Raw genomic sequence first — 57,671 nt, 5'->3', positions numbered from 1 at the left:
AGCGAGGTCTTGGCGTAGCCGCGGCGGGCGAACAGGCCGGCGGCGCGGTCGAGGATGCCCTCGTCGATCTGCTGCCGGAACGGTCGTGCCACGCCTCCGCACGGTACGCGCGACCGACCGATTCGGTCGGTCGACCGTCCGATCCGGTCGGGTGGGGTGTGTCACGTCCCGCTGGCCGGGAGTCGGCTCGGTCCTCGCGGCCGCGGACGGGAGGATGACGTCATGACGACACGCAGGAGGGTCGGCCCCGCGGACGCGCGTTCGTGGCTGCTGGTCAACGGGGCGCGCCCCGAGCTGTTCGACGAGCGGTACGCCTCGCGCGCCGACCAGGTGGTCCTCGACATCGAGGACGCCGTGGACCCGGCCCACAAGGACGAGGCGCGCGCCGGCGTCGTCGAGTGGCTCGGCGACGCCGACCGCTCGGCGTGGGTGCGCATCAACGACCACTCGACGCCCTGGTGGGAGCACGACGTCGCCGCGCTGGCCGGCCTGCCCGGCCTGGCCGGCGTGATGCTGGCCAAGACCGAGGCCGGCGAGCACGTCACCGAGACCTTCGACCGGCTCGGCGGCTCCACCCCGGTGCTCGCGCTCGTCGAGTCGGCGCTGGGCATCGAGGAGGCGGTGAGCATCGCCCGCGCCCGCGGCGCCTTCCGGCTCGCCTTCGGCAGCGGCGACTACCGCCGCGACACCGGCACCAGCGCCGACGACCTGGCGATGGCCTACCCCCGCTCCCGCCTCGTCGTGGCCAGCCGGATCGGCGGGCTGCCCGGCCCGATCGACGGCCCCACGGTGAGCACCAGCCACCCGGTGCTGCGCGAGCAGTCCGCCGTCACCGTGTCCCTCGGCCTCACCGGCAAGCTGTGCCTGGACCCCGACCAGGCGCCGGTCATCAACGAGGTCATCAGCCCCGCGCCGTCGGACGTCGCCTGGGCCCTGGACTTCCTCGCCGACTTCGAGGCGCGCGGCCAGGTCATCCGCGACGGCAGCGACCTGCCCCGCCTCGGCCGGGCCCGCAAGATCGAGCGGCTGGCCGCCACCTTCGGGGTCCAGCCCAGCTGACCCGCACCTGCGGTCCTCCCGTAATCCGGGAGGACCGCAGGGCGAGCGCGTCGCCGTCGCGGGGCGATGTGCGCTCCCGGCGCGATCCGAGCCCGGGACGCGCCGCAGGTGCACGTCACCCGCGGGAGCGGCCGCTAGACGGCGGTGGCGGTGACGAACGTGCAGACGCCGTCGCCGGAGGTGGCGCGCTGGCGGATGCCGAGCAGCCACAGCAGCGCCATCTCCACCCGGTAGGCGATCCGCATCGGGCCGGTGTAGAGGGTGTCGCCGGCCGTGGTCACCTCGAGCGAGCCGAAGCCCGCCCGCTCCAGGTGGCGGGTGAGCATCCAGTCCGGCAGCAGCGTGATGTGCCCGGGGGAGTCGTAGTGCCGCGGCCCGAAGATGTACGGGGCTCCGCGGAGCAGGGTGAGCAGCCGCGAGTGCGGGTGCGTGACGTTCGGCGTGCTCACCAGCAGCCGTCCGCCGGGGCGCAGCAGCGCGCGGATCGAGCGCAGCACCTGCCGCGGGTTCTCCACGTGCTCGAGGGTCTCCACGCAGACGACGAGGTCGAACGGGCCGCGGGTGTCGTCGGTCCACTCGGGGTCGTCGAGGTCGAGCCGGGCGATCCAGTCGTGCGGCGGGTCGAGGTCGGTGGGGACGACGTCGATCCCGGCGTCGCGCAGCCGCAGCGCCAGCGCCCCGCAGCCCGAGCCGACCTCGAGCACCCGGCCGCCGCCGGGCAGGGCGGCACGCACCTGCGCGGCGGCGTACTCGTGCACCCCGGGCGCGGCGTGGATGCCGTGCCCGCGGTAGGTGCGGACCGCTTCGGTCCGCCGGCCGTCGCGGTGCTGGAGGTCGGTCACCGGAACAGCCTGTCAGCCCCCCGGATGACCCGCAGACCTCACCCCGCCCACCGCGCAGCGTCACCGGGAGGTCATCAGCAGGTCACCTCGCTGCCGACGATCGGTGGATGCCGGACCCCGATCGGCGGCCGGCCCGCTCCGCCCCGAGGAGAGACGTGTCCGGTCCGCACCACCACCACCACCACCACCACCACGGTCACCCGCACGAGCACCCGCACGGCCACGGCCGCGCGCACGACCACGAGGCCGCCTGGACGCCGTACAGCGACACCTCGGTCCCCGACGCGGACCTCTCGCCGGTCGACCTCTCCCGGCGCCGGTTCCTGCAGGCGGCCGGCGTCCTCGGCCTCGCCGTCGGCGCCACGGTGGCCGGCACGCCGCGCGTCGCGCAGGCCGCCCCCCGCCCGGGCGGCGGGGGCGGCGGCTCCTACACGTGGCTCAACGGCGACCACCACATCCACACGCAGTACAGCTCCGACGGCCTCTACACCGTGCGCCAGCAGGTGGAGCAGGCCCGCCGCAACGGGGTGAACTGGCTGGTCATCACCGACCACGGCTCGGCCACGCACGCGCGCCTCGGCGTCGACCTGGTCAACCCCGACATCGTCGCGGCCCGCCAGGCCTACCGGGACATGCTGGTGTTCCAGGGCCTGGAGTGGAACATCCCCGCCGCCGAGCACGGCACCGTCTTCGTCGTGCCGAACGCCAACGAGGTCGCCGTCCTGCGCGAGTTCGAGCAGCAGTTCGACGGCTCGCTGGGCAACGTGACCGAGGACCGCGCGGTGGCCGGTATCCAGTGGCTCGGCCGGCAGATGACCGACCGCCGCACCTCCAACGCGCTGTTCCTCGCCAACCACCCGGCGCGCAACGGCATCGACTCGCCGCACGAGATCCGCGCCTGGCGCGACGCCGATCCGCGGGTCGCGATCGGCATGGAGGGCGCGCCCGGCCACCAGGCCGCCGGGATCCCGGCGCCGGAGGGCCCGGGGGAGGCACGCGGCTACTACGGCAACAGCCGCCGGGCCGACAGCTTCCCCGGCTACCCCGACGAGTCCTACCGGACCTTCGGCGGCTTCGACTGGATGACGGCGAAGCTCGGCGGCGTCTGGGACTCGCTGCTCGCCGAGGGCAGGCCGTGGTGGATCACCGCCAACTCCGACTCCCACTCGGTCTACCGTGACCAGCTCGTCCGCCCCGCCGGGCAGGACAACTCGGCGTACTTCACCGCCAACGGCCGCTACGGCGACCCGGTGGACGGCGGCACCCCGCTCGTCGACCGCGGCGACTTCTTCCCCGGCTACTACTCGCGCACCTGGGTCGGGGCGGGCAGCCGCGACCACGGCGCGGTCATGGACGGCCTGCGGGCCGGGCGTGCCTTCGTCGTCCACGGTGACCTCATCGACGGTCTCGAGGTCAGCGTCCGCGGCGACGGCGGCGGCGACGCGCCGGCCACCCTCGGCGAGCAGGTGCGGATCGGCCGCGGCGAGAACGTGCACGTGCAGATCCGGATCACCCAGCGCCGCCAGCCCAACGCCCACGGCGACGTACCGCGGCTGCGCCGGGTCGACCTGATCACCGGCCCCATCACGGGCCCGGTGGCCGACCGGGACACGCAGACCGCCCCGGGGACCCGCGTCGCCCAGTCCTTCGAGGTGCGCGGCAACGGCCAGGTCGTGCTCAACCACGTGTTCCGGCGGGTCGACCGGCCGTTCTTCCTGCGGCTGCGGGGGACCGACGGCAACTTCTCCGCGCCCGGCACCATCGAGCCGCGGCAGGACCCGGTGGGCAACAGCGACCCGTGGACCGACCTCTGGTTCTACTCGAACCCGGTGTTCGTCTCCGTTGGCTGACACCCCCTCCGGGGACCGCTGGGTCGCCGTCTGCGGCGACACCGGCGCGTCGCCGGCCGCGCTGGCCGAGGTCGAGCACCGGCTGCTCGACCTCGGCCGGCGGGTCGGCGCCACCGAGGTCGCGACCCACGTCGTCCGCGCGGACGGCACGGGCCACCACGCCGGGTCGCTGCGGGTCCCGGCGGTGGCCGGGCTCGCCGGCGCGGTGGCCGCCTGGGCCGGTCCCGGGGGCGCGGTCGTGCTGTCGGGGGACGGGGACGACGCCGTGCTCGGCGACCCCGCGCACGCGGCGCACGCGGCGGGCGTCGCGCGGGCGCACCGCGCGCGGACGTCGGGGCGGCTGGTCCGCTTCCCCGGCCAGGACGGCCTGCCCGACCGGTTCCCGCTGGCCGAGCTGACCGCGCGCTGCGCCGTCGAGGCCGTGCACCTGCTCGGCGTGGCCGACGACCCCGCGCTGGTGCTGCGGACCCGCGGTCACGTCCGCCCGGAGTTCCGCGACGGCGTCCTCGTCCTCGTGGTCAACGCCTGGGACGACCGCGAGGTCTGCCCGTTCGAGCCGCCGGTGCAGCGGGAGTGCTGCGCCGACCACTGACCGCCGGGCACCGTCCGCCGGCCACCGACCGCCGGGGAGATCAGGCGGGCGCGCCGTGGTGGACGACGCGGCCCTTGCCCGCGCGCTTCGCGGCGTACATCGCCGCGTCCGCGCGGGCCATGAGCTCGTCGGCGCCGGCGGCGGTGTCCTCCGGCCCGAGCGCGACCACGCCGGTGCTGGCACCCACCGGCCGGAGCGTGCCGGCGACGGGGAAGGGCAGGGCCATCGCGGCGGCGACCCGGGAGGCGGCCTCGCCGGCGTCGCCGCCGTCCTCCAGCACGACGGCGAACTCGTCGCCGCCGAGGCGGGCCACGGTGTCGCCGGCGCGCAGCGAGCCCGTGAGCCTCTCGGCCACCCGCTGCAGCAGCTCGTCGCCGGCCGCGTGCCCGAGGGTGTCGTTGACGGCCTTGAAGTCGTCGAGGTCGAGGAAGACGACGGCGACCGGTCGCATGTCGCGGGCGTGCAGCGTGAGGGCGTGCTCGAGCCGGTCGAGGAACAGCGCGCGGTTGGCCAGGCCGGTCAGCGGGTCGGAGAAGGCCAGCCGGCGCAGCTGCGCCTCGCGGGCGGCCAGGTCGTCGGCGAGGCGCACGTTCTCGCGCACGGTGCCGTACTGACGGGCGAGCAGGGCGGCGACGACCAGGGCGGCCACGAGCTCCTCGCCCCGCGTCAGGGCGGCGCCGGAGAGGCTCCGGACGAGGGCGGTGCCGAGGGCGACGGTGACCGGGACGTAGGGCAGCAGCGACGCCGCGGCGCTGGTCCGGCGGGCCGCCTGCCCGGCGGGCCCGGCACCGGCGGCGGTGGCCGGGCGGCACAGGCCCGCCACCGCGAGCAGCACGAAGGCCAGGGTCCAGCCGGCGTCGGCGGTGCCGCCGTCGTAGGCGCTGGTGGCGGCGAGGTAGGTGAAGGCGCTGTCGGCGACCGCCATCGCGGTGACGCCGGCGGCGACGAGGTTGAGCGGGCGGCGGTCGCCGGCGGTGCGGGTGACGAGCAGCACGGCGAGCACCACGAGGGCGACGTCGGCGACCGGGTAGGCGGCCAGCAGCAGGCGTGCGGCGACGTCGTGGCCGGTGTCCTCGCGCAGCACCGCGCCGAGCGCGGTCTGCCAGCTGACCAGGCCGACGGCGCCGGTGGTCATCACCGCGTCGAGGCAGCGCTGCCACCGGCCGGTGCGCCCGCCGCCCGCGGGGTGGACCACGAGCGCGAGCACCGAGCACACGGCGAAGCCGAGGAACCCGACGTCGGCCAGCGAGGGGAACGGCGACCCGCCGCGGGCGGAGAGCACCGTCCAGTACGCCTGGCCCGCCGACCACGACCCGCAGGCCGCGGCGAGCAGCCACCACGCCGCGCGCATCCGCAGCCCGGCCGACGCGGCGGCGTGCCGGCCGGTGGCCGCCGCGGCGGCGGCCGCGGCCAGCGCCTGCGTGACGTCGGAGACCAGGGTCGCGGCGGAGGAGGGGAGCACGGCGGTGGCGAGCACGCCCGCCGCGCAGACGGCGACGAGCAGCGCCCCCAGGTGCCGGGACGCCGGGCCGGTGCGGGCCACCTCGTGCTCCTCTCGTCGACGGCGGTCTCCTCCTGTCATCGGCGCGCGGCGGCGCCGGGGAGATGACCCGTCGGGGTGAGGGGCCGGACGGCTCAGCCTGCGGCGAGCGCCGCCGTCTGCTCCGCGCACAGCTCGGCCAGCGCCTGGGGCGCCGACCGGCACAGCCGCGGGAAGGCGAGGAAGCCGTGCGGCATGCCCACGTACTCGGTGTGCCGCACCGGCACCCCGGCCGCGCGCAGCACCGCGGTGTAGCGGGCGCCGTCGTCGCGGATGGGGTCGTGCTCGGCCACCTGGACCAGCGCCGGCGGGAGGCCGGTGTGGTCGGGGGCGAACAGCGGGGAAGCGTAGGGGTCGGTGGGGTCCTGCCCGCCGAGGTAGTGGTCGCGGAAGGCCAGGCAGTCGGCCTTCGTCAGGATCGGCGCGGAGGCGTTCTCGTCGATCGAGGGGCTGCTCATCGTCAGGTCGACCGAGGGGTAGACCAGCCCCTGGTGGGCGATCCGCGGACCCGAGCGGTCCCGCGCCATGAGGCACACGACGGCAGCGAGGTTGCCGCCCGCGCTGTCGCCCATGACCGCCACCCGTTCCGGGTCGGCGCCGAACTCGCCCGCGCGCGCGACGACGTCGACCAGCGCGGCGTAGCAGTCCTCCGCCGCGGCGGGCCAGCGGTGGCCGGGCGCCAGCCGGTAGTCGACCGACACGACGACGGCGCCCACGGAGGCCGCCACGGAGCTGCACAGCCAGTCGGCGGAGTCGAGGTTGCCGAGCGTCCAGCCGCCGCCGTGGAAGTTCACGACCAGCGGCAGCGGGCCGTCCGCCCCCGCCGGCCGGTAGGTGCGCACCGGCACGTCGCCGACCTCGCCGCGGGCCGTGCCGTCGCTGAGCCGCACCCCGCGGGCCACCCCGCCGAGCAGCGCGTCGGTGACCGGGTTGTGCGGGATCCGCTGCGCCTGGGCCCGGCGGATCCGCTCCTCGTCCATCGACGAGACCGACATCCGGCCCAGCAGCCGGCCCAACACCCGCACCCGCAGGTCCATCCGCGCCACGTGCTCCTCCTCAGTGTCCTCCGGCCCGGTCCTCGGCGAACCAGGCGAACCCGTACCCGGGCACGACGACCCGGCCGTCGGCCACCGGCAGCGCGCCGTCGCTGCCCTGCACCTGGGCGAAGGTGCCGAGGCCGGTGACGGTGTCGGCGTCGACGGACGCCGGGGTGGCGGCCACGTTGGCCACCCCGACGAAGGTGCCGTGCCGCGGGTGCCGGCGGCGCCACACCAGGACGGCGTCGCTGCCGGCGTCGAGCGGCTCGGCCCCGACGTCGCCGGTGAGCGCCGGCAGCGACCGGCGGGCCTCGCCGAGCGCCCGCAGGGCGGCGCACACGCGACCCTCCACGGTGGCGGGGTCGGTGGCGGGGTCGGTGGCGCGCCCGGCGGCGGCCCAGTCCAGCGGCGGCCGGTGCATCCAGCGGTTGTCCGGGGCGAGCGCGGGGTCGGCGAGGTAGCCGGGGTCGTTGCGCTGCGCCAGCTCGTCGCCGGAGAAGAGCAGCGGGATGCCGCCGAAGCCGTAGGTGACCGCGTACAGCAGCACCAGCCGGCGGATCCCGGCGTCGAGGGCCGCGTCGTCGCCGCGCTCGAGGGCGTCCTCGATGCCGCACAGCGAGGCGGTGGTGCCGGAGATCCGCGCGTCGCCGGTGGCCTCGTTCTCCTGGAACAGCGCGCCGCGGGCGAAGGACCCGGGGAAGCGGCCGGCGTAGAAGTCGTTGAGGAACCGGCGGTGGGCGAACCCGTCCAGGCCGACCGCCGCGGCGTCGGTGTCGGTGACCGCCCAGCCGATGTCGTCGTGTCCCCGCACGTAGGTGCACCAGGTCGTCGAGCGGGGGATCGGGCGCATCCGGCCCAGCGACTGCCGCGCCAGCCGCACGTCGCCGGTGGCCAGGCTGCTCCACAGCAGCACCATGAGCTGGTTGTGGTAGGCCAGCTCGCACTCGGGCCGCTCGCGCTCGTGGGCGCCGAGGTAGCGCACCAGGTCGTCGGGCGCGACGATCGCCTCGGCCTTGAACACCACGCCCGGCGCGGCCAGCCGGGTGAGCGCGTGCAGCACCTGCAGCAGCAGGTGCGCCTCGGGCTGGTTCTGGCAGTCGGTGCCCCGCCGCTTCCACATGAACGGGACGGCGTCCATCCGGAAGACGTCGACGCCGCGGTTGGCCAGCCAGGTGATCTCGCCGAGCACCGCGAGCGTCACCTCGGGGTTCGTGTAGTCGAGGTCCCACTGGTAGGGCCAGAACGTCGTCCACACCCAGCCGCCCGCGCCGCCGAGCGCCTCGGGCACCCAGCTGAACGAGCCCGGCGCCCGGTCGGGGAAGACCTCGGGGATGGTCGCGTCCCAGGCGTCGGGCTCCGCGCGGTCGGGGTAGGCGGTGTAGAAGCCGGCGTACCCGGGGTCGCCGGCCAGCCAGCCCCGCGCCCACGGGTGCTCCCGGGCGGTGTGGTTGAGCACCAGGTCGATGCACAGGCTCATGCCGCGCCCGTGCAGCGCGGCGGCGACCGCCTCGAGGTCGGCCATCGTGCCCAGCCGCGGGTCGACGGCCCGGTAGTCGGCCACCGCGTAGCCGCCGTCGTTCTCGCCCTCCCGCGGGCGCAGCAGCGGCATGAGGTGCAGGTAGGTGGTGCCCAGGCGCTGCAGGTGGTCGAGCCGGGCGGGCAGCTCGCGCAGGGTGCCGCAGAACCGGTCGACGTAGCAGACGTAGCCCTGCACTCCGGGGGACTGGAACCAGCCGGGGTCGATCTCGCGGCGGCGGTCGATCCGCCGCAGCGGCGCGGGCCGGTCGGCGGCGGCGGCCAGGGCGGTGCGCAGCCCGCGGGCCAGGACCTCGCCGGCGCGGTCGCCGTAGAGCCCGGCCAGCGCGGCGGTGGCGTCGGGCAGGGCGAGCGCCACCCGGGTGAGGAAGGCGTCGCCCTCGTCCGCGCCCAGCGCGGCGGTCACCTCCCCGGCGAACCCGTCCGGCAGTCCGTCCCGGAACCCACTGCGCGTCGCGCCCCCGCTCATGTGTCCTCCGTAGCGCGTCCGGCGCGCACGTGCACCCGGGCGAGGGCCTCGTCGGCGAGGCGGGCGAACTCCTCGGCCGGCGTGTCCGGGTCCCAGGTGCGGAAGGCCGCCGCGAGCGCGCCGCCGGCCGTGGCCGCCAGCAGGCGCGGCGCCAGCTCGTCGCCGGGGAGCCGGCGGGCGGCCCAGGCCTCGAGCGCCGCCTGCACGTGCCGGTGCACCTCGACCGGGTAGTCGCCGGGCTCGCCGGAGCCGGCCACCCGGCGGTAGACGTGCAGCGCGTCGTGCGGGCCCGAGCGCACCACCTGGGCGCAGACCGCGCGCAGGTCGGCCCACACGTCGTCGGTCTCCGGCGCCTCCGCGGTCAGCCGGGCCAGCTGCCCGGCGAACTCGGGGTCGGGGTCGAACAGGGCGGCGGCCTTGGTGGGGAAGTAGTTGAAGAACGTCCGCCGCGAGGTGCCGGCCGCGGCCGCGACGTCGTCGACGCTCACCGCCGCGAACCCGTGCTCGGCCACCAGCCGCAGCGTCGCCTCGCGCAGCGCCCGCCACGTGGCCAGCCGGGAGGTCTGCCGGGCCTGCGTCACGGCGTCGACCCTAGGGCCTTGCACTGAGTGCAAGCGCTGCCTAGCGTGACGCGCGGCACATCGGTGAGCGGAGGGGACGACGTGGCGGGACGGGTCGAGGGCAAGGTGGCGCTGGTGACCGGCGCGGCGCGCGGGCAGGGACGGGCACACGCCGTGCGGCTGGCCGCGGAGGGCGCCGACGTCGTGGTGGTGGACGTGTGCGGGCCGCTGCCCGACGTCAGCTACCCGTCGGCCACCGAGGAGGACCTGGCCGAGACGGTGCGCCGGGTGGAGGCGCTGGACCGGCGGGCGGTGTCGGCGGTCGTGGACGTCCGCGACCTCGACGGGCTGCGCGCGGCCACCGACCGGGGCGTGGCCGAGCTCGGCCGGCTCGACGTCGTGGTCGCCAACGCCGGCATCTGCAGTCCGCGGGCCTGGGACCAGGTGGGCCCGGAAGTCTTCGCGAACACCCTCGACGTCAACGTGACCGGCGTCTGGAACACCGTGATGGCCACCGCGCCGCACCTGGTCGCGGCCGGCGGCGGCTCGATCGTGCTGGTCAGCTCCGCGGCGGGCCTCAAGGTGCAGCCGTTCATGGTCCACTACACGACCAGCAAGTGGGCCGTGCGCGGCATGGCCAAGGCCTTCGCCACCGAGCTCGCGCAGCACGCGATCCGGGTCAACAGCCTGCACCCGACCGGCGTCGCGACGCCCATGGGCGAGGGCGACATGCAGGCCACGCTGGGCGCCGCGATGGCCGGCGACCCCAGACTGGCGCCCATGTTCAGCAACCTGCTGCCGGTGCAGATCACGCAGCCCGAGGACGTCGCCGACGTCGTCCTCTTCCTCGCCTCCGACGAGTCCCGGTACGTCACGGCGCACGAGATGGCCGTCGACGCGGGCGTCTCGGAGTTCTGAGGTGAGCGGTTCCCCGGGCAGCAGGGCGCTGGTCCTCGGCGGCGGCGGGATCGCCGGCATCGCGTGGGAGCTCGGGCTGCTGTCCGGGCTGGCCGCGGCCGGCGTCGACGTCCGCGACGCCGATCTCGTGGTGGGCACCTCGGCCGGCTCGATCGTGGGCACGCTCCTGCGCACGGGAGCCGACCTCGAGGAGGCCTACACCGCCCAGCTCGGCCCCGTGCCGGCGACCGAGCGGGCCGTCGACTTCGACGGCGCCGGCTTCTTCGCCGCGATGGCCGAGGCGCTCGCCGGCGTCTCCTCCCAGCAGGAGGCGCGGGCGCGCATCGGCGCGCTGGCGCTGCGGGCGCAGACCATGCCCGAGGAGGAGCGGCTCGCGGTCATCGGCGGGCGGATCGGGTCGCCGGGGTGGCCCGCCGCGCGCCTGGTGGTCACCACGATCGACACCGCCGACGGGGAGTTCCTCGCCGTCGACGCCGGCACCGGGTTCGACCTGCTCCACGCCGTCGCCGCGTCCTGCGCGGTGCCCGGCGTCTACCCGCCGATCACCGTCGGCGACCGGCGGTTCATGGACGGCGGCCTCCGCTCGCCCACGAACGCCGACCTCGCGGCCGGGCACGACCGGGTGCTCGTCGTCGCGCCGATGGGCGGCTTCCCGGGCAGCCCGCTGGGCCCCTCGCTCGACGAGGAGATGGCCACGCTGCGCCGCGACGGGCAGGCGCACCTCGTGCTCGCCGACGAGGCGGCGCTGGCGGCGTTCGGGTCCAACCCGCTCGACCCGGCCACCCGTGCGCCCGCCGCCCGGGCCGGCCGCGACCAGGCCGGCCGGGTCGCGGCGGAGGTCGCCGCCCTCTGGGGCTGAGGCCTCACCCCTCCGGGGAGGGGTGTCGCTGGATCGACTCCAGCGCGCGCCCCGGCTGCCGATGTCCAGGTCACCCGCGACGGACCGCGGGGGACCTGGACACCGGACGGCGACGGCGCCGTCCCCCGGAGAGGAGGTGGCGGCGTGCCGGGAGGACCACTGTCGACGGCGGAGCGCGGCGCCCCGTCCTACAGCGCGACCGCGGCCGACGCGACGGCGCTGCTCGTCGTCGACGCGGTCGGCAGCGGGGCGCTCCCCATCAGCTGGGCCAACGAGGGCGCGGCCCGGCTGCTCGGCGCACGCTCCGCGGACCTGCGCGGGCACGACCTGCGGTCGTTCCTCCCGAGCGTCGGCCCGGACGTGCTGGCCACGCTGCTGCACTCCGGGCGCACCGCCCAGCTCACCGCGCCGGTGCAGCGGGCGACGGGGGAGCAGGTCGAGGCGGTCGTCGTCGCCATGCCCGAGCCCTCCGGCACCCGCTGGACCATCCGCGTCATCTCCACCGCCGACGAGCTCGAGCGGGCGCTGCGCGCGACCGCCGACGCCCACGAGCGGCGCTTCGCCGCGGTCACCGAGCGCTCCCCGGTGCCGCTCCTGCTCAGCGAGCAGGGCATGCGGCTCACCCACGTCAACGAGGCCATGAGCGCACTCGTCGGCGCGCGGCCCGAGGAGCTGCTCGGCGTCGGCTGGCTGGACTTCCTGCACCCCGACGACCTCGACGACGTCGTCGAGCAGGTCGCCGACGTCCTCGAGGGCGCCGACGGCGTCACCTCCGTGCGCGTGGTGCGCGCGGACGGCGACGTGCGGACGGCGGTGCTGCGCCTGTCGCACGTGACCACCCCCGGCGTGGGCGCCGGTTTCGTCGCCACGCTCGAGGACGTCACCGAGCGGCTGGCCTTCGAGGCCCGGCTGGCCCACCAGGCCAACCACGACCCGCTCACCGGCCTGCCCAACCGCACGCTGCTCTCCGGCTGGATCGCCGAGCACTTCACCCCGGGTGCCGGCGGTCTGGCCTGTCTGTTCCTCGACCTCGACGACTTCAAGGTGGTCAACGACTCCCTCGGCCACGCGGCCGGCGACGTGCTGCTGGTCGAGGTCGCGGACCGGCTGCGCGCCGCCGTCCGCCCCGGCGACCTGGTCGCCCGCTTCGGCGGCGACGAGTTCGTGGTGGTGGCGACGTCCGTGGACGAGGCCGAGGCGGTGCTGCTCGCCGAGCGGCTGGTGGCGGCCGTGGCGCTGCCCGTGCGGCTCAGCGGCGTGGAGGTGCGGCCCACCACCAGCGTCGGGGTCACCGTGCAGACCGGCGCGCACGTCACCGCCGACGACCTCGTCCGCGACTGCGACATCGCCATGTACCAGGCGAAGGCCGGCGGCAAGGGCCGGGTGGCCGTGCTCGACGAGCGCGCCCGGGTGGCCGCCCGCGAGCGGCTCGCCCTGGTCGCCGACCTGCGCGACGCCATCTCCGCCGGCGGCATCGCGGTGTGGTTCCAGCCGATCCTCTCGGCCGCGGACGGTCGGCCGAGCGGCGTCGAGTCGCTGGCCCGGTGGGTGCACCCGCGGCGCGGGGCGGTCAGCCCCGAGGAGTTCGTGCCGCTCGCGGAGTCCAGCGGGCTCATCGCCGCGCTCGGCCTGCACGTGCTCGACGAGACCTGCCGGCAGCTGGCCGCGTGGGACGCCGAGCTGGGGGAGGCCGCCCCGCGCCGGGCCAACGTCAACGTGTCCGCGCTGCAGCTCGACGCCTCGCTGTCCGGCCGCGTCGCCGCGGCCCTCGCCCGGCACGGGCTCGCCCCGGAGCGGCTGTCGATCGAGCTCACCGAGTCCGCGCTCATGACCGACCCGGCGGCGGCCCGGGAGGTCCTGCAGCGGCTGCGGGACCTGGGCGTCCACCTCGCGATCGACGACTTCGGCACCGGCTACTCGTCGCTGGCCTACCTGCGGCACCTGCCGGTCGACTGCCTCAAGGTCGACCGCTCCTTCGTCGCCGAGCTCACCACGGGTGGCGACGCGATCGCCGCGGCGGTCATCGGCCTCGCCCGGACGCTCGGGCTGAGCACGGTCGCGGAGGGGGTCGAGACGCTCGACCAGGCCGGCGAGCTGGCCCGGCTCGGCGTCACACACCTGCAGGGCTTCCTGCACGCCCGCCCGATGACCGGCGCCGACTGCGGCGCCTGGTTCGCCGCCCGACGGGAGTCCCGGTGACCGTCCTCGACCCCACCGCCCCGCTCGACGTCGACCGGCTCCTGGCCCGCATCGACACGCTCGCCACCAGCCGCCCGGTGGCCGCCCGGCTGGTCGCCATGACGAGTGCCGACGACACCGGCGCCCGCGACCTCGCCCGCCTGCTCGCCGGCGACGTCGCGCTGGCCGGCCGGGTGATGAAGCTGGCCAACTCGGCCTACTTCGGGATGCGCGGGCGGGTGACGTCGCTGCAGTTCGCCGTCACCGTCGTCGGCTTCATGACCGTGCGGACGATGGCGACCGTCGCCCTCACGGACCTCGGCGACGAGTCCGCGCTGCCCGAGGACTTCTGGCTCACCAGCATCCAGCTCGCGCAGGCCGCGGCCTCGCTGGCCCCGCGCTTCGGCGAGCGCCCGCCCGACGCCCTCTGCCTGGGCATGCTGTCCCGGATCGGGGCCGCGCTCCTGCACCACGAGGACCCGGAGGGCCGCCCCGCCCTGGCGGCGGAGGCGGAGGACGCGCCCGCCCGCCGGCTCGCCGAGACCCGCCGCTACGGCCTGCACGCCGAGCGGCTGAGCGCCCTGGCGCTGCGGCACTGGGGCTTCCCACCGCGGATGGTGACCGCCCTGGAGTGCGCCGACGACCTCACCGCCCCCGAGGGCGCGCTGCTGCGCGTCGCCGCGGAGGTGGCCGCCCGGCTGTCGGGCCGGCCGCACCGGCCCGTGCCGGTCGGGAGGCTGTGCGGCGGGCTGCTCGGCGAGGAGCCGCTCGCGCTGGTCGTCGACCGGGTGCGGGCCGAGGCGGAGGAGCTGCGGCTGGCCCTGCTGGGCTGAGGCCGCCTCGGTCGGCGGGCGGTCAGCGCCCGTCGCCGAGCACGCGGACGGCGAGCACGGCGACGTCGTCGTCGGTGCGGTCGGGCAGGACCCGGGTGAGCAGCCGGTCGCACAGCGCGTCGGCCGGCAGCCGGGACAGCCCGGTCAGCGCCCGGGCGACCGCGGCCAGGCCCTCGTCGATGCCCCGCCGGCCGACCTCCACCAGCCCGTCGGTGCACAGGACCAGCGTCTCGCCGGGCCCCAGCTCCACCTCGTGGTCGCGGCGGGTGCGGGGCTCGTCGGCGCCGAGCAGCCGCTCGGGCGCGGTGGTGAGCATCCGCACGGTGTCGTCCGCGCCGAGGACCAGCGGCGGCAGGTGACCGGCCGACGACCAGCGCAGCAGCCGGCCCGGGTGGTCGCCGTCCGGCGGGAGCAGGTGGGCGACCAGCGCGGTGGCCAGCGTGCCCACGTGCAGCCCGGCGAGCACGCGGTCGACCCGGTCGAGGGTGCCGGCGGGACCGTCGGGGGAGTCGTAGGCCAGCGTCCGCACGGCGCTGCGCAGCTGGGCCATGGCGGCGGCGGCCTCCACCCCGTGGCCGACGACGTCGCCGATGACGAGCACCGTGGCGCCGTCGGGGCGCCCGAACGCGTCGTACCAGTCGCCGCCGACCAGGTCCTGCGACACCGCCGGGCGGTAGCGGACCGCGACCTCGAGGCCGTCGGGCTGCGGCGGCGGGGTGAGCAGGCTGTGCTGCAGCGTCTCGGCCACCCGCAGCTGCCGGCCGAACAGGCGGGCGTTGTCCAGCGCCAGCCCGCCGCGCCGGGCGACCTCGACGGCGAGCGCGACGTCGTCCGGCCCGGCCGGCGGGCGGTCGCCGCAGCGCACGAGGGACAGGACGCCGAAGCCGGTGCCGCGCGCCTGCAGCGGGACGAACAGGCTCGAGCGCGGGTCCAGGCGGTCCCACGCGGCGCGCACCGGACCCTCCGGCAGCGACTCCGGGCCGAGGTCGGGCTCGAGTTCGGCGAGGTGCACCGGCTCGCCGGACTGCAGCGCCGTCGCGAGCGCGGCCTGGTCGCGGGGGGCGGTGACCCGGCCGGCCAGGTAGGTGTCGACGGCGTCGAGCAGGGCGGGGTCGCGGTGCGCGCGGGCCGAGCTGCTGGGGGCGCCGTCGCCGGCGAGCAGCGTGACGGTGGCCCAGTCGGCCAGCCGCGGGACCACCAGGCGGGCGAGCTGGTCGGCGGTCGTGCCGGTGTCCAGGCTCTGCGTGAGGGACTCGGTGACCTCGGCCAGGTAGCGGAACCGGTCGCGCTCGACGCCGGCTCCGCCGTCGTCGGTCGGTGTCCTCACCCAGGCTCCGTCCCGGCCCGCGGTCCCCCCACGTGCCGGGTACGGAGAGTACGGCAGCCCGCACCGGCCGGAACGAGATCGTGCCCGGCGCCGTCCGCCGGGCCACACTGGACGCGGACGGGAGGTGCGCCATGACCACCGAGGTGCTCGACGCGGGCGGCTACGCCGACGCGGTGGCCGGGGCCGGCATCGTGCTGGTCGACTTCCGCACGGACCGGTCGGGCAGCAGCCGGGCGTTCAGCGCGGTGTTCGACGCGGCCGCCGGCCGGCACCCGGACCTGCGCTTCGCCGCCGTCGACACCTCGGCGGAGGAGGCGCTGACGGCGGACCTCGGGGTGCGGTCCGCGCCGACCCTGATGGTCTACCGCGACGGGGTGCTGGTCTTCGCCGAGCCCGGCTGGCTCCCGGCCGACTCCCTCGACCTGCTGGTCGACACCATCCGCGCGCTCGACATGCCCGCCGTCCGCGCGCTGTACCCCGAGCCGCTGCACCAGGGGCACTGACTCAGCCGGCGAGCACGACCACCAGCGTCCGGGGGCCGTGCACGCCCTCGACGCGCTGCAGCTCGATGTCGCTGGTCGCCGACGGCCCGCTGACCATCGTGAGCGGGGCGACCGGGTCGAGCCGGCCCAGTGCGTCGGGCACGTCGGGCACCACCTGGGCGGCCTCGACCACGCAGACCAGGACGTCGGGCAGCAGCGACAGTGCCCGCCGCCCGGACAGCGGCGAGCCGTCGAGGACCAGGGTGCCGGTCTCGGCGACCGCCGTCGCGACGCCGGTGAGGGTCGCGGCGAAGGCGGCCAGTCCTCCCGGCGGCCGGCCGTCGTCCTCGGTCGCGCCGTCCGGCCGCCAGGCGGCGGGCACGCCCGGGGCGACGACGACGCCGGCCGGGTCCCAGCCGGCGCCGAGGGCGGCGTCGAGGCCGCGGGCGACGGTCGCGCCGATCTCCGCGGGCGCGCAGCGCAGCACCGTGGCGCGGTAGTCCTCGACCCGCTCGGCGAGCAGGTCGAGCAGCGCGGCGGCCGGCAGCTCGCGCGGCGCCGGCACCGGCGGGACGGCGACCGACGGCCGCTGCTCGCCGAGCGCCGTCCGGATCCGGCCGAGCACCTCCTCGCGGGCGCTCACGGCCGGTGCTCCTCGTTCCACTGCTGCACGAAGGTCCTCCCCGGCGGGGTGGGCAGGTCGCGGGTGCGGGTCCAGGCGCTCGCCGGCGGCGGCAGCGCGGCCGGCAGCGTCGGCCTCCCGCGGGCGAGGAACCGGCCGAGTCCCGCGGCGCGCTGGGCGAGGTGCCACAGCCGCGGGCTGCTCATCACCTTCGCCAGTCCCCGGAAGGCGACCGCCTCCGCCGTGGGCCTCGCCCTCTCCCCGGCGACCGCCTCCACGTGCTCGGCGCGCAGGTGCACGAGGATCGACGGGATGTCGATCGCCACCGGGCAGACGTCGTAGCAGGCGCCGCACAGCGACGAGGCGTACGGCAGCGAGGCGTTGTCCTCGACGCCGGTCAGCTGGGGGGACAGCACCGCGCCGATCGGGCCGGGGTACACCGAGCCGTAGGCGTGCCCGCCGGTGCGCTCGTACACCGGGCACACGTTGAGGCAGGCCGAGCAGCGGATGCAGTGCAGCGCCTCGCGGCCCACCTCGTCGGCGAGCACCGCCGTCCGGCCGTTGTCGAGGAGCACGAGGTGGAACTCCTGCGGCCCGTCGCCGGGCGTCACGCCGGCCCAGGTCGAGGTGTAGGGGTTCATCCGCTCCCCGGTGGAGGAGCGGGGGAGCAGCTGCAGGAAGACGCCGAGGTCCGCCCACCGCGGGACGACCTTCTCGATGCCCATGACGGTGATGAGCGTCTGCGGCAGCGTCAGGCACATCCGGCCGTTGCCCTCGCTCTCGACCACCGACAGGGTCCCGGTCTCGGCGACGGCGAAGTTGGCCCCGCTGACGGCGACCCGCGCGCGCAGGAACCGCTCGCGCAGGTGGGCGCGGGCGGCCATCGCCAGCTGCCGCGGGTCGTCGGTGAGGTCCTGGGAGGCGCCGGGACCCTGGAGATGGGGCAGGGTGCGGCGGAAGATCTCGCGGATCTCCGAGCGGTTCTTGTGGATCGCCGGCACGAGGATGTGGCTGGGGGAGTCCTCGCCCAGCTGCACGATCAGCTCGGCGAGGTCGGTCTCGACCGCCTCGATCCCGGCGGCCTCCAGCGCCTCGTTGAGGCCGATCTCCTGGGTGGCCATCGACTTGACCTTGACCACCTCGGAGCTGCCGGTGGCCCGCACGAGGTCGGTGACGATGCGGTTGGCCTCGGCGGCGTCGCGCGCCCAGTGCACCGTGCCGCCGCGGGCGGTCACCTGCCGCTCGAGCTCCTCGAGGTGCTCGTCGAGCCGGGCCATGGTGGCGGCCTTGAGCGCCTTCCCGGCCTGGCGCAGCTGCTCCCAGTGCGGCACCTCGGACACGACGGCGGCGCGCTTGCCGCGGATCGTCGTCGTGGCGCGCCCGAGGTTGGCGCGCAGCTGCCCGTCGCGCAGCGCGGTGCGGGCGGCGTCGGGGAAGGGCTGCGTGCCGCGCAGGTGGCCCACTCTGCGGGGCGCGGTCGGCAGGCCGAGGAACGTCGTCCCGGACCGCGGCGCGCCCGGCGCGAGCGGCGTCGCGCTCACGCCCGCACCGCGGGGGCGGTCGTCTGGGTGGGGGACACGTTCTCCTCCGTCGAGGCGAGGATCTCGGCCAGGTGGACCGTGCGGGAGCCCGAGCGCAGCCGCGACAGCCCTCCGCCGATGTGCAGGAGGCAGGACGCGTCGCCGGCGGTGCAGACCTCGGCGCCGGTGGACAGCACGCCGGCCATCTTGTCGGTGAGCATCGCCGTCGAGGTGTCGGCGTTCTTCACCGCGAAGGTGCCGCCGAAGCCGCAGCAGGACTCCGCGCCGGGCAGCTCGACGAGGTCCAGCCCGCGGACCGCGCGCAGCAGCCGCAGCGGGCGGTCGCCCACCCGCAGCAGCCGCAGCGAGTGGCAGGTCGGGTGGTAGGTGACCCGGTGCGGGTAGTACGCGCCGACGTCGGTGACGCCGAGGACGTCGACGAGGAACTGGCTCAGCTCGTACGTGCGCGCCGCCAGTGCCTCGGCCTCCTCGGCCAGCGCGTGCTCGCCGGCCCGCCGGGCGACCGCCGCCTGCTGGTGGTGGATCGAGGCCACGCACGAGCCCGAGGGGGCCACGACCGCCTCCGCGCCGGCGAACGCGCGCACGTGGTTGGCCACGATCGGCACCGCCTCGCGCCGGTAGCCGGTGTTGACGTGCATCTGCCCGCAGCAGGCCTGCGACGGCGGCACGACCACCTCGTGGCCCAGCCGCTGCAGCAGCGTGGCGGTGGCCCGCGCGACCTGCGGCACCACCGTGTCCACCAGGCAGGTGGCGAACAGCGCGACCCTCACGGGGTCCCCTCTCGATCGCGGAAGACCATGCTCGACTCGCGCACCACCAGCGTCGGCTCGACGACCTCCTGCACGTGCGCGTGCTCCCCGCCGCGGGCCTCGTCGAGCAGCAGCTCGGCGGCCCGCGAGCCCAGGGCCTGGCGCGGCTTGCGCACGCTGGTCAGCGGCACGGCGGCCGACGCGGCGAAGTCGATGTCGTCGTAGCCGACGATCGCGAAGTCGTCGGGTACCCGCACGCCCTGGCGGACCATCTCCTGCAGCACCCCGAGCGCCATGAGGTCGTTGGCGCAGATCGCCGCGGTGGGCCGGCGCGCGGCGGGCATGCCGACGATGCGCGCGGCGGCCTCGCGCCCGGCGTCGACGGTGAGGTGCTCGGGGGAGAAGACGACGAGCGCGTCGTCGCCGCCGGTGGCCTCCCGGACGGCGGTCTCGATCCCGGCGTGCCGCTCCTGCACCTGGGGCAGGCCCGAGGCGCCGCCGATGAAGGCGATCCGCCGGTGCCCGCGCTCGAGCAGGTGCTCGGCGGCCAGCCGGCCGCCGAGGACGTCGTCGACGGCGACGGCGCACTGGTCGGGCGCGGGCGCCCGCCGGTCGACCAGGACCACCGGGACGCCGCGCCGGCGCAGCGTCTGCAGGTTCGGCGACAGCTCCGCCGTCGGGGTGATGAGCACGCCCTGCACCCGCTGCTCGGCGAGCACGTCGAGGTAGGCGCTCTCCTTCTCCGGCCGGTCGTCCGAGTTGCACAGGATGACGGCGAGTCCGGCGGAGTTGGCGACGTCCTCGACGCCGCGGGCGACGTCGGTGAAGAACGGGTTGGCGATGTCGAGCACGACCAGGCCGATCGTCCGGCTGTGCCCGGCGCGCAGCTGGCGGGCCGACTCGTTGCGCACGAACCCGAGCGCGGCGATGGCGCCGAGGACCCGCTCGCGGGTGGCCGCGCTGACGACGTCGGGCCGGTTGAGGACGTTGCTCACGGTGCCCACGGACACCCCGGCGTGCTCGGCGACGTCGCGGATGCTCGCGGCCACGGCGCCTCCTCGCGCTGGTCGGACGGGGGTGACGGGGCGCACCCGCCGGCAGTGATGGTCGCTGCTGTCCTGAAACGTGTCAAACAGCCCCGAGTCGTGCCGGATCGCGGTTCGGCAACGCCCGGAACGCGGCGTTGACACGTTCTCGACCCGGCCCCTATGGTCTGCGCCACAGGTCGTCTGAATCGTTTCACAACGGAGGTGGTCGTCGTGGACCACGCCCCGGCGCCAGCGGCGCCGCCGGCGGGAGGGCAGGTCGTCCTGGCCCTGGAGGACGTCGGCAAGAGCTTCGGCGCGGTCGCCGCGCTGCGCGGCGCGCGGCTCGAGCTGCGCGCGGGGGAGGCCCACGCGCTCGTCGGCGAGAACGGCGCCGGCAAGTCGACCCTGGTCAAGATCCTCGCCGGGGTGCACGGTCCCGACACCGGCCGCGTGCTGCTCGACGGGCAGCCGGTGACCCTCCCCGACCCCGCCGCCGCGCGGGCCGCCGGCATCGCGGTCATCTACCAGGAGCCCACGCTCTTCCCCGACCTGTCGGTCGCGGAGAACATCTTCATGGGCCGCCAGCCGCTGCTGTCCGGCCGCCGGATCGACCGCCGCGGACTCGCGCAGCGGTGCCGGGCGCTGTTCGACCGGCTCGGCGTCGCGCTCGACCCCGACCGCCCGGCGCGCGGCCTGTCGATCGCCGACCAGCAGATGGTCGAGATCGCCAAGGCGCTGTCGTTCGACGCGCGGGTGCTGGTCATGGACGAGCCGACCGCCGCCCTCTCCGGCGTCGAGGTGGAGCGGCTGTTCGCCGTCGCCCGGTCGCTGCGCGACTCGGGTGCCGCGGTGCTGTTCATCTCCCACCGGTTCGACGAGGTCTTCGACCTGTGCGACCGGATCACCGTCATGCGCGACGGCCAGTGGGTCTCCACCGACCTGGCCCGCGACCTCACCGTCGACCAGGTCGTGCGCCGGATGGTCGGCCGCGAGGTCTCCTCGCTGTTCCCGAAGGTCGACGTCACCCCGGGCGAGGTCGTGCTCGAGGTGCGCGGCCTGACGCGCCGCGGCGTCTTCTCCGACGTCTCCTTCGACGTGCGGGCCGGCGAGATCGTCGCCCTGGCGGGCCTCGTCGGCGCCGGGCGCAGCGAGATCGTGCGCGCCGTCTTCGGCGTCGACCCCTACGACGCCGGCACCGTCCGGGTCGCGGGGGAGGAGCTCGAGGGCGGCAACCCCGCCGTCGCCATGGCCGCCGGCCTCGCGCTGGTCCCCGAGGACCGCCGCCAGCAGGGCCTGGTGATGGAGCTGTCGGTGGAGAGGAACGCGACCCTCACCCGGCGTTGGAGGCTGGCGAGGGCGGGCCTGCTCAGCTCCCGCGCCGAGCGCGCCTCGGCCGCCGAGTGGTCGGAGCGCCTGCAGGTGAAGGCCGGGAAGCTGTCCGACCCGGTCTCCACGCTCTCGGGCGGCAACCAGCAGAAGGTCGTCCTGGCCAAGTGGCTGTCGACCGAGCCGCGCGTGCTGATCGTCGACGAGCCCACCCGTGGCATCGACGTCGGCACCAAGTCCGAGGTGCACCGGCTGCTGTCGCAGCTGGCCGCCGAGGGCCTGGCTGTGGTCATGGTGTCCAGCGAGCTCCCGGAGGTGCTCGGCATGGCCGACCGCGTCCTCGTCGTCTCCGAGGGCCGCCTCGTCGACGACATCCCCCGCGCCCGCGCCGACGAGGACAGCGTGATGCTGGCCGCGACCGGCCAGGGCGGCTCCCCCGGAGGAGGCGCCCGGTGAGCGCGCCCGTCACGAAGGCCCCCGCGCCGCTGCCCGAGGAGCTCGCCGCCCCCGAGCGCACCGGCCGCCGCGGCTCCGCGCTCGTGCAGCGCCTGGTCGTGGTCCGCGAGCTCGGGATCGTCGCCGCGCTCGTCCTGCTCGTCGTCGCCACGGTCATCGCCAACCCGCGGTTCCTGTCGGGCCAGAACGTCCGCGACCTGCTGCTGTCGGCGGCGATCCTCACCGTCCTGGCCGCCGGCCAGACGATGGTGGTCATCACCCGCAACGTCGACCTGTCGGTCGGCTCGGTGCTGGGCCTGTCGGCCTACGCCTCCGGCACGCTGATGGTGGTCGCGCCGGGCACGCCGGTCGTCGTGGTGGTGCTCGCCGGCATGGCAGTCGGCGCGGTGTGCGGACTGCTCAACGGCGCGATCGTCGCCGTCGCCGGGGTGCCCTCGCTGGTGGTCACCCTCGGCACGCTCTACGCCTTCCGCGGGCTGGACTCGCTGTGGGCCTCGAGCGCCGACCGGCTCCAGATCAACGCCGCAGACCTGCCCAGCGGGTTCAAGTCGCTCGGCACCGCGCGGCTGCTCGGCGTCCCGGTGCTCTTCCTCGTCGCCGTCGTCGTCGTGCTGCTGGTCGGCTACTACCTGCGCACCTTCCGCAGCGGCCGCGAGCTCTACGGCATCGGCTCGGCACCCGAGGCCGCGCGGCTGTCGGGCATCCCGGTCGGCCGGCGCGTGCTCACCGCGTTCGTCGTCAACGGCGCGCTCGCGGGCCTGGCCGGCGTCCTGTACGCCGCCCGGTTCCAGACGCTGGACACCACCGCCGGCACCGGCCAGGAGCTGTTCGTCGTGGCCGCCGCGGTCGTCGGCGGGGTCGCCATCTTCGGCGGCAGCGGCTCGGTCTACGGCGCCGCGCTCGGCGCGCTGCTGCTCACCACGATCGGCACCGCGCTGCCGCAGCTGGGCCTCGACCCGTTCTGGCGCGACGCCGCCGTCGGCGGCCTGATCCTCGCCGCCATCGCCCTCGACCGGGCGCTGCAGCTGCGCCTGGCCGCCCGCCTCCGGGGGAGGAACGCCCGCCGTGACCGTTGAGACCCCGCCCGCGCCGGCCCCGGCCGCCGCGGCGCCCGCCCGCCGCGGGCTCACCCTGCCCAGCGGCAGCGTCATCACCACGTTCCTCGTGCTGTTCCTGGTGATCGCCGCCTTCTCCGTCGAGGGCTTCGCCAGCACCCGCAACGCCGGCTTCCTGCTGCTCGACGTCGTCGTCATCGCGCTCATCGCGCTGCCGCTGACGCTGATCGTGGTCACCGGTGAGATCGACCTGTCGGTGGCCAGCACCGTCGGCCTGTCCAGCGCGGTCATGGGCCAGCTGTGGGTCGCCGGCCTCCCGCTCGAGGCGATCATCCCGCTGGTGCTCGTGCTCGGCGGCGTGCTCGGCGCGGTCAACGGGTTCCTCGTGACCCGGCTGGGCCTGCCCTCGCTGGCGGTCACCATCGGCACGCTGGCGCTCTACCGCGGCCTGGCGTTCGTCGTCCTGGGCGACCAGGCGGTGGCCGACTTCCCGCGGGCCTGGACCACCTGGGCGATCAGCTCGATCGGCTCCACCGGCATCCCGACCGTCGTCGTCCCGCTGCTGGTGCTCGTCGTGGTCACGGCCGTCGTCCTGCACGCCACGCCGATCGGCCGCTCGCTCTACGCCATGGGCAACAGCGAGGACGCCGCCCGGTTCAGCGGCATCGACGTCGCCCGCACCAAGCTCTGGCTGTTCGTCGTCACCGGCGTCGTCAGCGCCCTGGGCGGCGTCTACTGGACGCTGCGCTACGGCAGCGCCCGCGCCGACAACGCCACGGGCCTCGAGCTGCAGGTCATCGCGGCGATCCTGCTCGGCGGCGTGTCCATCTTCGGCGGCAGCGGCGGGCTGCTCGGCGTGATCGCCGGCGCGCTCCTGCTGGCCTCGGTCCGCAACGCGCTGCAGCTGGTCAACGTGCCCTCCGACGTCCTCAACATCGTCACCGGCGTCCTGCTGATCACCGCGGTCGTCGCGCCGCAGGTCGCCGCCCGGGTGAAGGGCCGGCGACGCCGGGCCCCCGCCTGACGACCCCATCCGGACCGCACCACCGCACCACCCCCATCCACCCGAAGAGAGGGACCCCGATGTCGCTGTTCCTGACCAGCCGCCGCGTGCGCGGAGGACTGACCGGCCTGGCGGTGGCCGCCATGGTGCTCACCACGGCCGCCTGTGGCGGCACCACCCGCGGCGAGGACGAGGGCAGCTCCGGCGGTGGCGACGCCGCGGGCGCGTCCGCGAACCCGGACGCCGAGATCCCCGCGGACCTGGCCATCGCCTTCCTGCCCAAGCAGCTCAACAACCCCTACTTCGACGTCGCCGCCACCGGCTCCGAGCGGGCCGTCGGCGAGATCGACGGCGAGTTCAGCCAGGTCGGCCCGTCGGAGGCCAGCGCCTCCTCGCAGGTCAGCTACATCAACACGCTGACCCAGCAGGGCGCCGACGTCATCCTGACCTCGGCCAACGACCCGAACGCCATCTGCAGCGCGCTCGACCAGGCCCGCAGCGGCGGCGCCAGCGTCGTCACCTTCGACTCCGACACCGACCCCGAGTGCCGCGACCTGTTCATCAACCAGGCCACCGCCGAGGGCATCGCGCAGACCCAGATCGACACCATGGCCGAGCAGATCGGCGGCACGGGCCAGGTGGCGATCCTGTCGGCCACCGCCAACGCCACGAACCAGAACACCTGGATCGAGCTCATGACCGAGTACGCCGCCCAGGAGTACCCGGACATGGAGATCGTCACGACGGTCTACGGCGACGACGAGGACGAGAAGTCCTTCCAGGAGACCCAGGGCCTGCTCCAGACCTACCCCGACCTCAAGGGCATCATCTCGCCCACCACGGTCGGCATCTCCGCCGCGGCGCGCTACCTGTCCGGCTCGGAGTACAAGGGCCGCGTCGCGCTGACCGGCCTCGGCACCCCGAACCAGATGCGCGAGTTCGTCCAGGACGGCACCGTCACCGCCTTCGCGCTGTGGAACCCCGAGGAGCTGGGCTACCTCGCCGCCTACGCCGGCGCCGCGCTGGCCGCCGGGCAGATCACCGGCGAGGAGGGCGAGACCTTCGAGGCCGGTGACCTCGGCGAGTACGAGATCGGCGCCGACGGCGTCGTCGTCCTCGGCGAGCCCACCGTCTTCACCGCCGACAACATCGACGACTTCGACTTCTGAGTCGTCCCCCCGCCGCCGCCCGCCCCGCCGGGCGGCGGCGGGGACCCCTCCCGAGAGGAACCCCGCGTGCCCCGCGCCGTCTTCACCCTCCAGGTCCGCCCCGACCGGCTGGCCGAGTACCGCGAGCGGCACGCGGCCGTCTGGCCGGACATGCTGCGCGCGCTGCGCGACGCCGGCTGGCGCGACTACCGGCTCTACCTCCGCGACGACGGCCTGCTCGTCGGCGTCGTGGAGACCGACGACCTCACCGCCGCCCAGGCCGCCGTGGACGCCACCGATGTGAGCGCCCGCTGGGAGGCCTCCATGGCGCCCCTCTTCGTCACCGGCGACGGCTCCGGCAAGGCCGAGCTGCCGCTCGTCTTCGACCTCGACGCCCAGCTCACGGCGCTCGGGGAGACCACCACCGCACCGACTGGAGACCCCTCGTGACCGACCTCGGCACCCCTGACCGCAGGGCCGCCGCGCTCGCCGCGCTGGCCGAGCAGACCATCGAGCTGCCCTCGTGGGCGTTCGGCAACTCCGGCACCCGCTTCAAGGTCTTCGGCCAGCCGGGTGTCGCCCGCGACCCGTTCGAGAAGATCGAGGACGCCGCGCAGGTGCACCGCTACACCGGCGCCGCGCCGCGGGTGTCGCTGCACGTCCCGTGGGACCTCGTCGACGACTTCGGCAAGCTCGCCGCGCACGCCGCCGACCACGGCGTCACGATCGGCGCGATCAACTCCAACCTGTTCCAGGACGACGACTACCGGCTCGGGTCGCTCACCCACCCCGAGAAGCGCGTGCGGGACAAGGCGATCGCGCACCACGCGCAGTGCATCGACGTCATGCGCGCCACGGGCTCGACCGACCTGAAGCTGTGGCTGCCCGACGGCACCAACTACGCCGGCCAGGACGACCTGCGCGGCCGCCAGGACCGGCTCGCCGACTCGCTCCAGCAGATCTACGCCCAGCTCGACCCGGGCATGCGCCTGCTGCTCGAGTACAAGTTCTACGAGCCCTACTTCTACGCGATGGACATCCCCGACTGGGGCACCTCGCTGCTGCACTGCCTGGCCCTCGGCGAGCAGGCCACCGTCGTCCTCGACACCGGGCACCACGCGCCGGGCACCAACATCGAGTTCATCGTCATGCAGCTGCTGCGGGCCGGCCGCCTCGGCGCGTTCGACTTCAACTCCCGCTACTACGGCGACGACGACCTCATCGTCGGCTCGGCCGACCCGTTCCAGCTCTTCCGGATCATGAACGAGATCGTGGCCGCCGACGCGCTGCGCCCGGGCTCCGGCGTCAACTTCATGCTCGACCAGTGCCACAACATCGAGCCGAAGATCCCCGGCCAGATCCGCTCGGTGACCAACGTGCAGGAGGCCACGGCCAAGGCGCTGCTGGTCGACCGCGAAGCGCTGGCCGCCGCGCAGGCCGCGGGTGACGTGCTCGGCGCCCACGGCGCGCTGACCGACGCCTTCTCCACCGACGTGCGCCCGCTGCTCGCCGAGCTGCGCGAGAGCAAGGGGCTCGACGCCGACCCGTACGCCGCCTACGCGCGGTCCGGCCACCAGGAGCGCATCGCCCGCGAGCGCGTCGGCGGCACCCAGGCCTCCTGGGGCGCCTGACGAAGTCGCCTCCGTAGCGCTATTGGCTCCCCACACCACCGGAAGGAAGCACCCGTGACCAACCCCGTCGTCCGTGAGCTGCTCGAGCGGAGCAACCGGCTGGGCGCCGACCCGCGCAACACCAACTACGCCGGCGGCAACACCTCCGCCAAGGGCACCGGGACCGACCCGGTCACCGGCCGGCCGGTCGAGCTGCTGTGGGTCAAGGGCTCCGGCGGCGACCTCGGCACGCTGAGGGAGGCCGGGCTGGCCGTCCTCCGGCTGGACCGGCTGCGCTCGCTGGTCGACGTCTACCCGGGCGTCGAGCGCGAGGACGAGATGGTCGCCGCGTTCGACTTCTGCCTGCACGGCCGCGGCGGCGCTGCCCCCTCCATCGACACCGCCATGCACGGCCTGGTCGACGCCGCGCACGTCGACCACCTGCACCCCGACTCCGGCATCGCCCTGGCCACCGCGGCCGACGGCGAGGCGCTGACCCGCGAGTGCTTCGGCGACCGCGTCGTCTGGGTGCCGTGGCGTCGTCCCGGCTTCCAGCTGGGCCTGGACATCGCCGCGATCAAGGAGAAGAACCCGCAGGCCATCGGCTGCATCCTGGGCGGCCACGGCATCACCGCGTGGGGCGCCACCGGCGAGGAGGCCGAGGCCAACTCGCTGGACATCATCCGCACCGCCGAGCGCTTCCTCGCCGAGCGGGGGAAGGCCGAGCCGTTCGGCGCCGTCGTCCCCGGCTTCGAGGCGCTGCCCGAGGACGAGCGCCGGGCCCGGGCCGCCGTCCTCGCGCCGGTCATCCGAGGACTGGCCTCCACCGACAAGCCGCAGGTCGGCCACTTCACCGACTCCGACGTCGTCCTGGAGTTCCTGTCCCGGGAGAAGCTGGCCCCGCTCGCGGCGCTCGGCACCTCGTGCCCCGACCACTTCCTGCGCACCAAGGTGCGGCCGATGGTCGTCGACCTTCCGGCGAGCGCTCCGGTGGAGGACGTCGTCGCGCGGCTGGAGGAGCTCCACGAGGAGTACCGCGCCGAGTACGCCGCCTACTACGAGCGGCACGCGACGCCGGACTCGCCCGCGATGCGCGGCGCCGACCCGGCGATCGTGCTCGTGCCCGGCGTCGGCATGTTCAGCTTCGGCGCCAACAAGCAGACCGCCCGCGTGGCCGGCGAGTTCTACGTCAACGCCATCAACGTCATGCGCGGCGCCGAGGCCGTCTCCACCTACGCGCCGATCGACGAGAGCGAGAAGTTCCGCATCGAGTACTGGGCGCTCGAGGAGGCCAAGCTCCAGCGGATGCCGAAGCCGAAGCCGCTGGCCACCCGGGTCGCGCTGGTCACCGGCGCGGCGAGCGGCATCGGCAAGGCCATCGCCGAGCGGCTGGCCGCCGAGGGTGCCTGTGTCGTCGTCGCCGACCTCGACCTGCAGAAGGCCACCGACGCCGCGGCCGGGATCGGCGGGCCCGACGTCGCGATCGGCGTGGCCGCCGACGTGTCCGACGCCGAGGCCGTGGCCGCCGCGTTCCGCGAGGCGGTGCTCGCCTTCGGCGGTGTGGACCTCGTGGTCAACAACGCCGGCCTGTCGATCTCCAAGCCGCTGCTGGAGACCACCGAGCGGGACTGGGACCTGCAGCACGACGTCATGGCCAAGGGCAGCTTCCTCGTCTCCCGCGAGGCGGCCCGCATCATGATCGCGCAGGGGATGGGCGGCGACGTCGTCTACATCTCCTCGAAGAACTCGGTCTTCGCCGGGCCGAGCAACATCGCCTACTCCTCGACCAAGGCCGACCAGGCCCACCAGGTGCGGCTGCTGGCCGCCGAGCTGGGTGAGCACCAGATCCGGGTCAACGGCATCAACCCCGACGGCGTCGTCCGCGGGTCGGGCATCTTCGCCGGTGGCTGGGGCGCCAAGCGCGCCGCCGTCTACGGGGTGCCGGAGGAGGAGCTCGGGCAGTTCTACGCCCAGCGGACGCTGCTCAAGCGCGAGGTGCTGCCCGAGCACGTCGCCGACGCCGTCTTCGCCCTGACCGGCGGGGAGCTCACCCGGACCACCGGCCTGCACGTGCCGGTCGACTCGGGCGTCGCCGCCGCCTTCCTCCGGTGACCTCCCGCGAGCTGACCCTCGCGGCCGTCGACCTGGGCGCCTCCAGCGGCCGGGTCATGACCGCGAGGGTCGGCCCCGGCCGGCTCGACCTCACCGAGGTGCACCGGTTCCCCAACCGGCCGGTGCGCACCGCGGGCACGCTGCAGTGGGACGTGCTCGGCCTCCACGCCGGGGTGCTCGACGGCCTGCGGGCGGCCGGGCACGCCGGTGGGGTCGACGGGATCGGGATCGACAGCTGGGCGGTCGACGTCGGGCTGCTCGACGCCGACGGCGCGCTGCTGGGCAACCCCGTGCACTACCGCGACGCCCGCCACGAGACGGCGGTCGCGGACGTGCACGCGCTCGTCCCGCCCGACGAGCTGTACCGGGTCAACGGGCTGCAGCACCTGCCGTTCAACACGGTGTTCCAGCTCGCCGCGATGCGCGGCACGGCCCGGTTCGCCGCCGCGCGGCAGGCGCTGCTCGTGCCCGACCTGCTGGCCTACTGGCTGACCGGCGCCCGGGTCGCGGAGGTCACCAACGCCTCCACGACCGGGCTCCTCGACGCCACCACCCGGCAGTGGGCGACCGGCCTCCTCGACCGGCTGGACCTGCCGCGCGACCTGCTGCCCCCGCTGGTGCAGCCCGGCGAGGAGGTCGGCCGGCTCACCGCCGAGGTGCGCGCCGAGACCGGGCTGGGCGAGGTGCCGGTGCTCGCCGTCGGCTCGCACGACACCGCCTCGGCGGTGGTCGGCGTCCCGGCGTGTGGCGACCGGTTCGCCTACGTCTCCTGCGGCACGTGGTCGCTGGTTGGCGTCGAGCTGGAGGGGCCGGTGCTCACCGAGGCCGGCCGGACGGCGGGCTTCACCAACGAGCTCGGCGTCGACGGCACCGTGCGCTACCTGCACAACGTGATGGGGCTGTGGCTGCTGCAGGAGTCGCTGCGCACCTGGGCCGCCGCGGGGCTCCCGGCCGACCTGCCGGAGCTGCTCGCCGCCGCGGCGCGGGTGCCCGCGTTCACCGCGGTGGTCGACGCCGACGACCCGCGCTTCCTGCCGCCCGGCGACATGCCGGCGCGTATCGCGCAGGTGTGCGCCGAGACCGGGCAGACGCCGCCGCAGAGCCAGGCCGAGACCGTCCGCTGCATCGTCGACAGCCTGGCGCTGGCCTACCGCCGCACCGTCCGGACGGCCGTGGAGCTGTCGGGCCGCGAGGTGGACGTCGTCCACCTGGTCGGCGGGGGGGCGCGCAACGCGCTGCTGTGCCAGCTCACCGCCGACGCGTGCGGGCGGCCGGTGCTCGCCGGGCCGGTGGAGGCCGCGGCGCTGGGCAACGCGCTGGTGCAGGCGCGGGCGCTCGGCGGGCTCGCGGGCGGGCTGGGGGAGATGCGGGAGCTGCTGCGTGCGACGCAGTCGCTGGTCGAGTACCGCCCAGCGGGGCCCGACGCCGGGTGGGCCGCCGCGGAGGCCCGCCTGTCCTGAACGGGAACGAGGGGCCCGGCCGGGCGGTTGCACGCCGCGTCCGGCCCCTCGACCGTCAGGAGACCGCCGTGCCGACCGTGCCCCTCGCCGTGACCGGATCGACCGGGCAGCTGGGCGGGCGGGTCGCGCGCCGGCTCGCCGACGCCGGGGTCGAGCAGCGGCTGCTCGTCCGTGACGTCGGCCGCGCGCCCCGGCTGCCCGGCGCCACCGCCGTCGCGGCGCCGTACGCCGACGGCGCCGCGGTCCGGGCCGCGCTCGACGGCGTCGACACGGTGCTCATGGTCTCGGCGTCGGAGACCCCCGACCGGGTCGCGCAGCACCAGGCCTTCGTCGACGCCGCGGCCGACGCCGGGGTCGCGCACCTGGTCTACGTGTCCTTCCTCGGCGCCGCTCCGGACGCCACCTTCACCCTCGCCCGCGACCACTGGGCCACCGAGGAGCACGTGCGCGCCCGCGGGCTGGCGGCGACGTTCCTCCGCGACTCCCTCTACGCCGACTTCGCGCCGGTGCTCGTGGGCGAGGACGGCGCGATCCGCGGTCCGGCCGGCGACGGACGCGTCGCGCCGGTGGCCCAGGACGACATCGCCGACGTCGCCGTCGCGGTGCTGCGGGACCCCGCCGCGCACGCCGGCCGCACGTACGACCTCACCGGCCCGGAGTCGCTGACGCTGGCCGAGGTGGCGCAGGTCCTGTCCGCCGCCACCGGCCGCGCCGTGCGCTACGTCCCGGAGACGCTCGAGGAGGCGTACGCCTCGCGGGCCTCCTACGGCGCGCCGGACTGGCGGGTCGAGGCCTGGGTGTCCACCTACACCGCCGTCGCGGCGGGCGAGATGGACGTCGTCAGCCCCGCCGTGCCCGACCTGACCGGGCACCCGGCGCGCACGCTCGAGCAGGTGCTGCGGGCAGCCGGCTGACGCCGGACCCGGCGCGGGGGCGTCAGGAGCGGCGGCGCGGGTAGACGACGTCCGTGCGCCTGCCCGGTCCCTCGGACCTCCTCGACCTGCCCTGGACGCTCGCCGACTCGGTCCGTTCGCTGAGCGCGGCGCTGCCCCGCGCCGAGAACCTGCTGCCGGTGGCCGACGACGTCCTGCGCCGTACCCGTGCCCTGCTCGACGGCGCCGCCCCCGCGGTGGCCCGCGCGGCGGCGGCGGGGCCGGAGGCCGTCGAGGTGGCGGCCGACGTCGTGCGGCGCTTCGCCGCCGTCATGACGCCGGAGCGGGTCGCGGCCCTCGGCGCGCTCGTCGACCGGCTCGGCGCCGCGCTGGCGCCGGAGCGGGTCGAGGCGGTCACCCGGGCCGTGGACACGCTGCGGTCGCGCGCCGACGTGGTGCCGCGGGCCCTCGACGCCGTCGATGGCCTGCTGTCCTCGGGCCGGCTGGACCGGCTCGCCGACGGGCTCGACCGGCTGCTGGCCGCCGACCTGCTGCCGCGCGTCGACCGCCTGCTCGACCACCTGGCCGACGAGCGCGTGGAGCGCGCCCTGGACCTGGCCGGCGACGACCGGGTGGTGCGGGCGCTGGAGCTGGTCACCGGCGACCGGGTCGAGCGGACCCTCGACGTCCTCACCGACCCGCGGGTGGACCGGAGCCTGGACGTCCTCACCGACCCGCGGGTCGACCGGACGCTGGACCTGCTGACCGGCGACCGGGTGCAGCAGGCCCTCGACCTGGCGGCCGACGAGCGGGTGCGCACGCTGCTGGACCTCGCGGCCGACGAGCGCGTGCTGCGCCTGCTGGGCCGGCTCGACGACCTGCTCGCCGACGACCGCGTCCCGCGGCTGGTGGACCGCGCGGCCGGGCTCCTCGGCGACGAGCGGCTCGCTCGGGTGGGCGCCCGGCTCGACGGCCTGCTGACCGACGAGCGGCTCGACCGCGTCGAGGAGCTGCTCGACCAGGGGCGGCTGGACACCGTCCTCGACCTGGTGACCCGGCTCGACCGCGAGCTCACCGACGACGCGGCCCGCGCGCTCGGCACCCTGCTCGGCCGGCTGCCCGCGCTGCTCACCGAGGAGCGGGCGGCCGCCCTGGCGGCGCTCACCGACCAGGTGCCGCGGCTGCTGCGCGGGCTGGAGTCGGGCAAGTTGCCGACCACCGCCGACCTCGGGCGGGTGCCGACCGACCTGCACGCCCTCCTCGAGCTCATGGACGACCTGCACCAGGTGGTGTCGGGCCTGCCCGGGGCCGGCCGCGCACGCGACCGCGGCGACGACCCGCACCCGCAGGTCGAGGACCCCCGCCCGCCCGACGACGACCCGCAGCCCGGGAACCAGGGCGGGCCGGTCGACTGACCCGCCGTCCCGGCTCACCGCGGCGCGTCCTGGCTCACCGCGGCGCGTCCCGGCTCACCGCGGCGCGTCCTGGCTCACCGCCGACCCTGAGCCAGGACCCGACACGATCAGCTGAGCTGATCGTGCCGGGCCTGCCACTCGCGCACCCAGGCGCGGCCGTAGTCGTTGCCGTGCGGCGTGCGCAGCACGGTGTGGACGTGGAACGGCTTCGGGGTGTCGTAGTCGAGGAAGACCCCGCAGTGGTGGTCGAGCTCCGCGATCACCACCGGCGACTGCACCCGGTAGTAGAAGACGTCGCCGGGCGCGTGCCCGCCGATCCAGGAGAACCACGTGTCGTCGAGGTGCGCCTCGACCTCGCGCAACCGCGCCGCGCGGGGCCCCTCGGGCAGCAGCCGGACGAACGTCGAGACCAGGTGCAGCACCCGGGCGCGGGCGTCGCCCGAGAGGTCCGCGCCGCGCACGCCCTCGGCCGGGATGACGCGGTTGTCCTGGAACGCGCCGGCCAGGTGGCGCTCGTCGCCGGGGTGCACGCGGCCGGGCGGCATCGCCGGGTCGACCATCCGCTCGTAGACGGTGGCCGCCGCCCGCTGCTCCGGCGTGAGCGCCGCCATGACGGACAGCCCGGCCTCGATGCGGTCGGCGAACAGGCCGGTGACGCCGGCGTGCGGGCCGTCGTCGATCTCGTCGGGCTCGGCGCCGACGAACACCGGCGAGACCACCATCCGGCCCTCGACCACCAGCACGTTCACCGCGCAGTGGTGGCCGTAGAGCTGCCAGCCCCACGGCGCGCGGAGGTCCGGGGTGCCGTAGAGCGCGACGTTGTAGCTCCACTCGCCGAGCACGGTGGGCAGGTCGACGACGTCGCCGAGGAAGCCGTTGACCAGCATCGCGGCGTGCACGAGGTCCGCACCCTCGGGCGACAGGGAGGCGCGCACGAGGGCGAGGGCGGCCTCGCGCACCTCCGTGGGCTGGAACTCCAGGCGCAGGCCGGTGTCGAACTGCAGGAACTCCGGGTTGGCCCAGGTCTGCCACTCGGGCGCGTCGACGGGGGAGCACACGCGCGCCCGGTCCTCGGGCGTGAGCAGGCCGAGGAACGCCTCGGCGGCGGCCACCATCGCGGCCACCGGCGCCTCCTCGCCCGGCCGCGCGGGCTCGAGGCGGTGCACCTCGGGGCGCAGCGTGCCGTCCTCGGTCACCCCGCGGAACGGCGCCAGGTACAGCGGCGTCCAGCCCTCGACCAGGCCGCCGGTGAAGGTGCCCGGAGTGCGGGCGTGCTCGCGGTAGGCGTAGGGGTCCATCCCGCGGACCTCCGCCAGTCGCGGGTGGTCGTGCGGGAACAGGTACCGGCGGAACTCACCCGTCACGGCGCGCCTCGCTCCCGACGATGCGGTTGGTGAGCACGCCGAGGCGCTCCACCTCGACCTCGACGACGTCGCCGGGCTGCATCAGCCACGGCGGCGTCCGGGCGTAGCCGACCCCCGACGGCGTGCCGGTCGCCAGCAGGTCGCCGGGGCGCAGCGTGGACGTGCGGCTGACCAGCGAGAGCGTGTCGCCGACCGTGTAGACCATCTCGTCGGTGCGCCCGTCCTGGACGGTCTCGCCGTTGACCCGCGTCCGCACCCGCAGCCCGTCGCGCAGGTCGCCCACCTCGGCGGCCGGCACCAGCGGCCCCAGCGGCCCGGACCGGTCGCCGTTCTTGCCGAGGATCCACTGGCTGGTGAGCTTCTGCGCACGTCGCGAGGTGACGTCGTTGAAGGTGGAGTAGCCGACGACGGCGGCCAGCGCCTCCTCCGGCGTCGCGTCCACCAGCGTCGAGCCGACGTACGCGACGACCTCGCCCTCCCAGTCGAGCCCGTCCTCGTCGGCGGGCACCGGGATCTCGGCGCCGTCGACGGTGAGCGAGGCGGTCCAGCGGGCGAACAGCGTCGGGTACGGCGGCACGCCGTCGCCGGCGAAGGAGCCCTCGGCCACGTGCCTGAGGTAGTTCAGCCCGATGCAGACCACCCGGGCGCCGGGCAGGACGGGCGGCACGAACTCCACGTCCCCGGCCGGCACGGGCTCCCCGGCCGGCTCCGCGGCCAGGAACCGCGCGGCGTCGGCCCAGAACTCCTCGAGCCCGGCGAGGACCGTCACCGACCCGGCGTCCTCGGACAGCGCCGCCACCTCCACCGGCCCGCCGTCGCGGCGGATCCCCACGACGCGCATCAGGCGAGCCCGTTGCGGCGGGCGACCTCGCCGAGCCAGGCGAGGCTCGGCTTGGGCGTGCGGGCGAAGGTCCGCCGGTCGACGGAGACGAGGCCGAAGGTGGGCCGGTAGCCGAGCATCCACTCGAAGTTGTCCAGCAGCGACCAGTGCAGGTAGCCGCGCACGTCGGCGCCGCCCTCGACCGCGGCGGCCAGCGAGGTCAGCGCGTCGCGGGTGAAGGCGATGCGGTCGGTGTCGTCGGCGGTGGCGATGCCGTTCTCGGTGACCAGCAGCGGCACGCCCGGCAGCACCTCGGCGGCTCGGGCGACGGCGGCACCCAGCGCCTGCGGCCGCCGCTCCATGCCGTGCGCGAGCGTCTGCAGCTCCGGGGCGGGGGCGACCAGGCCGTCGGCGTCGAAGCGGGCGGCGGTGTAGACTTGCAGGCCGACGAAGTCGTCGTCGCGGGCCACCTCGAGGAACTGGTCCTCGAACGCGGCGCGCTCCTCGCGCATCCGCTCCTCCCCACCGGGCTCGGCCAGGTGCTCGCGGCCGACCAGCGTCATGCCGGCGGCGCGGACGTTCCCGCGCAGCACGTCCATCGTCCGGCCGTGCAGGCCGACCAGCGCCTCGGCGACGCCCTGGTCGGGCCGGGGGAGGCCCTTGATCGGCTCGCCGCGCATCGCCATCGCGCCCATCACCGGCTGGGCGGCCATGAGGTTGGGCTCGTTGATCGTGCAGGCGTACTCGGCCTCGGCCAGCACCGGCAGCGCGTACTCGGCGAACCGCGCGATCCGGTCACCCGCCTTCGGGCCGGTCCAGCCGCCGTCGTGCAGCAGCCAGCGCGGCTGGGTGAAGTGCACGAGGGTCACCACCGGCGCCAGCCCGCGGTCGCGGCAGCCGTCGAGGACGCGGCGGTAGTGGTCGAGGGCCGCGCGGGAGAACTCGCCCTCCTCGGGCTCGATGCGGCTCCACTCCAGGCTGAACCGGTAGGCGGTGAGGCCGGCGCCGGCGACCAGGTCGAGGTCCTCGGGCCAGCGGTGCCAGGAGTCGCAGGCGTCGCCGCTGGGCTCGGCGAACGGTGAGTGCGGCGCGTGCTCGGCCTCCCAGTGGTCGTTGTTGACGTTGCCGCCCTCGACCTGGTGGGCGGCGGTGGCGGCGCCCCAGAGGAAGCCCTCGGGGAACTGCGCGGCGGTCATGGGGGATCTCCTTCGGGGAGGCTCAGCGGAGGGCGGGGACGGCGGCGCCGAGCACGCGGGCCAGCAGCGCGTCCGGGTCGGGGACGGAGTCGCCGCGCCAGGCGACGTGCTGGTCGGGCCGGACGAGCACCAGGTCGGCGCCGACCAGGTCGCGCAGCTCCGGCTCACCGGCCAGGTCCACCACGGCCAGCGGCACGCCGCGGGCGGCCGCGGCGGCCGGCAGCGCGCCGGCGTCCGCGGCCGGGTCGAGGCGCAGCAGCGTGAACCCGTCGCCGAGCCGGTCGAACAGCGAGTCGCCGTCGGCGAGCCAGGCGTGCGGCAGCCGGGCACCGGGGTGCGCCGACGGGGTGAAGGTGGCCAGCGCGGGCTCCGGCACCGGCCGGCCGTCGGGGACGACGACGGGGGAGTCGGGGTAGTCGTAGCCGAGCACGAGGCCGAGGCTGTGGAACTCGGGGTCCTTGACCTGCAGCGCCTCCGCCAGCGCGGCGCGCAGCTCCACGCCGGTCGGTCCGTCGTCGTCGAGGTCCCGGCCCGTGAAGGCGGGGGCGAGGAACGCCTCCTGGCTCCCGGCGGCGTCGATGGTGCGGCGGGCGACCGGCCGGCGCTCGGGCTCGTAGCTGTCGAGCAGCTCCGCCGGCGCCCAGCCCCGCAGCACGGCGGCCAGCTTCCAGCCGACGTTGACCGCGTCGCCGACGCAGGTGTTGAAGCCGTGCCCGCCCCACGGCGGGTTGAGGTGCGCGGCGTCGCCGACGAGGAACACCCGCTCGCCGCGGTAGCGGTCGGCGAGCAGCATCCGCGCCTGCCACGGGTCCGTGGCCAGCACCTCGACGTCGATCTCGTCCCCGACCATCGCCCGCACCAGCGCGGCGGGGTCGGCGTCCCCGGCCACCGTGTCGACGCCCTGGACGATCGCCCACCAGGTGCCGTCGAGGTCCAGCCGGCCCATGAGCCCGCCGCGCTCGGTGCCGATCACCCAGTGGTGGACGCCGTGCGCGCACAGCGGCCGCTCCTCCAGCGCGCGCGAGCGGAAGGTGACGCTGAGGTTGGGCAGCGCGCCGGAGGAGCCCTCGTACCGGGCGCCGATCGCCCGGCGTGAGACCCCGGCGCTGCCGTCGCAGCCGAGCAGCCAGTCGGCGGTCACCTCGGTGGCCGCGCCGTCGGGGCGCTCGACGACGGCGCGCACCTCGCCGGGGCCGTCGGTGATCGCCGTGACCCGCGAGCCGGCGAGCAGGGTGACGGACGGGAGCGCCGCGGCGGCCTCGCGCAGCAGCCGCTCGACCTCCGGCTGCGGGGCCTGCTGGCCCGCCTCGGCGGCGATCTGCCGTGGCCGGGTCCACAGGCCGAACGCCTCGGGGAAGCGGGTGATCTCGTGCCCGAACAGCCCGGTGCAGAAGACGACGTCCTGCGCCCACGACACCGGCAGCGGCGCGGCGGCGCGCAGCCGGTCGGCCAGGCCCCAGCGGCGGAGGTGCTCCATGGTGCGGACGCTGGTGGTCTTGGCGCGGGGGCGCAGCGGGTCCAGCGTGGTGCGCGGCTCGACGACGAGGACCTCGATCCCGCGCCGGCCGAGCTCGATGGCGGCGGCGAGACCGCTGGGCCCGCCGCCGGCCACGAGGACCGGGACCCGCGAGGGGACGTGCGCTTCGGTCACGAGGGGACTCCTGTCGGACTGCGGTGCGGGAGAGGAGCCTTTAGCGCGATAAAGGCCGGGTGACCCGGCGGGCTCGGCGGCGCGTCCGGACGGGGTCGAGCATCCGTGGCGCGGGTCACCCTGCCGAGTGCCGATTCCATTGACCGGCAAGCGGACCCCGGTCGTTCCGGATCAGCCGCCGAGCAGCCGCGCGCGGAGGAAGGCGACGGTCCGGTCGAGTGCGTCGGTCGCCGCCTCGGGGGTGCCGAGCCACATGTGGTCGGCGCCGTCGTAGGTGTGCAGCGCGACGTCCGCGCCTGCCCCGTGGAGAGCGTCGGCCAGCCGCTCGGACTGCACGCACGGGACGAACCGGTCGGCGCGGCCGTGCAGCAGCAGGAACGGGGGTGCGCCGGCCGACACGTGGGAGAGCGGGCTCGCCTGGGCCGCGGCGTCGGGGACGTCCACCGGCGGGGCGCCCAGCAGCTGCGCCTCGCGGGTGGTCGCGTCGGCGGGGTCGGCGCCGGCGTCCCCGGCGAAGCCCACGAGGTCGGTCGGTGGGTACCAGGCGGCCACCGCGACGACGGCGCTCGACGGGCCGGTCACCCCGACGTCGCCCTCCGAGTCCGGGTCGGTCACCAGCCCGAGCAGTGCGGCGAGGTGTCCGCCGGCCGACTCGCCCCACGCGGCCAGCCGGTCGCCGTCGACCCGGAGCTCAGCCGCGCGGGCCCGCAGCCAGCGGACGGCGGCCTTCGCATCGGACAGCTGCGCCGGCCACACCGCCTCGCCGGAGAGCCGGTAGTCGGCGCTGGCGACGGCGATCCCGGCGGCCGCCACCCGCTGGAACAGCGTGCGGCCGGGGAACGCCGGCCCACCCGAGTGCCGGCTGCCCAGGCGCCACCCGCCGCCGTGCAGGAACAGCACGGCCGGGTGCGGGCCCTCGCCGGGCGGCAGGTACAGGTCCAGCTCGAGCGGGCGGGCGCCCGGCAGCGCGGCGTAGGCGACCCCGGACAGGACGCGGGTCCCGTCCGGGCCGGGTGCCTGCGCGGGCAGGGGCGCGGCGTGTGCCTGCGGGGGGAGCGGCAGGGCGGGCGTGGGCACGGGGCCTCCTCGGAACGCGCGCCGGGCGCGGCTCCGCGCAGGAGCCGCGCCCGGTCGGGGGAGTGCGGGACTCAGGCCTGCTCGGGCCACTCGAAGTCGCGCATGAACTGCATGTTGTGCTGCTGCGCCGCCGCCTGCATGCGCGGGAAGTCGGGGATGAAGGGCGGCTGGTCCTTGGTCGCGTGGTCGGTCGGCGTGCCCATGTGCTGGAAGAACCGCTCGAAGCCGCCCGAGAGGGTGCCCATCATGCGGGCGTCCTCGACGATCTGGTACGCGTGGGCGAAGCCGGCGGGGACGTAGCCGAAGTCGCCGGGGGTGAGCAGCTGGCTCTGCCTGCCGCCCTCGGCGTCCTCGAAGAACAGCCGCACCTGGCCCTCGAGGACGAAGAACGTCTCGTGCGTCTCGTTGTGCGAGTGGGTGGGGATGACGTCGCCGGCGGGGGAGTCGCTGACGACGATCCCGAACTGGTTCTCCGTCTCGTCGCCGGAGAGCAGCACGGTGAACAGGTCGCCGAAGAGCATCGCGTGCTCGCCCTCGCCGCGGCGCAGCACGTAGGGGACCGGCTTGCCGGGCAGGACGCCCTGCCACTGAGGCCCCTTCTCCGGGTCGATCAGGTACTCGAAGCTCATCTGCACTCCCGGGTCGGGTCTCCACTGACCGCCCGAGCATCGGTGACGCGGGTCACCCGGCCAACGGCCGTGCCATTGAGCGGCACGCCTCGGTCATGAGGTCGAGTGCGCGGTCGACCGGCCCGACGTCGTCGGCGGGCATGTTGAGGAAGCCGTGCAGCATCCCGGGGACCAGCACCTGCCGGACGTCGACGCCGGCCAGCGCGAGCGCGGCGGCGAACGCCTCGGCGGAGGCGCGCAGGTCGTCGTACTCGGAGTTGAGCAGCAGCACCGGGCACAGCCCGTCGAGGACGGCGTTCGCCGGCATGGCGTACCCGTCGGCCCGGCTCTCCGGCCCGCCGAGGTAGTTGCGGGTGATCGACGCGCGGTCCTCGGGCAGGAAGCGCAGCAGCCGCGGGACCTCCGTCATGAGCGCGGCCAGCGCTGCCGACGGGGCCGGGACGACGGCGTGCAGCGTCGTGTAGGCCAGCACCAGCGCCGCGGGGACCCAGCCGTCGTCGTCGCGCAGCCGCAGGACCGCCCCGGTGGCCAGGTTGCCGCCCGCGCTGGCGCCGCCGACGGTGATCCGCGTCGGGTCGACCCCGAGCTCCGCGGCGGAGTCGCGCACCCACCGGACGGCGGCCACGGCGTCGTCGTGGGGGACCGGGTAGGTGACCCCGCCGACGCAGAGCCGGTAGTCGACGCCGACCACGACGGCGCCCGCGCGTTCGCACAGCTGCCGCGCGGTCCAGTCGGCCTCGGGCACGTCCAGGCCCCCGTGCGGAACGCGCCGCCGTGCAGCCACACCAGGCAGGGCCGGCCGGTGCCGCCGCCGTCGGGCTCGTGGACCCGCAGCGGGACGTCGCCGTGGGGGCCGGGTGCCGTCGCGGCCCGGGTGGCGACGGCGGGCGGCGGGGGAGCGCCCTCGATCGACATGAACGCGTCGAGGCGGGCGCGCTGATCCGGGTCGGCGAGCCCCTGCTCGAAGGACTCGATGCCCTCGAGGAGGTGCAGGTTCGCGGCGATGGCGGGGTGGATGGGCACAGGTCCTCCGGAGCTCGGCGGGGAGTCGGCGTCACCCTCACCAGGGTCGTGAGGCCCCGGCCATCGCGGTCCCATTCACCGGCACGTGAACGGCGCGCCTCCGCGATCACGGCGTCGCGGTGCCGACACGTCGGTGGCTGCCGGGATGTCGCCACCGCAGCTCCGTGATCGCGGCGGGAGGGTGCCGCGGGCCTGTCCGCGTCGGGGCGGCTCAGCGGCCGGGGCCGAGGGGGCGGCGCGCGCCCAGGCCGCGGGAGATGGCGCGGGCGGCGGTGCGCACCGCGGGGCCGAGCACCCGCGCGTCGGCGCCCTCCTGCGGCACGACGACCGAGACGGCGGCGGCCAGCCGGTCGGCGGCGTCGAACACCGGCGCGGCCACCGACACGATCGGCCGCGGCACCTTCCGGCGGAAGTGCGCCATGCCCTCGCGGCGGACGTCGGCCAGCATGCGCCGCAGCGCCGCCTCCGACACCGGCGTGCGCTCGGGCTCGTGCAGCAGCGGCCGGGACAGGTACTCCTCCTGCACGTCGGCCTCGGCGTAGGCGAGCAGCACCAGGCCCACGCCGGTGGAGTGCAGCGGCAGCCGGCCGCCCACGCTGTAGAGCACCGGTATGGCGGCGTGCGCCGACAGTCGCTCGAGCAGCACGGCGTCCCCGCCCTCCCGGACGGCGAGCAGCACGTGCTGGCGGGTGACTTCCTCGAGGTCGCCGAGGAACGGCATCGCCACCTGGCGCAGCCCGCGGGCCCGCGGGGCCAGCGAGGCCACCTCCCACAGCCGCAGGCCCACGGTGAACCGACCCTCGGCGTCCCGTTCCAGGGCGCCCCACGCGACGAGCCTGCCTGCGAGCCGCAGCGTCGAGCTGGTCGGGATGCCGCTGCGCCGGGCCAGCTCGCCGAGGGTCAGCGACGGGCGGCCGGCGTCGAAGGCGGCGAGCAGCGCGAACGCCCGGTCGACCACCGGGTCGCCCTGCGGCGGGCGCTTGCCGCGCACCCGGGGGACCTCCCCGGGGCGAGTCTCCGACACCTGCTGGTCACCTCCCCGTCAGCTGAGGCCCGCACCACACTGGCGTGCCATTGACCGGAATTGTGCCTGACGCCACAGGGAAGACGTCCGCATCGTCTTGGAGCAGTCGGGCGGAGCAGCCCGCACGGCCGCCGGTCGGCCGTCCAGACCCCTCGCGTCCGCCGAGGATGAGGAGCCAGGACACGATGAATCGATTCACCCTCCCGACCCGCCGGCGCACCCGCCCGATCAGGGCCCGTCTCGGTGCCGCGACCCTCGCCCTCGCGACCGCGGCGACGCTCGCGGCGTGCGGCGGCAACGGCGGTGGCGGTGGCGGCGGCCAGAGCGCCGAGGGCACCCTGACCTTCGCCTACGACGCCGACGCCGCCCCCACTGGGTACGACCCGCTCCTGTACTCCCAGGGCCAGTTCACCTTCTTCGGTGCGCTCTACGACGCGCTGTTCGTCACCACCTCGGACGGCAGCATCGAGCCGAGCCTGGTCACCGAGTTCTCGAACAACCCCGAGAACACCCGGACCACGTTGACCCTGCGCGAGGGCGTCACCTTCACCGACGGCTCGACCCTGGACGCCGAGCTGGTCAAGGCGAACCTCGACCGGCGCAGCGACCCGGACCTCGAGGCCTACGGCGCCCTGGCCCCCGGGCAGGCGTCCGAGATCACCGACGTGACCGTGCAGGACCCGCGGACCGTCGTCATCACCTGGGCGCAGCCGCAGGCCCGGCCCGAGGCCAACCTGGTCGACACCGCCGGCGTCATCGTCGGCCGCGAGGGCGTGGACGACCCGAGCACCCTCGAGACCGCTCCCAACGGCTCCGGCGCCTACACGCTCGACGCCGAGGAGTCGACGCGGGCGAGCACGTACACCCTCGACAAGAACGCCGAGGCGTGGAACGCCGACGAGTGGGCCTACGACTCGATCGTCTTCGACATCATCACCGACCCGCAGGCGCTGGCCAACGCGGTGGTCTCCGGCCAGGCCGACGTCGCGACCGTCCTGGACCCGACGACCATCGACCTGGTCGAGGAGCGGCAGAGCACGGTGAGCGTGGGCGGCACCATCGTCGGCTTCCCGGTCATCGACAAGACCGGCGCCAGCAACCCGGCGTTCGCCAGCGAGCAGGTGCGGCTGGCGATGATCCACGCCACCGACCGCGAGTCGCTGGTCGACGACCTGCACGACGGCTCCCGGCCGACGTCGCAGCTGTTCCCCGAGGAGGCGCCCGGCTTCGACCCGGCGCTGGACGAGGAGTTCGGCTACGACCCCGACCGGGCGCGCGAGCTGCTCGCCGAGGCGGGGTTCCCGGACGGCATCGACGTCGACTACACGGTGCTCGGGCAGCCGGACGAGGACGCCGTGGCGATCCAGGGTCAGTGGGCCGAGGTGGGGATCCGGCTGAACTTCGTCACCGCGACCTCGACCGACCAGGTCTTCGCCGCGGTGCGGACCGACCCGGTCATCTTCGGGCCCTTCACCGTCGGCGCGAACCCCGCGGGCTTCGTGGCCGGCGTCCTGTACGGCGGCTTCATGAACATGCAGGGCGCCACGGAGCCGGAGATCGAGGCTCCGCTCGGTGCCGCCCTGGGGGCGACCGGTGACGCGCAGGCGCAGGCACTGACCGAGCTCAACCGGGCCATCACCGCCAACGGCTGGTTCGTCCCGGTGTACGAGGACTTCGTCTACGCCGGCTACAACGCCGAGTCCGTCGCCGAGCCGTCCTTCGCCGGGACCAACGCCTACCTGGTCCTGTCGGAGATCCAGCCGGCCAGCTGAGGCTCCGGGGCCGGTGGCCGCGGGCACGCCCCGCGGCCACCGGCACCTCCTCGACCACCCTCCTGACACCGGCACCCCACGGACAAGGGACCCGAGATGCTCGCCTACGTCGCCAAGCGACTGGCCCTGGCGGTCGGCACCGTGCTCGCCGCGGTCGTGATCGTCTTCCTGCTGGTGCACGCCAGCGACACCACGCCCGGCGCCGTCCGGCTCGGGGCGGGGGCCACGGCCGAGCGCGTCGCCGCGGAGAACGAGGCCCTGGGCTGGAACCGGCCGCTGCCCACCCAGTTCGTCGACTACCTGGGCCAGTTGGTGCAGGGGAACCTCGGCACCTCGCTCGTCGACGGCCGCGACATCGCCGCCGACCTGGCCGACCGGTTGCCGGTGACCGCCTCGATCGCGCTGTTCGCCACCCTGCTGTCGGGTGTGGTCGGGGTCCTCCTCGGCGTCACGGCCGCCGTCCGCGGTGGTCGCCTGGGCCGGTCGATCACGACCGGCAGCGGCGTCGCGCTGTCCCTGCCCGCCTTCTGGGTCGGGATCCTCCTCGTCTACCTGCTGTCCCTGCAGCTGGGCTGGTTCCCGGCCACCGGCTACACCCAGTTCGCCTCCGACCCGGTCGGGTGGGCCTCCAGCATCGCGATCCCTGTGATCACCCTGGCCGTGGGCGGTGCGGCGATCGTCGCCCGCACCGCCGCCGCCGGCATGCGGGAGGCGCTCGCGCAGGAGCACATCCGCACCCTGCGGGCGATGGGGACGCCGCGGTGGCGGATCCGCTACGTGCACGCGCTGCGCTACGCCAGCGTGCCGGTCGTCTCCACGCTCGGCATCCAGTTCATCGCCCTGTTCGGCGGCTCGGTGATCATCGAGAACCTCTTCGCGCTGCCCGGCCTCGGCCAGGCCAGCCAGGTCGCCGCGTCCTCGAGCGACTTCCCGGCACTGGTCGGGGTCGTCGTCGTCGCCACGGTCGTCGTGGTCGTCACCAACCTGCTGCTCGACCTCGTCGTGGCGGCCCTGGACCCGAAGGTGCGGACCTCATGAGCGTCCTCCCCCTCGACGCGGCCGACGAGGTCGCCACCGAGCCCGTCGCACCGGCCCGGCGCCGCCGCGGTCTGCCTTCGTTCCTCCGTCGTCCCGGGGGCTTCCTCGGCGCTGCGTGGCTGCTGCTCGTCGTCGTCGCGTCGCTCACGGCGCCGCTGTGGCGGCCCTACGAGCCCGGGCAGCAGGACACCGCCGACCGGCTCGCGCTGCCGTCCGCCGAGCACTGGCTGGGCACCGACCCGCTGGGCCGCGACCTGCTCTCGCGGATCTTCACCGCGGGGTCGCTGCCGCTGCTGTCCTCGGCGCTCATGCTCGTCGTCGCCTTCGGCATCGGCCTGCCGCTGGCGCTGATCGCCGCGGAACGCGGCCGGCGGGTCGAGCGGGTGATCAGCCGGGTCACCGAGGTCTTCCTGGCCCTGCCCTCCACGATCCTGCTGCTGGCCCTGATCGGCGTGATCGGCAACCGGCTCTACCCGGTGATGGCCGTCCTCGGCGTGCTCATCTCCGCCGCTGTCTACCGCGTGCTGCTCGGGGTCGCCCAGTCGGTGCGTCAGCGCCTCTACGTCGACGCAGCCCGGGTCAACGGGCTGGGGTCGGTGCGGGTCAACCTGCTGCACGTGCTGCCGTCGATGGCCACGGTCGTCGCGGTGCAGGCCGCGCAGTTGTTCGGCATCGGCCTGCTGATCGTCGCGGGCCTGGCCTTCCTCGGCTTCGGCCCGGGGGAGCCGGAGCCGAGCTGGGGCTTCATGATCCAGGACGCCTCGGGCTACATCTACACCTCGCCGTGGCTGATGGTCCCCACCGGCCTGGTGCTCGCGCTCACCGTCGTCGCGGCCAACGAGCTCGCCGACGCGCTGGCCGGCGGGGCAACGGGCGGGGCGCGCTCCCGGCGACGCCGCCCGCTGCGCCGGGCCGTGCAGGCGGTGAGCGCGCCCGCCGCGCCGGCGGACCCCGAGGCGGTGCTGGAGGTCCGGGACCTCACCGTGTCCGTCGACGACGGCCCCGACCTGGTCACCGGCGTCTCCTTCTCCCTGCGGCCGGGGCAGGTCCTCGGCCTGGTCGGGGAGTCCGGCTGCGGCAAGACGATGACCGCCCGCTCGCTGATGGGTCTGCTGCCCGACGGCGTCGCGGTCACCGGCGGCTCGATCCGCTGGCAGGGCCGCGAGCTCGCCGGCCTGTCGGAGGGCGAGCTCAACCGCATCCGGGGACGGGAGATCGCGATGATCTCCCAGGAGCCGATGGTCGCCCTCGACCCGATGTTCCCGATCGTCACCCAGCTCGTCGGCCCGATCCGCCGCTTCCGCGGGGTGGGCCGGTCGCAGGCGCGGCGGATCGCCGCGGAGCTGCTGCGCAACGTCGGCATCGTCGACGCCCGGCGGGTGCTGAAGAGCTACCCGCACCAGCTCTCGGGCGGCATGGCGCAGCGCGTCTGCATCGCCCTGGCGCTCACCGGTGAGCCGCGGCTGCTGGTCGCCGACGAGCCGACCACCGCCCTCGACGTCACCGTGCAGGCGGAGATCCTCTCGCTGCTGCGGGCGCTGGTCCGCGACACCGGCCTGTCGGTCGTCATGGTCAGCCACGACCTCGGTGTGGTCGCCGACATCTGCGACACCGTCGCGGTCATGTACGCCGGCGAGGTCGTCGAGGCCGGCACCGCGGCACGGGTCCTCGACGATCCCGCGCACCCGTACACGATGGCGCTGCTGGGGGCCAACCCCCACGTCCCCGAGGGCGAGCCGGTGCCCCAGCGGCTGGCCTCGATCGCCGGCACCGTCCCGCCGCCCGGCTCGTGGCCTCCCGGCTGCCGGTTCGCCGCCCGCTGCCGGTTCGCGCAGGAGAAGTGCACGGTGCCCTTCCCGGCGCTGCCCGCCCACGGCGACGGACAGGTGCTCTGCATCCGGGTCGACGAGCTCTCCCGCGAGCACGCCACCTGGGCGCCCGAGTCCGCCGGCGACGAGCTGGCCACCGCCGCCGACGAGACCGCCCCGACCGCCGGAGTGTCCGCATGACCGCCCCCGCCCCGGCCGCGCCCGCCACGGCCACCACCCCCGCGCTGGAGATCCGCGACCTCGTCGTGCGGTACGGCTCGGGCCGCAAGGCGCGGCAGGCGCCGCCGGCCATCGACCGCGTCAGCTTCGACATCGCCCCCGGCGAGACCGTGGGCCTGGTCGGCGAGTCCGGCTCGGGCAAGTCGACGATCGGCAAGGCCGTGCTCGGCCTGCAGCCGGCTGCAGGCGGCACCATCCGGGTCAACGGCCAGGACGTCACCGCGATGTCGCTCAAGCAGCGCAGCCGCCAGGTGGCCGACCTGCGGGTCGTCTTCCAGGACCCGTACTCCTCGCTCAACCCGGCGCGCACCATCGGCCAGACGCTGGTCGAGCCGCTCCGGCTCATGGGGACCAGGGGCGCCGAGGCACTGCAGAAGGCACGCAGCGGCCTGGAGTCCGTCGGCCTGCCCGGCGACGCCGTCGACCGCTACCCGGCGCAGTTCTCCGGCGGCCAGCGGCAGCGCATCGCCATCGCCCGCGCGCTGGTGTGCGACCCGAAGGTCGTCGTCCTCGACGAGCCGGTCAGCGCCCTGGACCTCTCCACCCAGGCGCAGGTGCTCAACCTCCTCGCCGACCTGCGCGACCAGCGCGGCCTGGCGTTCCTCTTCATCGCCCACGACCTCGGCGTCGTCCGGTTCCTCTCCCAGCGGACGGTCGTGCTCTACCGCGGGCAGGTCATGGAGACCGGGCCGGTCGAGGCGGTCAGCCGGGCGCCGCGGCACCCCTACACGGTGGCGCTCACCGCCGCCGCGCCCGTGCCGCGGCCGGCCGAGCAGGCGGCCCGCCGCGCCGCCCGGGAGGCCGCCGGGTTCGGCACCGCGGGAGCCGCGGCGCCGTCGCCCACGGGCTGCCCGTTCGTGCCGCGGTGCCCGCTGGCCACCGACGTCTGCGTCACCGAGCGCCCGCCGCTGCGGCTGGTCGAGGGCACGGAGGCGGCCTGCCACCACGCCGACCGGGTCGCCGCCCTGTGACGGCTGCGGCACCGCACGGGCTGCGCACCGAGCACCTCGACGAGCCGCTCGGCATCGGCACGACGCAGCCCCGGCTGTCGTGGCGGCTTCCCGACGGCGCCCGCCAGCAGCTGGCGTACCGGCTGACCACCGACGACGGCTGGGACTCCGGCTGGGTGGAGGACGCCCGGTCGGTGCTCGTCCCGTGGACCGGTCCGGTGCTCCGCTCGGCGCAGCGGGTGCTCTGGCGGGTGCAGGTGTGCACCGACCTCGGCGAGAGCCCGCCGTCGGAGCCCGCCTGGTTCGAGACCGGCCTGCTCGAGGTCACCGACTGGTCGGCCGACTGGATCGAGCCCGGCACCATGCCGGGCGGCCCGGCGGGGGAGCGGCCGGCCGCACTGCTGCGCTGGGAGTTCGACGTCGACCGGCCCGTGGTGAGCGCCCGGCTGTACGCCACCGCGCAGGGCCTCTACGAGGCGTTCCTCGACGGCGCGCGCATCGGCGACGCCGAGCTGACCCCCGGCTACACCCAGTACGACCAGCGGCTGCAGGTGCAGGCCCTCGACCCCGGACCGGTGGCTCCCGGGCGGCACGCGCTGGCCGTCGTCCTCGCCGACGGCTGGTTCCGCGGTCAGACCGGCGTCACCCGCTCGGCCGACCAGTGGGGCGACCGGGTCGCGTTCCTCGCGCAGGTGCACCTCACCCACGACGACGGCACCGTCACGGTGCTCGGCACCGGCCCGGGCTGGCGCAGCGCGACCGGTCACGTCGTGGCCGCCGACCTGATCGCCGGGGAGCGCTGGGACCTGCGCGGGATGCCCCGCGGCTGGGACGTCCCCGGCTTCGACGACGCCGGCTGGGACCCGGTCACCGTGGTCGAGCACGGCTTCGGCGGGCTGGTCGACCCGCCGGCCCCGCCGGTGCGCCGCGTGGAGGAGATCGAGCCCGCCTCGGTGACCCGGCTGCCGTCCGGCGTCCAGGTCGCCGACCTCGGCCAGAACGTCAACGGCTGGGTGCGGCTGACCGACCTCGGCCCCGCCGGCACCACGATCACGCTCACCCACGGCGAGTGGCTGGGCCCCGACGGCGACGTCACGGTCGAGCACCTGCGGCCGGACCTGCCGTTCCTGCCGCACCCGCTGCCGGCCGGGCAGGTCGACGTCGTGGTCTCCGCCGGGGTACCGGGCGAGGCGTTCGAGCCGCGCCGCACCACCCACGGCTTCCGCTACGTGCGGATCGAGGGCCACCCGCGCGACCTCACGACCGACGACCTGCGCGGTGTCGTGGTGCACACCGACCTGCGCCGCACCGGCACGTTCACCTGCAGCGACCCCCGGGTGGACGCCTTCCACGAGGCGGCCGTGTGGAGCTTCCGCGGCAACGCCTGCGACATCCCGACCGACTGCCCGCACCGCGAGCGGCACGGCTGGACCGGCGACTGGCAGCTGTTCGTCCCCACCGCCGCGTTCCTCTACGACGTCGCCGGGTTCTCCACCAAGTGGCTGCGCGAGGTGGTGGCCGACCAGTGGCCCGACGGCACGGTCGCCAACGTCAGCCCGTGCCCCCGCGGCGAGGGGCGGGACAGCCCGGTGTCCTCCCTCAACGGGTCGGCCGGGTGGGGCGACGCCGTGGTCGTCGTGCCGTGGGAGCTGTACCGCGCCTACGGCGACACCCGCGTGCTGGAGGAGACCTGGCCGGCGATGGTGCGCTGGCTCCACCGCGCGGAACGGATGGCCCGCGAGCAGCGGCACCCCGACCGGGCCGCCCGCCGACCGGAGCCCGCGCCGCACGAGCGGTGGCTGTGGGACACCGGCTTCCACTGGGGTGAGTGGCTCGTCCCCGGGCAGGAGGTGGGTGACTTCGGCGCGTTCGTCGCCGCGGACGAGGGCGTCGTCGCCACCGCCTGGTTCGCGCACAGCGCCGAGCTGGTGGGCCGGATCGCCGCGGTGCTCGGCCGGGACGACGACGCCGCCCGCTACGCCGGCCTCGCCGCGCAGGTGCGCGCCGCCTGGCAGGCCGAGTACCTCGACGGCGACGGCCGGCTGGTGTCCGACACCCAGGCCGACCACGTCCGCGCCCTCGCCTTCGGCCTGGTGCCCGCGGAGCTGCGGCCGGCCGTCGCCGGGCGACTGGTGGAGCTGGTGCGGAAGGCGGGCACCCATCTGGGCACCGGCTTCCTGGCGACGCCGTACCTCCTGCCCGTGCTCGCCGACGCCGGTCACCTCGACGTCGCCTACGAGCTGCTGCTGCAGGACACCGAGCCGTCGTGGCTGGTGATGGTCGACCGCGGCTCGACGACGGTGTGGGAGCACTGGGACGGCGTGGACGCCGAGGGCAGGCCGCGCGACTCGCTCAACCACTACTCCAAGGGCGCCGTGGTCGGCTTCCTGCACCGCTACACCGCGGGCATCGAGCCGCTCGAGCCCGCGTACCGCCGGTTCCGCGTGCGGCCCCGGCCCGGCGGCGGGCTCACCTCCGCCGCGGCCGCGCACGAGTCCCCGTACGGCCGGATCGGCTCGTCCTGGCGGATCGACGGCGACCGGTTCGAGCTGACCGTCGAGGTCCCCGCCGGCACCGAGGCCGAGGTCGTGCTGCCCGACGGGACGACGCACCCGGCCGCCCCCGGCACCCACACGTTCACGAGCACCCTGGAGGACGTCGCATGACCGCCACCGAGTGGGCCGGCCCGGCCCGGTTCCTGCCCCCGCACGCGCCGGCGCGGCGGGACGACGGCGCCCGGCACTTCTCCGGCCTCACCTACGCGGTGGCCTTCGGGTACCGCCCGCTGCAGCTCGACGTCTGGGTGCCCGACACCCCGGCGCCCGCGCCGCTGGTCGTCTGGGTGCACGGCGGCGCGTTCATGATGGGCGACCGCCGCTACCTGCCGGAGACGCTGCGGGAGAACCAGGTCTTCGACGCGCTGCTCGCCGCCGGCCTCGCCGTCGCCAGCATCGACTACCGGCACGCCCTCGAGGCGCCCTTCCCGGCGCTGCTGCACGACGCCAAGGCCGCCGTCCGCTACCTGCGGCGTTTCGCCGACGAGCTCGGCGTCGACACCACGCGCATCGGCGCGTGGGGCGAGTCGGCGGGCGGGCACGTCGTGGCGCTGCTCGGCCTGACCGGGCACCGGCCCGACCTCGAGGGGACGCACGGCGTGGTCGGGGAGTCCAGCGCGGTCGACGTCGTCGTCGACTGGTACGGCGTCTCCGACCTCGACACCATGCCGCGGCAGGCGCCGCCGCCGGAGATCGCCGCGCTGCTGCCCGAGGAGCTGCGGGGACCGCCGGAGGAGCACCTGGTCGCCGGGCTCACCGACGCCACCCGCGCCGACGCCAGCCCCGTCACCCACGCCACCGCGGGCGCGCCGCCGTTCCTGTTGCTGCACGGCACCGCCGACTGGCTCGTGCCGTACGCCCAGAGCGAGGCGCTGCACGCGGCGCTGCGGGCCGCCGGTGCCTCCTCGGAGCTGGTGCCCGTCGAGGGCGCCGGGCACATCTGGCTGGGGTCCGACCACGTCGACGGGATCGTCGACCGCTCCGTGCGGTACCTCGCCGGCGCGCTCCTCGGGGACCGGGTCCGATGAGTGACGTGACCGTCGCCCCCGTCACCGTCGAGCACCACCGCGAGCCGGTCGGCATCGGCGAGGCCACCCCGCGGCTCTCCTGGGTCACCACCACCGACCTGCCGGGCTGGTGCCAGGCCGCCTACGAGTTGGAGATCGGCGCCTGGTCGTCGGGCCGGGTCGACTCCACCGACTCGGTGCTCGTGCCGTGGGACGCGCCGCCGCTCGCCTCCCGGGAGCGGCGCACCGTCCGCGTCCGCGTGTGGGGACAGGACGACGCCGAGCCGTCGGCGTGGAGCGAGGAGGTCGCCGTCGAGGCGGGTCTGCTCGCGCCCGCCGACTGGAGCGCGCGGCTGGTGCGCCCGGTGCTGCCCGCCCGGGAGGAGGCCGTGGCACTGCTGCGGCGTGAGTTCACCCTCGACCGGCCGGTGGCCCGCGCCCGGCTGTACGCCACCGCGCAGGGCGTCTACGAGGCCGCGCTCAACGGGACGGCGGTCTCCGACGTCGTGCTGGCGCCCGGCTGGACCAGCTACCGGCACCGGCTCCGGTACCAGACGTACGACGTCACCGGCCTGCTCCGCGAGGGGCCCAACGCGATCGGCGTGCACCTGGCCGAGGGCTGGTTCGCCGGGTACCTCGGCTTCACCGGCAAGCGCGAGTGGTACGGCGACCGCACCGGCGCGTTCCTGCAGCTGGAGGTCGACCACCCCGACGGCTCGCGCACCGTGGTGACCACCGACGCCGCCTGGCGCTCGACGACCGACGGGCCCACCGTCCGCTCCGGCCTCTACTCCGGCGAGACGGTCGACTTCCGCCGCGACCTGCCCGGGTGGTCCGCGCCCGGGTTCGACGACGCCGCGTGGACGCCGGTGGAGGTCGACGACCTGGACCCCGCCACGCTGGTGGCGCCCACCGGCCCGCCGGTGCGCCGCACGCAGGTCCTCCCGGTGCAGGCGGTCACCACCTCGCCGTCGGGGCGGCTGCTCGTCGACTTCGGGCAGAACCTGGTGGGCCGGATCCGGTTCGCGCTCCCCGACGGCCCCGCCGGCACGGAGATCACGGTGCGGCACGCCGAGGTGCTGGAGCACGGAGAGCTGGGCACCCGCCCGCTGAAGGCCGCCCGCGCCACCGACGTCGCCGTGCTCGACGGGCGCGGCCCGCGCACCTGGGAGCCGCGGTCCACCTTCCACGGGTTCCGCTACGCGGAGGTGTCCGGCTGGCCCGGGGAGCTGCGAGCCGAGGACCTCGAGGCCGTCGTCCTGCACACGGACCTGCGGCGCACGGGGACCTTCACCTGCTCCGACCCCGAGGTCGAGCGGCTGCACGAGAACGTCGTCTGGGGGATGCGCGGCAACTTCCTCGACATCCCGACCGACTGCCCGCAGCGCGACGAGCGGCTCGGCTGGACCGGCGACCTGCAGGTGTTCGCGCCCACGGCGTCGTTCCTCCACGACACCACCGGCATGCTGCGCTCCTGGCTGGCCGACCTCGCCGCCGAGCAGCAGGAACTCGACGGCGTCGTGCCGATGTACGTGCCGTTCCTGCCGCTGCTGCCCTTCCCGCAGCAGCCGGAGACCGGGTGGGGCGACGCCGCCGTCGTCGTCCCGTGGGTGCTCTACCAGCGCACCGGCGACACCGGGCTGCTCGCCGCCCAGTGGGGGTCGATGACCGCGTGGATCGACGCCTTCGCCGCGCGGGCCGGGGAGCACATCGACTTCCCCGGGGGCGGGTTCTCCTTCGGCGACTGGCTCGACACCGCCGCCCCGCCGGACAACCCGGCCGCCGCCCGCACCCCCTGGCAGTGCGTGGCCACCGCCTACCTCGCCCGCTCGGCGCGCACGGTGGCGGAGGCGGCGGAGGTGCTCGGGCACGACGGCGCCCGGTTCGCCGAGCTGGGCGAGCGGGCCGCGGCCCGCTTCCGCGCCGAGTACGTCTCCCCGAACGGCCGGGTGGCCTTCCCGTCGCAGACCGCCTACGCCCTGGCGCTGGAGTTCGACCTGCTGGAGCCCGGGCAGCGGGAGCACGCCGGCCGGCTGCTGGCGCAGCAGGTACTGGCGGACGGGTTCCACATCGCCAGCGGCTTCCTCGGCACGCCGCTGGTCACCGACGCCCTGACGAACGCGGGTGAGCTGGCCACCGCCTACGCACTGCTGCTGCAGCGGGAGAACCCGTCGTGGCTGTACGCGGTGACGATGGGCGCGACGACGGTCTGGGAGCGCTGGGACTCCGTGCTCCCCGACGGGACGATCAACCCCGGGGAGATGACGTCGTTCAACCACTACGCCTTCGGCGCGGTCGCCGACTGGCTGCACCGCACGGTGGCGGGGCTCGCCCCGGCCGCGCCGGGCTACCGCCGGATCCGGTTCGCCCCGCGCCCCGGGCCCGGCCTCACCTCCGCGGCGGCCACCCACGAGACGCCGTACGGCACCGCGTCGGTGTCCTGGGCGCTGACCGGGGGCACGGCGTTCGCGCTCGACGTCGTCGTCCCGCCGAACACGACGGCGGAGGTGGTGCTGCCCGACGGCAGCGCGCCGGTGGAGGTGGGCTCGGGCCGGCACGCGTTCGCCTGCACGATCGAGGAGCCGCGCCCGGTGGAGAAGCCGGCGCTGTTCTTCGACCCGGACGCGCACGCGTGACGCCGCGCCCCGTCGTCCCCGGCTTCCACCCCGACCCCAGCGTGGTCCGGGTCGGCGACACCTACTGGATGGTGCACTCGTCCTTCGAGTACGCCCCCGGCGTCCCGCTGTACCGCTCGACCGACCTCGTGACGTGGGAGCAGGCCGGGCACGTGCTGGCCCGGCCCTCCCAGCTCGACGTGTCGGCCGCGCCGGGGTCGGGCGGCGTCACCGCGCCGACGATCCGCCACCACGACGGCCGCTTCTGGCTGGTCACCACCAACCTCGCCGACGGCGGGTGGCAGGTGCTCAGCACCGCCGAGGACCCGCTGGGGGACTGGTCGGACCCGGTGCGGATGCCCGGGGTGCGCGGCATCGACCCCGACCTCGCCTGGGACGACGACGGCACCCTGCTGGTCTCCTACGCCGGCTTCGGCGCGGGCGGCCCCGCCGGGCTGGTGCAGCAGGCGGTCGACCCGGTCACCGGGGCCGCGCTCACCGAGCGGCGGCGACTGTGGCAGGGCACCGGCGGGCGCTTCCCCGAGGGCCCGCACCTGTACCGGGTGGGCGACCTCTGGTACCTGCTCATCGCCGAGGGCGGCACCGAGCGCGGTCACGCGGTGACCATCGCCCGCGCACCCTCCCCGGCCGGGCCGTGGGAGCCCTGCCCGGCCAACCCGCTGCTCACCCACCGCGGGGTGGAGTCGCCGGTGCAGAACACGGGGCACGCCGACCTGGTGCAGCGGGCCGACGGCTCGTGGGCAGTGGTCTTCCACGGCGTGCGCCCGCGCGGCGCCAGCCCGCAGTTCCACGTCCTCGGTCGCGAGACCTTCGCCGCCGAGGTCGAGTGGGCCGACGGCTGGCCGCGGCTGGGGGAGTGGCTGACCCCGCCGGGCGGCGCGGTCGCGGTCGCCGACGGACTCTCCGGCCCCGCGTGGGTCGCGCCCCGACGGTTCCCCGGCGAGTTGCTCACCCCCGTCGAGGGCGGGTGGCGGCTGGCCGCGACCGGTCCCGACCCGGCCTCGGAGGACCTCGCCGTCGTGGGGCGCCGGCAGGAGCACGAGCACGCCCGGTTCCGCGCGACCGTGCGGGTGGACGGTGTCGGCGGGCTGACGCTGCGGATGGACGCCCGCCACCACCTCGACCTCGAGGTCGACGGCGACCGGGTGCGCGCGGTGGCACAGGTCGGGCCGCTGCGCGCGGTCCTCGGTGAGGCGGAGGTCGCCCCCGGCGAGGACGTGACCCTGGAGATCCGGACGCTCCCGGGCGAGGGCCACTTCTCCTCGACGGCGCTGGCGCCCGACGTGCTGGTCGCCGGCCTCGTCCGCGCGGGCCGCTCCACCGAGCTCGGCCGGCTCGACGGGCGCTACGTGTCCACCGAGGTCGCCGGCGGCATGACCGGACGGCTGTTCGGCCTCTGGTGCGCCCGCGGCGAACTGCTCGTCCGATCGACCACGTACCGCGGCGCCGACGACCCGGCCGCCGTCTGACCCCGGAGGACCGTGTGTCCCTGCGCATCACCCGACGCTGCCGCGTCGTCGTCGACAACGACTGGGCCGGTGACCCCGACGGCCTGGTCGCCCTGGCCCACCACCTGCTTAGCCCCGCCAACCGGGTGGACGCGGTGACCAGCTCGCACCTGAGCGCGGTGTTCGGGCCACCCGAGGGCACCGCGGGGAGAGGCGCCCGGTTCGCCCAGGAGCTGGTGGACCTGGTCGGCGGCCCCCGGCCGGCGGTCGCCGCCGGCTGCGACGTGCTCCTGGACGCGGGCGACACCCGCTCGGCCGCGGCGGACCTCATCGTCGCCGAGGCCCGGCGGGACGACCCACTGCCGCTGTTCCTGGTCTGCGCCGGGCCGCTCACCAACGTCGCGCAGGCACTGCGGCAGGCGCCGGAGGTCGCGTCGCGGCTCACGCTGGTCTGGGTCGGCGGGGCGCTGGACCCGGCCGCCTTCGAGTACAACCGGGAGACCGACGCCGGAGCGGCCCGTGAGGTGCTGGCCCGCACCGATCTCGCCGTCTCCCAGTTCCCGCTGGAGACCTACCGACGGTGCGAGTACTCCGTCGCCGAACTGGAGCAGGACCTCGGTGGGGCGGGCCGGGTGGGGGCGTGGCTGTGGCAGCGGTACCTCGAGCTGCCGATCCCCGACTTCGTGGAGCAGGGGGAGACCTGGCCGTTGGGCGACTCCCCGCCGGTGCTGCTGACCGCCCTCAGCGACGCCACCAGCGCGTGGACCGAGACCCCGGTCGTGCCCGGGGGCGCGTCCCGGCGCGTGTACGTCGACGTCGACGTCCGGCTGCTGGTCGCCGACCTCCACGCCAAGCTGCGCCGGCACGAGCGGCAGGCGGCCGGGACCTCAGGGACGGGGTGACCGGTGACCCGTGGGGGAGCGCACCCGGCCCGCCCCACCGGGTCACAACGTGGTCATGCCGCCGTCCACGGCGAACACCGCACCGGTGGCGAACGCCGACTCGTCGCTGGCCAGGTAGACCATGACGCCCTCGAGGTCACCGGTCGTGCCGGCCCGGCCCATCGGGATCCGGCCGACGATCCCGGCGCGCGCCACGGGGTCGGCGGTGATGGCACGGACCAGCCCGGTCTCGGTGTAGGGCGGCACGACGGTGTTCACCCGGATGCCCCGGCGGGCGTAGGCGGCGGCGACCGTGCGGCCCAGCCCGTGCACGCCGGCCTTCGACGAGGCGTAGGCGGTGAACTCCGCCCCCTCACCGCGGACCGCGGTCGGGCTGCCGGTCAGGACGATCGAGCCGCCGCCGACGGTCAGCATGCCGCGGACGGCGTGCTTGATGGTCAGGAAGGCACCGGTCAGGTTGACCTCGTGGGTGCGCCGCCAGACGTCGAGGTCCAGGTCGGCGACCTCGGCGTCCTGTCCGATGAGCTGCACGCCGGCGTTGACGACGACGACGTCGGGGACCCACCCGTCCGAAGCCAGCGTGGCGAAGCCGCCCGCCACGCTGCCCTCGTCGGTGACGTCCATCGGCACCGACCGACCACCCGACGCCTCGGCGGCCGCCTCTGCTCCCGCGGCGTCCCGGTCGGCGTAGGCGACCCGCGCTCCCTCGGCGGTGAACCGGTCGGCCACCGCCCGGCCGATGCCGGCCGCAGCCCCGGTGACCAGTGCCGTCTTCCCTGCCAGTCGCCCGCTCACGTCCGCAGGATGTCCGCGCCCCCCGGGGCGCCGGAACCCGTCTGCCATCCACCGGCACGCGGCTGTCCGTCGGCTGCCCGCGCCGCCGATGACCGGGGGCGCGGGCTCCAGCGGCGACCCGGCGGACGCCGCGCTGCACCGAGCGGCGCTGCCAATGGTCGGCATCCGCGAGGCCGTGCGGTCCGCGGCACAGCAGGATCGGGTGGTGACCACCGCCACGCCCCCCGACCGGTCCGACCTCGACGCGCTGCCCCTCGAGACGAAGGCGGCGCTGCTGTCCGGACAGGACTTCTGGTCGACGCCGGCGGTGGAGGAGGCCGGGCTGCCGTCGGTCGTCCTCACCGACGGACCGCACGGCGTCCGCCGGCAGGCCGACGACTTCGACCGGATCGGCCTGCTGCAGAGCCTGCCGGCCACCTGCTTCCCGCCGGCCGTCGCCGTCGGGTCGAGCTGGGACCCCGAGGTCGCCGAGCGGGTCGGCGCGGCGGTCGGCCGGGAGGCGCGCGCCCTGGGCGTGCCGGTCGTCCTCGGCCCGGGTGTGAACATCAAGCGGTCCCCGCTGTGCGGGCGGAACTTCGAGTACTACTCCGAGGACCCGCTGCTCACCGGCGTGCTCGGCGCCGCGCACGTCCGCGGCCAGCAGGCGCAGGGCGTCGGCGCCTCGGTCAAGCACTTCGCGGCCAACAACCAGGAGACGCAGCGCATGCAGGTCAGCGCCGACGTCGACGAGCGGACCCTGCGCGAGATCTACCTGCCCGCCTTCGAGCGGATCGTGACCTCGGCGCGGCCGGCCACGGTCATGTGCGCCTACAACCGGGTCAACGGCGTCTACGCGTCACAGAACCTCTGGCTGCTCACCGAGGTGCTGCGCGAACAGTGGGGCTTCGAGGGCGTCGTCGTCTCCGACTGGGGCGCCGTGGACGACCGGGTCGCCGCGCTGGCCGCCGGCCTGGACCTGCAGATGCCCGGCGACTCCGGTGCGGGCAACCGGCTCGTCGTCGCAGCCGTCCGCGCCGGGGAGCTCGACGAGGCGCTCGTCGACCGCAGTGCCCGGCGGGTGGCCGCGCTCGCGGACCTCGTTCCCGAGCCGACCGACGGCTTCGACGTCGACGCGCACCACGCGCTGGCCCGCGAGCTCGCGGCGCAGTGCGCGGTGCTGCTCCGGAACGACGGCGCCGTGCTGCCCCTGGCCCCGGACACGAGGGTGGCCGTCGTCGGCGAGTTCGCCCGCACGCCGCGCTACCAGGGCGGCGGCAG

Annotated in this window: 48 protein-coding genes (2 of these 48 only partly in view); 28 read left to right on the top strand and 20 right to left on the bottom strand. The window is 75.7% G+C overall.

From position 1 onward, the window contains the following. A protein-coding gene (locus tag ACI79X_RS07420; protein ID WP_457024775.1) for a TetR/AcrR family transcriptional regulator crosses the window boundary here: on the bottom strand, window positions 1–92 show its 5' end (the start). It extends 511 nt beyond the left edge of the window; only the first 92 of its 603 coding nucleotides appear in the window; its start codon is at window positions 90–92; its stop codon lies beyond the left edge, outside the window. A gap of 130 nt (window positions 93–222) precedes the next feature. Here ACI79X_RS07420 and ACI79X_RS07415 point away from each other — a divergent pair, with 130 nt between their 5' ends. Beyond that, window positions 223–1,059 carry an HpcH/HpaI aldolase/citrate lyase family protein gene (locus ACI79X_RS07415; protein ID WP_457024774.1) on the top strand — a complete coding sequence of 279 codons (837 nt, stop codon included), beginning with the start codon at window positions 223–225 and terminating at the stop codon, window positions 1,057–1,059. Window positions 1,060–1,193: 134 nt separating this feature from the next. Here the strand turns inward: ACI79X_RS07415 and ACI79X_RS07410 are convergent, their stop codons facing one another. Further along, window positions 1,194–1,901, bottom strand: coding sequence for a class I SAM-dependent methyltransferase (locus ACI79X_RS07410; protein ID WP_457024773.1), 708 nt, complete (start codon window positions 1,899–1,901; stop codon window positions 1,194–1,196). A gap of 155 nt (window positions 1,902–2,056) precedes the next feature. Here ACI79X_RS07410 and ACI79X_RS07405 point away from each other — a divergent pair, with 155 nt between their 5' ends. Both ACI79X_RS07405 and ACI79X_RS07400 read left to right on the top strand, forming a co-directional pair. Beyond that, window positions 2,057–3,751 carry a PHP domain-containing protein gene (locus ACI79X_RS07405; RefSeq protein ID WP_457024772.1) on the top strand — a complete coding sequence of 565 codons (1,695 nt, stop codon included), beginning with the start codon at window positions 2,057–2,059 and terminating at the stop codon, window positions 3,749–3,751. Beyond that, on the top strand, window positions 3,744–4,343 hold the full coding sequence (locus tag ACI79X_RS07400) for a hypothetical protein (RefSeq protein ID WP_457024771.1): 600 nt from the start codon (window positions 3,744–3,746) through the stop codon (window positions 4,341–4,343). Before ACI79X_RS07405 ends, ACI79X_RS07400 begins: the two co-directional genes overlap by 8 nt. 40 nt (window positions 4,344–4,383) lie before the next feature. Here ACI79X_RS07400 and ACI79X_RS07395 read toward each other — a convergent pair whose 3' ends face one another. From ACI79X_RS07395 to ACI79X_RS07380, 4 genes are all read right to left on the bottom strand, one after another. Then, on the bottom strand, window positions 4,384–5,886 hold the full coding sequence (locus tag ACI79X_RS07395) for a diguanylate cyclase domain-containing protein (protein ID WP_457024770.1): 1,503 nt from the start codon (window positions 5,884–5,886) through the stop codon (window positions 4,384–4,386). Between the two features lie 92 nt (window positions 5,887–5,978). Continuing rightward, entirely contained in the window at window positions 5,979–6,920 is a 942-nt protein-coding gene (locus ACI79X_RS07390; protein WP_457024855.1) for an alpha/beta hydrolase, read from the bottom strand. A gap of 19 nt (window positions 6,921–6,939) precedes the next feature. Further along, a complete protein-coding gene (locus ACI79X_RS07385; protein ID WP_457024769.1) occupies window positions 6,940–8,925 on the bottom strand; it encodes an alpha-amylase family protein in 1,986 nt (661 codons plus the stop codon). Continuing rightward, a complete protein-coding gene (locus ACI79X_RS07380) occupies window positions 8,922–9,506 on the bottom strand; it encodes a TetR family transcriptional regulator (RefSeq protein ID WP_457024768.1) in 585 nt (194 codons plus the stop codon). Before ACI79X_RS07380 ends, ACI79X_RS07385 begins: the two co-directional genes overlap by 4 nt. An 81-nt stretch (window positions 9,507–9,587) precedes the next feature. Between ACI79X_RS07380 and ACI79X_RS07375 the strand changes: the two genes are divergently transcribed. From ACI79X_RS07375 to ACI79X_RS07360, 4 genes are all read left to right on the top strand, one after another. After that, complete coding sequence (locus ACI79X_RS07375) at window positions 9,588–10,403, top strand: mycofactocin-coupled SDR family oxidoreductase (RefSeq protein WP_457024767.1); 816 nt, start codon at window positions 9,588–9,590, stop codon at window positions 10,401–10,403. Window position 10,404: 1 nt separating this feature from the next. Next, window positions 10,405–11,262, top strand: coding sequence for a patatin-like phospholipase family protein (locus ACI79X_RS07370; RefSeq protein ID WP_457024766.1), 858 nt, complete (start codon window positions 10,405–10,407; stop codon window positions 11,260–11,262). Window positions 11,263–11,406: 144 nt separating this feature from the next. After that, a complete protein-coding gene (locus ACI79X_RS07365; RefSeq protein WP_457024765.1) occupies window positions 11,407–13,461 on the top strand; it encodes a putative bifunctional diguanylate cyclase/phosphodiesterase in 2,055 nt (684 codons plus the stop codon). Beyond that, the gene (locus tag ACI79X_RS07360) at window positions 13,458–14,273 is read left to right on the top strand and encodes an HDOD domain-containing protein (protein ID WP_457024764.1); all 816 of its coding nucleotides are present in this window, start codon (window positions 13,458–13,460) and stop codon (window positions 14,271–14,273) included. Before ACI79X_RS07365 ends, ACI79X_RS07360 begins: the two co-directional genes overlap by 4 nt. Window positions 14,274–14,295: 22 nt before the next feature. Here the strand turns inward: ACI79X_RS07360 and ACI79X_RS07355 are convergent, their stop codons facing one another. Beyond that, window positions 14,296–15,600, bottom strand: coding sequence for a PP2C family protein-serine/threonine phosphatase (locus ACI79X_RS07355; protein WP_457024763.1), 1,305 nt, complete (start codon window positions 15,598–15,600; stop codon window positions 14,296–14,298). 131 nt (window positions 15,601–15,731) lie between these two features. Here ACI79X_RS07355 and ACI79X_RS07350 point away from each other — a divergent pair, with 131 nt between their 5' ends. Continuing rightward, on the top strand, window positions 15,732–16,103 hold the full coding sequence (locus ACI79X_RS07350) for a thioredoxin family protein (RefSeq protein WP_457024762.1): 372 nt from the start codon (window positions 15,732–15,734) through the stop codon (window positions 16,101–16,103). Window position 16,104: 1 nt separating this feature from the next. On the opposite strand, the gene ACI79X_RS07345 is transcribed toward ACI79X_RS07350, so the two are convergent. From ACI79X_RS07345 to ACI79X_RS07330, 4 genes are read right to left on the bottom strand one after another with little or no spacing between them, the layout of a single operon-like run. Next, window positions 16,105–16,725: a LutC/YkgG family protein gene (locus ACI79X_RS07345; protein WP_457024761.1), complete on the bottom strand. Its 621-nt coding sequence runs from the start codon at window positions 16,723–16,725 to the stop codon at window positions 16,105–16,107. Next, entirely contained in the window at window positions 16,722–18,245 is a 1,524-nt protein-coding gene (locus ACI79X_RS07340; protein ID WP_457024760.1) for a LutB/LldF family L-lactate oxidation iron-sulfur protein, read from the bottom strand. The genes ACI79X_RS07345 and ACI79X_RS07340 overlap by 4 nt, the downstream gene beginning before the upstream one ends. Then, window positions 18,242–19,015, bottom strand: coding sequence for a (Fe-S)-binding protein (locus tag ACI79X_RS07335; protein ID WP_457024759.1), 774 nt, complete (start codon window positions 19,013–19,015; stop codon window positions 18,242–18,244). The genes ACI79X_RS07340 and ACI79X_RS07335 overlap by 4 nt, the downstream gene beginning before the upstream one ends. After that, on the bottom strand, window positions 19,012–20,043 hold the full coding sequence (locus tag ACI79X_RS07330) for a LacI family DNA-binding transcriptional regulator (RefSeq protein ID WP_457024758.1): 1,032 nt from the start codon (window positions 20,041–20,043) through the stop codon (window positions 19,012–19,014). Before ACI79X_RS07330 ends, ACI79X_RS07335 begins: the two co-directional genes overlap by 4 nt. Window positions 20,044–20,253: 210 nt before the next feature. Between ACI79X_RS07330 and ACI79X_RS07325 the strand changes: the two genes are divergently transcribed. From ACI79X_RS07325 to ACI79X_RS07280, 10 genes are all read left to right on the top strand, one after another. Further along, window positions 20,254–21,804, top strand: coding sequence for a sugar ABC transporter ATP-binding protein (locus tag ACI79X_RS07325; protein WP_457024757.1), 1,551 nt, complete (start codon window positions 20,254–20,256; stop codon window positions 21,802–21,804). Continuing rightward, window positions 21,801–22,880, top strand: coding sequence for an ABC transporter permease (locus ACI79X_RS07320; protein ID WP_457024756.1), 1,080 nt, complete (start codon window positions 21,801–21,803; stop codon window positions 22,878–22,880). The genes ACI79X_RS07325 and ACI79X_RS07320 overlap by 4 nt, the downstream gene beginning before the upstream one ends. Beyond that, window positions 22,870–23,883: an ABC transporter permease gene (locus ACI79X_RS07315; protein ID WP_457024755.1), complete on the top strand. Its 1,014-nt coding sequence runs from the start codon at window positions 22,870–22,872 to the stop codon at window positions 23,881–23,883. The genes ACI79X_RS07320 and ACI79X_RS07315 overlap by 11 nt, the downstream gene beginning before the upstream one ends. 59 nt (window positions 23,884–23,942) lie before the next feature. Continuing rightward, window positions 23,943–25,031: a rhamnose ABC transporter substrate-binding protein gene (gene rhaS, locus ACI79X_RS07310; protein WP_457024754.1), complete on the top strand. Its 1,089-nt coding sequence runs from the start codon at window positions 23,943–23,945 to the stop codon at window positions 25,029–25,031. Window positions 25,032–25,097: 66 nt separating this feature from the next. Beyond that, window positions 25,098–25,460, top strand: a complete 363-nt coding sequence (locus tag ACI79X_RS07305; protein ID WP_457024753.1) for an L-rhamnose mutarotase — start codon at window positions 25,098–25,100, stop codon at window positions 25,458–25,460. Next, window positions 25,457–26,641: an L-rhamnose isomerase gene (rhaI, locus tag ACI79X_RS07300; protein ID WP_457024752.1), complete on the top strand. Its 1,185-nt coding sequence runs from the start codon at window positions 25,457–25,459 to the stop codon at window positions 26,639–26,641. The genes ACI79X_RS07305 and rhaI overlap by 4 nt, the downstream gene beginning before the upstream one ends. Window positions 26,642–26,695: 54 nt before the next feature. Then, window positions 26,696–28,732: a bifunctional aldolase/short-chain dehydrogenase gene (locus tag ACI79X_RS07295; protein WP_457024751.1), complete on the top strand. Its 2,037-nt coding sequence runs from the start codon at window positions 26,696–26,698 to the stop codon at window positions 28,730–28,732. After that, complete coding sequence (locus ACI79X_RS07290) at window positions 28,729–30,192, top strand: rhamnulokinase (RefSeq protein ID WP_457024750.1); 1,464 nt, start codon at window positions 28,729–28,731, stop codon at window positions 30,190–30,192. The genes ACI79X_RS07295 and ACI79X_RS07290 overlap by 4 nt, the downstream gene beginning before the upstream one ends. A 68-nt stretch (window positions 30,193–30,260) precedes the next feature. Further along, window positions 30,261–31,106 carry an SDR family oxidoreductase gene (locus ACI79X_RS07285; RefSeq protein WP_457024749.1) on the top strand — a complete coding sequence of 282 codons (846 nt, stop codon included), beginning with the start codon at window positions 30,261–30,263 and terminating at the stop codon, window positions 31,104–31,106. Window positions 31,107–31,159: 53 nt separating this feature from the next. Next, window positions 31,160–32,479: a hypothetical protein gene (locus tag ACI79X_RS07280; protein ID WP_457024748.1), complete on the top strand. Its 1,320-nt coding sequence runs from the start codon at window positions 31,160–31,162 to the stop codon at window positions 32,477–32,479. 107 nt (window positions 32,480–32,586) lie between these two features. Here the strand turns inward: ACI79X_RS07280 and ACI79X_RS07275 are convergent, their stop codons facing one another. The 8 genes from ACI79X_RS07275 to ACI79X_RS07240 all read right to left on the bottom strand — a co-directional run bounded on the left by ACI79X_RS07275 (window position 32,587) and on the right by ACI79X_RS07240 (window position 41,263). After that, window positions 32,587–33,843 carry a DUF3500 domain-containing protein gene (locus ACI79X_RS07275; RefSeq protein WP_457024747.1) on the bottom strand — a complete coding sequence of 419 codons (1,257 nt, stop codon included), beginning with the start codon at window positions 33,841–33,843 and terminating at the stop codon, window positions 32,587–32,589. Next, window positions 33,833–34,684: a fumarylacetoacetate hydrolase family protein gene (locus ACI79X_RS07270; protein WP_457024746.1), complete on the bottom strand. Its 852-nt coding sequence runs from the start codon at window positions 34,682–34,684 to the stop codon at window positions 33,833–33,835. The genes ACI79X_RS07275 and ACI79X_RS07270 overlap by 11 nt, the downstream gene beginning before the upstream one ends. Further along, window positions 34,684–35,859: a glycoside hydrolase family 1 protein gene (locus ACI79X_RS07265; protein WP_457024745.1), complete on the bottom strand. Its 1,176-nt coding sequence runs from the start codon at window positions 35,857–35,859 to the stop codon at window positions 34,684–34,686. Before ACI79X_RS07265 ends, ACI79X_RS07270 begins: the two co-directional genes overlap by 1 nt. A 22-nt stretch (window positions 35,860–35,881) precedes the next feature. Next, window positions 35,882–37,510, bottom strand: a complete 1,629-nt coding sequence (locus tag ACI79X_RS07260; protein ID WP_457024744.1) for an FAD-dependent monooxygenase — start codon at window positions 37,508–37,510, stop codon at window positions 35,882–35,884. Between the two features lie 171 nt (window positions 37,511–37,681). Further along, a complete protein-coding gene (locus tag ACI79X_RS07255; RefSeq protein WP_457024743.1) occupies window positions 37,682–38,587 on the bottom strand; it encodes an alpha/beta hydrolase fold domain-containing protein in 906 nt (301 codons plus the stop codon). A gap of 71 nt (window positions 38,588–38,658) precedes the next feature. Further along, window positions 38,659–39,216 carry a quercetin 2,3-dioxygenase gene (locus tag ACI79X_RS07250; protein WP_457024742.1) on the bottom strand — a complete coding sequence of 186 codons (558 nt, stop codon included), beginning with the start codon at window positions 39,214–39,216 and terminating at the stop codon, window positions 38,659–38,661. A gap of 52 nt (window positions 39,217–39,268) precedes the next feature. Continuing rightward, window positions 39,269–39,961 carry an alpha/beta hydrolase gene (locus ACI79X_RS07245; protein WP_457024741.1) on the bottom strand — a complete coding sequence of 231 codons (693 nt, stop codon included), beginning with the start codon at window positions 39,959–39,961 and terminating at the stop codon, window positions 39,269–39,271. A gap of 489 nt (window positions 39,962–40,450) precedes the next feature. Beyond that, window positions 40,451–41,263, bottom strand: coding sequence for an IclR family transcriptional regulator (locus ACI79X_RS07240; protein WP_457024740.1), 813 nt, complete (start codon window positions 41,261–41,263; stop codon window positions 40,451–40,453). Window positions 41,264–41,448: 185 nt separating this feature from the next. On the opposite strand from ACI79X_RS07240, the gene ACI79X_RS07235 reads away from it, so the two are divergent. The 9 genes from ACI79X_RS07235 (at window position 41,449) to ACI79X_RS07195 (ending at window position 55,619) form a co-directional block, all read left to right on the top strand. Further along, on the top strand, window positions 41,449–43,035 hold the full coding sequence (locus tag ACI79X_RS07235; RefSeq protein WP_457024739.1) for an ABC transporter substrate-binding protein: 1,587 nt from the start codon (window positions 41,449–41,451) through the stop codon (window positions 43,033–43,035). 96 nt (window positions 43,036–43,131) lie between these two features. Next, window positions 43,132–44,073, top strand: coding sequence for an ABC transporter permease (locus ACI79X_RS07230; protein ID WP_457024738.1), 942 nt, complete (start codon window positions 43,132–43,134; stop codon window positions 44,071–44,073). After that, on the top strand, window positions 44,070–46,082 hold the full coding sequence (locus ACI79X_RS07225) for a dipeptide/oligopeptide/nickel ABC transporter permease/ATP-binding protein (RefSeq protein WP_457024737.1): 2,013 nt from the start codon (window positions 44,070–44,072) through the stop codon (window positions 46,080–46,082). The genes ACI79X_RS07230 and ACI79X_RS07225 overlap by 4 nt, the downstream gene beginning before the upstream one ends. After that, window positions 46,079–47,092, top strand: a complete 1,014-nt coding sequence (locus tag ACI79X_RS07220; RefSeq protein ID WP_457024736.1) for an ABC transporter ATP-binding protein — start codon at window positions 46,079–46,081, stop codon at window positions 47,090–47,092. Before ACI79X_RS07225 ends, ACI79X_RS07220 begins: the two co-directional genes overlap by 4 nt. After that, window positions 47,089–49,737 (top strand): family 78 glycoside hydrolase catalytic domain, encoded by a 2,649-nt coding sequence (locus ACI79X_RS07215; protein ID WP_457024735.1) that lies wholly within the window; start codon window positions 47,089–47,091, stop codon window positions 49,735–49,737. The genes ACI79X_RS07220 and ACI79X_RS07215 overlap by 4 nt, the downstream gene beginning before the upstream one ends. Further along, window positions 49,734–50,654 carry an alpha/beta hydrolase fold domain-containing protein gene (locus ACI79X_RS07210; RefSeq protein ID WP_457024734.1) on the top strand — a complete coding sequence of 307 codons (921 nt, stop codon included), beginning with the start codon at window positions 49,734–49,736 and terminating at the stop codon, window positions 50,652–50,654. Before ACI79X_RS07215 ends, ACI79X_RS07210 begins: the two co-directional genes overlap by 4 nt. After that, on the top strand, window positions 50,651–53,269 hold the full coding sequence (locus tag ACI79X_RS07205) for a glycoside hydrolase family 78 protein (protein ID WP_457024733.1): 2,619 nt from the start codon (window positions 50,651–50,653) through the stop codon (window positions 53,267–53,269). Before ACI79X_RS07210 ends, ACI79X_RS07205 begins: the two co-directional genes overlap by 4 nt. After that, a complete protein-coding gene (locus ACI79X_RS07200) occupies window positions 53,266–54,738 on the top strand; it encodes a family 43 glycosylhydrolase (protein WP_457024732.1) in 1,473 nt (490 codons plus the stop codon). Before ACI79X_RS07205 ends, ACI79X_RS07200 begins: the two co-directional genes overlap by 4 nt. A 14-nt stretch (window positions 54,739–54,752) precedes the next feature. After that, window positions 54,753–55,619 (top strand): nucleoside hydrolase, encoded by an 867-nt coding sequence (locus ACI79X_RS07195; RefSeq protein ID WP_457024731.1) that lies wholly within the window; start codon window positions 54,753–54,755, stop codon window positions 55,617–55,619. A gap of 42 nt (window positions 55,620–55,661) precedes the next feature. Here ACI79X_RS07195 and ACI79X_RS07190 read toward each other — a convergent pair whose 3' ends face one another. Beyond that, window positions 55,662–56,414, bottom strand: coding sequence for an SDR family NAD(P)-dependent oxidoreductase (locus ACI79X_RS07190; RefSeq protein WP_457024730.1), 753 nt, complete (start codon window positions 56,412–56,414; stop codon window positions 55,662–55,664). 205 nt (window positions 56,415–56,619) lie between these two features. Between ACI79X_RS07190 and ACI79X_RS07185 the strand changes: the two genes are divergently transcribed. Further along, window positions 56,620–57,671, top strand: the start of a protein-coding gene (locus ACI79X_RS07185) for a glycoside hydrolase family 3 C-terminal domain-containing protein (RefSeq protein WP_457024729.1). The gene runs 1,195 nt beyond the window's last position; only the first 1,052 of its 2,247 coding nucleotides appear in the window; it begins with the start codon at window positions 56,620–56,622; its stop codon lies off the right edge, out of view.

Source organism: Geodermatophilus sp. SYSU D01119, from assembly GCF_054049975.1.
This window is presented reverse-complemented; position numbering and strand designations above follow the sequence as displayed.

Coding starts and splice junctions, on each gene's coding strand:
- ACI79X_RS07415 (WP_457024774.1), top strand. CDS start 223: ATGACGACACGCAGGAGGGTCGGCCCCGCGGACGCGCGTTCGTGGCTG.
- ACI79X_RS07390 (WP_457024855.1), bottom strand. CDS start 6,920: ATGGACCTGCGGGTGCGGGTGTTGGGCCGGCTGCTGGGCCGGATGTCG.
- ACI79X_RS07385 (WP_457024769.1), bottom strand. CDS start 8,925: ATGAGCGGGGGCGCGACGCGCAGTGGGTTCCGGGACGGACTGCCGGAC.
- ACI79X_RS07350 (WP_457024762.1), top strand. CDS start 15,732: ATGACCACCGAGGTGCTCGACGCGGGCGGCTACGCCGACGCGGTGGCC.
- rhaS (WP_457024754.1), top strand. CDS start 23,943: ATGTCGCTGTTCCTGACCAGCCGCCGCGTGCGCGGAGGACTGACCGGC.
- ACI79X_RS07270 (WP_457024746.1), bottom strand. CDS start 34,684: ATGCGCGTCGTGGGGATCCGCCGCGACGGCGGGCCGGTGGAGGTGGCG.
- ACI79X_RS07265 (WP_457024745.1), bottom strand. CDS start 35,859: ATGACCGCCGCGCAGTTCCCCGAGGGCTTCCTCTGGGGCGCCGCCACC.
- ACI79X_RS07250 (WP_457024742.1), bottom strand. CDS start 39,216: ATGAGCTTCGAGTACCTGATCGACCCGGAGAAGGGGCCTCAGTGGCAG.
- ACI79X_RS07235 (WP_457024739.1), top strand. CDS start 41,449: ATGAATCGATTCACCCTCCCGACCCGCCGGCGCACCCGCCCGATCAGG.
- ACI79X_RS07230 (WP_457024738.1), top strand. CDS start 43,132: ATGCTCGCCTACGTCGCCAAGCGACTGGCCCTGGCGGTCGGCACCGTG.
- ACI79X_RS07225 (WP_457024737.1), top strand. CDS start 44,070: ATGAGCGTCCTCCCCCTCGACGCGGCCGACGAGGTCGCCACCGAGCCC.
- ACI79X_RS07220 (WP_457024736.1), top strand. CDS start 46,079: ATGACCGCCCCCGCCCCGGCCGCGCCCGCCACGGCCACCACCCCCGCG.
- ACI79X_RS07210 (WP_457024734.1), top strand. CDS start 49,734: ATGACCGCCACCGAGTGGGCCGGCCCGGCCCGGTTCCTGCCCCCGCAC.
- ACI79X_RS07205 (WP_457024733.1), top strand. CDS start 50,651: ATGAGTGACGTGACCGTCGCCCCCGTCACCGTCGAGCACCACCGCGAG.